This window comes from Colwellia polaris (genome assembly GCF_002104515.1).
Lineage (GTDB): Bacteria > Pseudomonadota > Gammaproteobacteria > Enterobacterales > Alteromonadaceae > Cognaticolwellia > Cognaticolwellia polaris.
The window spans coordinates 865,071-922,741 of the sequence record NZ_NBOE01000001.1 but is presented as its reverse complement, the minus strand read 5'-3'; the positions used below and the strand labels follow the sequence as shown (position 1 = coordinate 922,741).

General features: G+C 37.1%; 55 protein-coding genes and 1 riboswitch (1 of these 56 only partly in view). Of the genes, 13 read left to right on the top strand and 42 right to left on the bottom strand.

From position 1 onward, the window contains the following. The 8 genes from hisS to iscX form a co-directional block, all read right to left on the bottom strand. A protein-coding gene (hisS, locus tag B6A32_RS04170; protein ID WP_085301437.1) for a histidine--tRNA ligase crosses the window boundary here: on the bottom strand, window positions 1–586 show its 5' portion. It extends 689 nt beyond the left edge of the window; 586 of the gene's 1,275 nt are visible here — the first part of the coding sequence; the start codon lies at window positions 584–586; its stop codon lies off the left edge, out of view. Window positions 587–740: 154 nt separating this feature from the next. After that, window positions 741–1,859: a flavodoxin-dependent (E)-4-hydroxy-3-methylbut-2-enyl-diphosphate synthase gene (ispG, locus tag B6A32_RS04165; protein ID WP_085301436.1), complete on the bottom strand. Its 1,119-nt coding sequence runs from the start codon at window positions 1,857–1,859 to the stop codon at window positions 741–743. Between the two features lie 47 nt (window positions 1,860–1,906). Then, window positions 1,907–2,965 carry a RodZ domain-containing protein gene (locus B6A32_RS04160; RefSeq protein ID WP_085301435.1) on the bottom strand — a complete coding sequence of 353 codons (1,059 nt, stop codon included), beginning with the start codon at window positions 2,963–2,965 and terminating at the stop codon, window positions 1,907–1,909. A 12-nt stretch (window positions 2,966–2,977) separates the two neighbouring features. Beyond that, complete coding sequence (pilW, locus tag B6A32_RS04155) at window positions 2,978–4,342, bottom strand: type IV pilus biogenesis/stability protein PilW (protein WP_085301434.1); 1,365 nt, start codon at window positions 4,340–4,342, stop codon at window positions 2,978–2,980. Window positions 4,343–4,383: 41 nt separating this feature from the next. Then, window positions 4,384–5,529: a bifunctional tRNA (adenosine(37)-C2)-methyltransferase TrmG/ribosomal RNA large subunit methyltransferase RlmN gene (locus tag B6A32_RS04150; RefSeq protein ID WP_085301433.1), complete on the bottom strand. Its 1,146-nt coding sequence runs from the start codon at window positions 5,527–5,529 to the stop codon at window positions 4,384–4,386. Between the two features lie 278 nt (window positions 5,530–5,807). Beyond that, window positions 5,808–6,239: a nucleoside-diphosphate kinase gene (ndk, locus tag B6A32_RS04145; protein WP_085298961.1), complete on the bottom strand. Its 432-nt coding sequence runs from the start codon at window positions 6,237–6,239 to the stop codon at window positions 5,808–5,810. 283 nt (window positions 6,240–6,522) lie between these two features. Next, window positions 6,523–8,217: an NAD-dependent malic enzyme gene (locus B6A32_RS04140; RefSeq protein ID WP_085301432.1), complete on the bottom strand. Its 1,695-nt coding sequence runs from the start codon at window positions 8,215–8,217 to the stop codon at window positions 6,523–6,525. Between the two features lie 140 nt (window positions 8,218–8,357). Then, on the bottom strand, window positions 8,358–8,558 hold the full coding sequence (gene iscX, locus B6A32_RS04135; RefSeq protein ID WP_085301431.1) for a Fe-S cluster assembly protein IscX: 201 nt from the start codon (window positions 8,556–8,558) through the stop codon (window positions 8,358–8,360). Between the two features lie 243 nt (window positions 8,559–8,801). Here iscX and B6A32_RS04130 point away from each other — a divergent pair, with 243 nt between their 5' ends. Both B6A32_RS04130 and B6A32_RS04125 read left to right on the top strand, forming a co-directional pair. After that, window positions 8,802–9,047 (top strand): DUF2164 domain-containing protein, encoded by a 246-nt coding sequence (locus tag B6A32_RS04130; RefSeq protein ID WP_085301430.1) that lies wholly within the window; start codon window positions 8,802–8,804, stop codon window positions 9,045–9,047. Window positions 9,048–9,131: 84 nt separating this feature from the next. Beyond that, complete coding sequence (locus B6A32_RS04125) at window positions 9,132–10,085, top strand: D-2-hydroxyacid dehydrogenase (protein WP_085301429.1); 954 nt, start codon at window positions 9,132–9,134, stop codon at window positions 10,083–10,085. Window positions 10,086–10,107: 22 nt separating this feature from the next. Here the strand turns inward: B6A32_RS04125 and B6A32_RS04120 are convergent, their stop codons facing one another. Next, window positions 10,108–11,445, bottom strand: a complete 1,338-nt coding sequence (locus B6A32_RS04120; RefSeq protein ID WP_085301428.1) for an NAD(P)/FAD-dependent oxidoreductase — start codon at window positions 11,443–11,445, stop codon at window positions 10,108–10,110. 104 nt (window positions 11,446–11,549) lie between these two features. Here B6A32_RS04120 and B6A32_RS04115 point away from each other — a divergent pair, with 104 nt between their 5' ends. Continuing rightward, complete coding sequence (locus tag B6A32_RS04115) at window positions 11,550–12,116, top strand: GNAT family N-acetyltransferase (RefSeq protein WP_085301427.1); 567 nt, start codon at window positions 11,550–11,552, stop codon at window positions 12,114–12,116. 73 nt (window positions 12,117–12,189) lie between these two features. On the opposite strand, the gene B6A32_RS04110 is transcribed toward B6A32_RS04115, so the two are convergent. From B6A32_RS04110 to moeA, 15 genes are all read right to left on the bottom strand, one after another. Continuing rightward, entirely contained in the window at window positions 12,190–13,722 is a 1,533-nt protein-coding gene (locus tag B6A32_RS04110; protein WP_085301426.1) for an aminotransferase class V-fold PLP-dependent enzyme, read from the bottom strand. A 227-nt stretch (window positions 13,723–13,949) separates the two neighbouring features. Continuing rightward, window positions 13,950–14,642 carry a uracil-DNA glycosylase gene (gene ung / locus B6A32_RS04105; protein WP_085301425.1) on the bottom strand — a complete coding sequence of 231 codons (693 nt, stop codon included), beginning with the start codon at window positions 14,640–14,642 and terminating at the stop codon, window positions 13,950–13,952. A 360-nt stretch (window positions 14,643–15,002) separates the two neighbouring features. Then, complete coding sequence (locus B6A32_RS04100) at window positions 15,003–15,194, bottom strand: uracil-DNA glycosylase (RefSeq protein ID WP_085301424.1); 192 nt, start codon at window positions 15,192–15,194, stop codon at window positions 15,003–15,005. A gap of 356 nt (window positions 15,195–15,550) precedes the next feature. After that, window positions 15,551–16,204: a hypothetical protein gene (locus B6A32_RS04095; RefSeq protein ID WP_085301423.1), complete on the bottom strand. Its 654-nt coding sequence runs from the start codon at window positions 16,202–16,204 to the stop codon at window positions 15,551–15,553. A 405-nt stretch (window positions 16,205–16,609) separates the two neighbouring features. Then, a complete protein-coding gene (thrC, locus tag B6A32_RS04090) occupies window positions 16,610–17,896 on the bottom strand; it encodes a threonine synthase (protein WP_085301422.1) in 1,287 nt (428 codons plus the stop codon). 60 nt (window positions 17,897–17,956) lie between these two features. Then, entirely contained in the window at window positions 17,957–18,934 is a 978-nt protein-coding gene (gene thrB, locus B6A32_RS04085) for a homoserine kinase (RefSeq protein ID WP_085301421.1), read from the bottom strand. Then, on the bottom strand, window positions 18,934–21,390 hold the full coding sequence (thrA, locus tag B6A32_RS04080; RefSeq protein ID WP_085301420.1) for a bifunctional aspartate kinase/homoserine dehydrogenase I: 2,457 nt from the start codon (window positions 21,388–21,390) through the stop codon (window positions 18,934–18,936). Before thrA ends, thrB begins: the two co-directional genes overlap by 1 nt. A 263-nt stretch (window positions 21,391–21,653) precedes the next feature. Further along, window positions 21,654–22,598, bottom strand: a complete 945-nt coding sequence (locus tag B6A32_RS04075) for a sensor domain-containing diguanylate cyclase (protein ID WP_085301419.1) — start codon at window positions 22,596–22,598, stop codon at window positions 21,654–21,656. Between the two features lie 2 nt (window positions 22,599–22,600). After that, a complete protein-coding gene (locus tag B6A32_RS04070) occupies window positions 22,601–23,209 on the bottom strand; it encodes a chemotaxis protein (RefSeq protein ID WP_085301418.1) in 609 nt (202 codons plus the stop codon). Continuing rightward, window positions 23,206–23,571 (bottom strand): response regulator, encoded by a 366-nt coding sequence (locus tag B6A32_RS04065; RefSeq protein ID WP_085301417.1) that lies wholly within the window; start codon window positions 23,569–23,571, stop codon window positions 23,206–23,208. Before B6A32_RS04065 ends, B6A32_RS04070 begins: the two co-directional genes overlap by 4 nt. Before the next feature lie 667 nt (window positions 23,572–24,238). After that, a complete protein-coding gene (locus tag B6A32_RS04060) occupies window positions 24,239–24,967 on the bottom strand; it encodes a M48 family metallopeptidase (RefSeq protein ID WP_085301416.1) in 729 nt (242 codons plus the stop codon). Between the two features lie 110 nt (window positions 24,968–25,077). Then, entirely contained in the window at window positions 25,078–25,497 is a 420-nt protein-coding gene (locus B6A32_RS04055; protein ID WP_085301415.1) for a YebG family protein, read from the bottom strand. 176 nt (window positions 25,498–25,673) lie between these two features. Continuing rightward, a complete protein-coding gene (dbpA, locus tag B6A32_RS04050) occupies window positions 25,674–27,065 on the bottom strand; it encodes an ATP-dependent RNA helicase DbpA (RefSeq protein WP_408607654.1) in 1,392 nt (463 codons plus the stop codon). 107 nt (window positions 27,066–27,172) lie between these two features. Next, entirely contained in the window at window positions 27,173–27,919 is a 747-nt protein-coding gene (locus B6A32_RS04045) for an alpha/beta fold hydrolase (protein ID WP_158088445.1), read from the bottom strand. Between the two features lie 119 nt (window positions 27,920–28,038). Further along, complete coding sequence (gene moeA / locus B6A32_RS04040; RefSeq protein ID WP_085301412.1) at window positions 28,039–29,274, bottom strand: molybdopterin molybdotransferase MoeA; 1,236 nt, start codon at window positions 29,272–29,274, stop codon at window positions 28,039–28,041. 167 nt (window positions 29,275–29,441) lie between these two features. Further along, window positions 29,442–29,594: riboswitch (molybdenum cofactor riboswitch) on the top strand. Between moeA and moaA the strand changes: the two genes are divergently transcribed. The 7 genes from moaA to B6A32_RS04005 all read left to right on the top strand — a co-directional run bounded on the left by moaA (window position 29,581) and on the right by B6A32_RS04005 (window position 35,201). Beyond that, complete coding sequence (gene moaA / locus B6A32_RS04035; RefSeq protein WP_085301411.1) at window positions 29,581–30,552, top strand: GTP 3',8-cyclase MoaA; 972 nt, start codon at window positions 29,581–29,583, stop codon at window positions 30,550–30,552. (Overlaps the previous riboswitch by 14 nt.) Then, on the top strand, window positions 30,552–31,169 hold the full coding sequence (mobA, locus tag B6A32_RS04030; protein ID WP_085301410.1) for a molybdenum cofactor guanylyltransferase: 618 nt from the start codon (window positions 30,552–30,554) through the stop codon (window positions 31,167–31,169). The genes moaA and mobA overlap by 1 nt, the downstream gene beginning before the upstream one ends. Next, window positions 31,162–31,692 (top strand): molybdenum cofactor biosynthesis protein B, encoded by a 531-nt coding sequence (gene moaB / locus B6A32_RS04025; RefSeq protein WP_085301409.1) that lies wholly within the window; start codon window positions 31,162–31,164, stop codon window positions 31,690–31,692. Before mobA ends, moaB begins: the two co-directional genes overlap by 8 nt. Before the next feature lie 85 nt (window positions 31,693–31,777). Continuing rightward, window positions 31,778–32,575 carry a molybdate ABC transporter substrate-binding protein gene (gene modA / locus B6A32_RS04020; RefSeq protein WP_158088444.1) on the top strand — a complete coding sequence of 266 codons (798 nt, stop codon included), beginning with the start codon at window positions 31,778–31,780 and terminating at the stop codon, window positions 32,573–32,575. Between the two features lies 1 nt (window position 32,576). Continuing rightward, window positions 32,577–33,284: a molybdate ABC transporter permease subunit gene (gene modB, locus B6A32_RS04015; RefSeq protein WP_085301407.1), complete on the top strand. Its 708-nt coding sequence runs from the start codon at window positions 32,577–32,579 to the stop codon at window positions 33,282–33,284. Next, window positions 33,281–34,462, top strand: a complete 1,182-nt coding sequence (modC, locus tag B6A32_RS04010; RefSeq protein WP_085301406.1) for a molybdenum ABC transporter ATP-binding protein — start codon at window positions 33,281–33,283, stop codon at window positions 34,460–34,462. The genes modB and modC overlap by 4 nt, the downstream gene beginning before the upstream one ends. After that, window positions 34,455–35,201, top strand: coding sequence for a HesA/MoeB/ThiF family protein (locus tag B6A32_RS04005; protein ID WP_085301405.1), 747 nt, complete (start codon window positions 34,455–34,457; stop codon window positions 35,199–35,201). Before modC ends, B6A32_RS04005 begins: the two co-directional genes overlap by 8 nt. 152 nt (window positions 35,202–35,353) lie before the next feature. On the opposite strand, the gene B6A32_RS04000 is transcribed toward B6A32_RS04005, so the two are convergent. The 13 genes from B6A32_RS04000 to B6A32_RS19315 all read right to left on the bottom strand — a co-directional run bounded on the left by B6A32_RS04000 (window position 35,354) and on the right by B6A32_RS19315 (window position 48,456). Then, window positions 35,354–35,527 carry a DUF3820 family protein gene (locus tag B6A32_RS04000; protein ID WP_085301404.1) on the bottom strand — a complete coding sequence of 58 codons (174 nt, stop codon included), beginning with the start codon at window positions 35,525–35,527 and terminating at the stop codon, window positions 35,354–35,356. A 114-nt stretch (window positions 35,528–35,641) separates the two neighbouring features. Beyond that, window positions 35,642–35,857, bottom strand: a complete 216-nt coding sequence (locus B6A32_RS03995) for a DUF3820 family protein (RefSeq protein WP_085301403.1) — start codon at window positions 35,855–35,857, stop codon at window positions 35,642–35,644. A 143-nt stretch (window positions 35,858–36,000) separates the two neighbouring features. Then, window positions 36,001–36,654 (bottom strand): DUF2290 domain-containing protein, encoded by a 654-nt coding sequence (locus tag B6A32_RS03990; protein ID WP_085301402.1) that lies wholly within the window; start codon window positions 36,652–36,654, stop codon window positions 36,001–36,003. A 1-nt stretch (window position 36,655) separates the two neighbouring features. Then, complete coding sequence (locus tag B6A32_RS03985; RefSeq protein ID WP_085301401.1) at window positions 36,656–38,764, bottom strand: DEAD/DEAH box helicase; 2,109 nt, start codon at window positions 38,762–38,764, stop codon at window positions 36,656–36,658. Between the two features lie 111 nt (window positions 38,765–38,875). Further along, complete coding sequence (locus tag B6A32_RS03980) at window positions 38,876–39,139, bottom strand: hypothetical protein (protein WP_085301400.1); 264 nt, start codon at window positions 39,137–39,139, stop codon at window positions 38,876–38,878. A gap of 484 nt (window positions 39,140–39,623) precedes the next feature. Next, window positions 39,624–40,355, bottom strand: a complete 732-nt coding sequence (locus tag B6A32_RS03970) for a M48 family metallopeptidase (RefSeq protein WP_085301398.1) — start codon at window positions 40,353–40,355, stop codon at window positions 39,624–39,626. Between the two features lie 17 nt (window positions 40,356–40,372). After that, window positions 40,373–43,396 carry a type I restriction endonuclease subunit R gene (locus B6A32_RS03965; RefSeq protein ID WP_085301397.1) on the bottom strand — a complete coding sequence of 1,008 codons (3,024 nt, stop codon included), beginning with the start codon at window positions 43,394–43,396 and terminating at the stop codon, window positions 40,373–40,375. 1 nt (window position 43,397) lies between these two features. Next, window positions 43,398–43,724 (bottom strand): hypothetical protein, encoded by a 327-nt coding sequence (locus B6A32_RS03960; protein ID WP_085301396.1) that lies wholly within the window; start codon window positions 43,722–43,724, stop codon window positions 43,398–43,400. Window positions 43,725–43,728: 4 nt separating this feature from the next. Then, the gene (locus B6A32_RS03955) at window positions 43,729–44,769 is read right to left on the bottom strand and encodes a hypothetical protein (protein ID WP_085301395.1); all 1,041 of its coding nucleotides are present in this window, start codon (window positions 44,767–44,769) and stop codon (window positions 43,729–43,731) included. Between the two features lie 18 nt (window positions 44,770–44,787). Next, window positions 44,788–46,038 carry a restriction endonuclease subunit S gene (locus tag B6A32_RS03950; protein ID WP_085301394.1) on the bottom strand — a complete coding sequence of 417 codons (1,251 nt, stop codon included), beginning with the start codon at window positions 46,036–46,038 and terminating at the stop codon, window positions 44,788–44,790. After that, window positions 46,031–47,776 carry a type I restriction-modification system subunit M gene (locus tag B6A32_RS03945; protein WP_085301393.1) on the bottom strand — a complete coding sequence of 582 codons (1,746 nt, stop codon included), beginning with the start codon at window positions 47,774–47,776 and terminating at the stop codon, window positions 46,031–46,033. Before B6A32_RS03945 ends, B6A32_RS03950 begins: the two co-directional genes overlap by 8 nt. 256 nt (window positions 47,777–48,032) lie before the next feature. After that, window positions 48,033–48,239 (bottom strand): hypothetical protein, encoded by a 207-nt coding sequence (locus B6A32_RS03940; protein WP_101685882.1) that lies wholly within the window; start codon window positions 48,237–48,239, stop codon window positions 48,033–48,035. A 46-nt stretch (window positions 48,240–48,285) separates the two neighbouring features. Continuing rightward, window positions 48,286–48,456 carry a hypothetical protein gene (locus B6A32_RS19315; protein ID WP_198946863.1) on the bottom strand — a complete coding sequence of 57 codons (171 nt, stop codon included), beginning with the start codon at window positions 48,454–48,456 and terminating at the stop codon, window positions 48,286–48,288. Between the two features lie 130 nt (window positions 48,457–48,586). On the opposite strand from B6A32_RS19315, the gene B6A32_RS03935 reads away from it, so the two are divergent. After that, window positions 48,587–48,943, top strand: a complete 357-nt coding sequence (locus B6A32_RS03935; protein WP_085301391.1) for a helix-turn-helix domain-containing protein — start codon at window positions 48,587–48,589, stop codon at window positions 48,941–48,943. Beyond that, on the top strand, window positions 48,940–49,752 hold the full coding sequence (locus B6A32_RS03930; protein WP_233131311.1) for an ImmA/IrrE family metallo-endopeptidase: 813 nt from the start codon (window positions 48,940–48,942) through the stop codon (window positions 49,750–49,752). The genes B6A32_RS03935 and B6A32_RS03930 overlap by 4 nt, the downstream gene beginning before the upstream one ends. Window positions 49,753–49,774: 22 nt before the next feature. Here the strand turns inward: B6A32_RS03930 and B6A32_RS03925 are convergent, their stop codons facing one another. Further along, window positions 49,775–50,476, bottom strand: coding sequence for a DUF262 domain-containing protein (locus B6A32_RS03925; protein WP_085301390.1), 702 nt, complete (start codon window positions 50,474–50,476; stop codon window positions 49,775–49,777). A 182-nt stretch (window positions 50,477–50,658) separates the two neighbouring features. Here B6A32_RS03925 and B6A32_RS03920 point away from each other — a divergent pair, with 182 nt between their 5' ends. After that, complete coding sequence (locus B6A32_RS03920) at window positions 50,659–51,030, top strand: hypothetical protein (protein ID WP_085301389.1); 372 nt, start codon at window positions 50,659–50,661, stop codon at window positions 51,028–51,030. Here the strand turns inward: B6A32_RS03920 and B6A32_RS03915 are convergent, their stop codons facing one another. The 4 genes from B6A32_RS03915 to B6A32_RS03900 are packed head-to-tail and all read right to left on the bottom strand — an operon-like array spanning window position 51,031 to window position 57,526. Next, entirely contained in the window at window positions 51,031–51,525 is a 495-nt protein-coding gene (locus B6A32_RS03915) for a hypothetical protein (protein WP_085301388.1), read from the bottom strand. It lies immediately after the preceding gene. A 1-nt stretch (window position 51,526) separates the two neighbouring features. Continuing rightward, window positions 51,527–54,199: a hypothetical protein gene (locus tag B6A32_RS03910; protein ID WP_085301387.1), complete on the bottom strand. Its 2,673-nt coding sequence runs from the start codon at window positions 54,197–54,199 to the stop codon at window positions 51,527–51,529. Then, window positions 54,196–56,331, bottom strand: a complete 2,136-nt coding sequence (locus B6A32_RS03905) for a hypothetical protein (protein WP_085301386.1) — start codon at window positions 56,329–56,331, stop codon at window positions 54,196–54,198. Before B6A32_RS03905 ends, B6A32_RS03910 begins: the two co-directional genes overlap by 4 nt. After that, complete coding sequence (locus B6A32_RS03900) at window positions 56,324–57,526, bottom strand: tyrosine-type recombinase/integrase (protein WP_085301385.1); 1,203 nt, start codon at window positions 57,524–57,526, stop codon at window positions 56,324–56,326. Before B6A32_RS03900 ends, B6A32_RS03905 begins: the two co-directional genes overlap by 8 nt. Window positions 57,527–57,671: the final 145 nt, after the last annotated feature.

Genomic DNA, 57,671 nt, shown 5'->3' with positions numbered 1-57,671 from the left:
TGTCTTCATCTAAAAGATCTTCTTTTTCAGATAAAAATTCTACAAGTGCATCTCGGTATTTACCACGCTCTTCGTTCGAGCCTAAAGAGTTTAACTCTAGTGTGACAAATTCATTGATACCAAGTTCCCGCCAAAGTCGCGACGTTAACATAATAATTTCAGCGTCAATATCTGGTGTTGCTATACCAAAGGCTTCTAGGCCAAATTGATGAAATTGACGGTAACGCCCTTTTTGTGGACGCTCATGGCGAAACATTGGTCCCATATACCATAAGCGTTGCTCTTGGTTATATAGTAACCCATGTTGATTAGCTGCTCGCACACAACTTGCCGTACCTTCTGGTCGCAAGGTTAAACTGTCACCATTGCGATCATCAAAGGTATACATTTCTTTTTCAACAATATCGGTAACTTCACCTATAGAGCGCTTGAATAAGGCCGTAGACTCTACAATAGGCATACGTATTTCTGCAAAACCGTAATTACTGGCAACTCGGCGTAATACTGTTTCTACCATTTGCCAAATACCTGTTTCTGCTGGCAAACAGTCGTTCATACCTCTAATGGCTTGTAATGCTTTACTCACGTATTATTTTCTCGCTCATTTGTATTTGTTCATTTTTAATTCATTCGCTGATACAAAATATACTTTTGTTGAGCGCCATTATTTATCGCGCATAGTATAGGCAGTTTGCTATCAAACGTAAATAACAGCCGCTAGCGTAATGAATTAAGCTTAATTAATCTAGCTCTTGTATTGCTATTTGATTACTCGCATCAAGCATCTTAGCTTTTGCGCGAATTCGTTGTTCGAGCTGATCAACAAGATTAGTATTATCGAAACGCTCTTTTTGTCTTATGCCATCAAGGTAATAACCACTTTTTTTGCTACTGCCGGTTAAACCTAAGTCAGACACTAATGCCTCACCTGGGCCATTAACAATACAACCGATAATAGAAACATCCATAGGTGTCATAATATCTTCAACACGCTGCTCTAAAGCATTTACGGTAGAAATAACATCGAACTCTTGGCGAGAACAACTTGGACAAGCGATAAAATTAATACCACGACTACGCAGTTTTAAAGACTTTAAAATATCAAAACCCACTTTGATTTCTTCGATAGGATCTGCCGCTAATGAAACGCGTAAGGTATCGCCAATACCTTCAGCAAGCAATAAACCTAACCCTACTGATGACTTAACAGAGCCTGATCGCAAGCCACCTGCCTCGGTAATACCAAGGTGCAATGGATTATCAATTTGTTTAGCTAATAAACGATATGCGCCCACGGCAAGAAAAACATCTGAAGCCTTTACACTGACTTTAAACTCATGAAAATTTAAACAGTCAAGAATATCAACATGACGCATGGCTGATTCTAATAACGCTTCTGGTGTTGGTTCTGTGTATCTTTCTTGAATATCTTTTTCTAACGAGCCGCCATTAACACCAATGCGAATAGGGATATTATTATCACGAGCACATTCTACAACAGAGCGAACCCTATCTTCTCGACCTATATTACCCGGATTTATACGCAAACAATCAACGCCATACTCAGCTACTTTCAAGGCAATACGATAATCAAAATGAATATCGGCAACTAAGGGGATATTTGTTTGTAACTTTATCTCACGAAAAGCTTCAGCAGCATCCATCGTTGGAACACTCACACGAACAATGTCGGCACCTACAGCTTCAAGAGCATTAATTTGTGCAACGGTTGCAGCTACGTCTGTGGTAAGTGTGTTGGTCATTGACTGCACCGAAATAGGTGCGCCACCACCAACTGGCACATTGCCAACCATAATTTGACGTGATTTTCGACGGATAATAGGAGATTCTTTAAACATAATAAAATTTCAGTATTGTGATATTAATTAAACAAAAAATGACCGAATTAAGGCGTCATAGGTAATGAAAATTTAGCGATATTTCCAGCGTTAAAACCCGTCATATCAACCGCAAGGTCATTGTAATCTATTGCCACTAACTCAGGTTTACCTAAAGTAATAGAGAAAGGCGCTTGACCCGAAATTTTCATAACATAGCCAGACTTTTTCACACCCCAAGCAATTCTTTCACCGGTAGCATCATATATATTAACCCAACAGTCACCTGAAAATGTAAAAACCACATTAGCGATTAATGACGTTTCGCTTTCATCAGTAATGCTTTCAACATTAGTACTTTCAACATTGTTACTTCCAACATTAGAACTTTCAACAGTTTCGCTAGGTATAACAGAGCTTACACCGTTATCTAATTGCTCAGTAGCAATATCAACAGTTTCGGCATTAGTAGCATTCTCTATTGACGTATTTAATGCATCATTAACATCGAAGGCTTCACCTTCATTGGCTGCATTACTTTCGGTTATACCGGAATCGTCAAGGTTATTTGTATGAGTTAAACTGCTATTGGTTGTTGGGATAGTATTGTTCGTTTCGTTATTAGTTGACGATTTTGCAACTTGATTAGCCTTCTCAGCTTCAATAGGCTCAGGTTGCTCTGAAGGCGTTTGAAGCCACCAGACCACAGTTGCCGTAAGGAATATTGCCAAAATAAGATAAGTGATCCACATTAACAATTTATGCTCAGCTTGCTTTTCTGTTCCCTTAGAAAAACTTTGCATACCCGCACACTGGCTTTGTACTTCAGCTAACTGATCATAACTATTTAGTACGACAGTTTCTGAAATATTAACCAATTTAGCGTAACTTTTCAGATAACCACGATTGAAAGCTTCAGGTAAGCTACGGTCAAAAATGTCCACTTCTATATTTTGCACTAAGCGTAATCTAAAATTAAGCTTATCAGCAACTTGCTGCTCAGTTAAACCACCAGTTTCTCGTGCTTCTTTCAGTATTGCTCCAGGACCAACAACTAAGTTGATTTCTTCGGTAGCGACTACTGCTTCATTTTGTTCATTTTTCAATGTAGTTAACTCTTGCTTCATCAAGCGTTTCTCTTAGCGTTTAGCCGCTGATTTTGGGTCTGCGAGATAAATAACATCACCAATTTTTAACAGATATGGGCGACCTAACTTATTCCAACGCTCTAAACTTTTCATTACAATATTGTATTGCTTAGAAATAGCAAACAAACTATCACCTTTGGCCACTACATGAATGGGTAATGACACCACCGGCGCTCTATTTTCTTCATCTTTAACTTCAGTTACCGGTGCTGTATCTGTTTTTATATTTGATACATTTTCAGGCTTGTTAACCGTTAACTTGCGTGTTTTTTTATCTAACTTCTTCTTTGCTTCTTTATCATTAACAAATGTTTTTTGAACAGCCGTTTTAGAAGCATTTTTTTGCTCGTTAGCCCTAGCGTTCTCTGTTTTTACATTGGCCTCTTGTTGAGACGTTGGCATAACAGAGTTTTCCATCACAGGCTTTAAACCATAATGAGCCAAACTTGCGTCCGAAACTTTTTTATTTGTTTTTGGAGATAATACAACAACTCGCTTTTTACTTTTTTTGCTGCTTTCATCTAACAGTGACGCTCGGTATACCTCTGCTAGTTTGTCTGCATCAATCTGATAAAGTTCATTTAATATATATTGCTTTGCTTCAAATGAGTTTGGAAACATTTTAACTAACATGCTGCCATAGTTAGATGAAATACGTTTATTACCTTGCTTTTGAAAGATTTTAAACGCTAAGGCTAAAGCATCAGCACTAAATCGACGAGTCGATTTCTCATAACGATGAAGGTAAGTTTGCGCTAACTTATAGTCACTTTTAGCGTATTGTAAACGCATCATTTGTAACAAAGAGCTTGCTCTATTTGGGCTATGAGCTATAGCTTTTTCAAGGTAAGTTTGTGCTTTATCAAATTGCTCAGCTTTTAATTGGCAAAAAGCTAAGTTTTCATAACTTTGCGCGACTAAAATATAGCTAGGAATCGCTATCGCTTTTAACATTTGTTTTTCGGCGGCTGCGTATTTTTCATTACGACATAGAAAAACACCATAGTTATTAAGTGTATCAGCGTCTTGGTTATTAATACTCAACGCATACTCATAAGCTTTGGTTGCCAATTCAGGCTCGCCAACAGTATCGTAATAATGTGCAAAAGCGGTGTAAACTTGCACTAAATTAGGCGAAAAACGTTTCGCCTTTTCTAAATTAAGTTTAGCTTGTTGAGTGTTACCCATTTTTAAGTAGCCTAAACCAAGTGATATGCGGGTCATGGCTATTTCGTTGTTACTGGTTTCGTTTTCAATTAATGGCGTGTCTTTATCATTGCCATAATTTTGCGTCACACAAGCGGTAAGTGTGCTTGTTGATAGTAACGCGATAAACACCGGTAATAGTTTTTTCATAATAAAAATGAGGTCACTTAGTAAAAGTTAAAAAATTGTAATTAAACCATTTTTACTGAAATTGACTCAGCTTTCACCTCTTTTTTTCCTGCTCGCTTAGTTCTATCTAAAACATCACCTGCTAATTGCCCACATGCGGCGTCAATATCGTCACCACGAGTACGACGTGTGATCACAGTAAGACCGTAGCTTTGCAGGACTTTATCGAAGCGATCAATACGAGAATTACTTGAACGTTTATAAGGCGAACCAGGATAAGGATTAAATGGAATAAGATTGATTTTACTCGGCAAATCTTTCAAAGCATGCGCTAATTCATGTGCTTGATCAGTACTATCGTTAACATGATCCAACATTACATATTCAATTGTTGCTTGTTTATTAGCTTTTGAGCCATCAATATAACGCGCCGCTGCAGCAATAAACTCTTCTAATGGATACTTTTTATTAATAGGTACTAATTCGTCACGTAAGGTGTTGTTGCCTGCATGAACAGATATTGCTAACGCACAGTCAATTTTTTCTTTTAACATATCTAAAGCAGGTACAACACCTGATGTACTTACCGTTACACGACGTTTTGACAAGCCATAACCCAGATCATTTAGCATAGTATCTAACGCTGGAATGAGATTTTTCATGTTAAGTAATGGTTCGCCCATGCCCATCATCACGATATTGGTAATTGGACGTGTACCAGCAATGCGCGTAGCTCCAATATCATTGGCTACACGCCATACTTGGCCAATAATCTCGCTCATAGAAAGGTTGCGGTTAAAGCCTTGTTGGGCAGTAGAGCAGAAAGTACATTCTAAAGCGCAACCTACTTGTGATGAAACACAAAGTGTTGCTCTGCCATTTTCAGGTATCCAAACAGTTTCAATTTCTTGACCACCTTCAAGACTTAAGGCGTATTTTATTGTACCGTCGCTTGAAACTTGTTTTTCAGATATTTCAGGCGCTTTAATTTCTGTATCACGTTGCAATTTTTCGCGTAGCTTTTTATTCAAGTTAGTCATTAACTCAAAATCGTCGTAGCCGAAATGGTACATCCACTTCATTATTTGGTCAGCACGAAATGGCTTTTCGCCGATTGAAGCAAAATACTCTCGCATACCTTGGTGATCAAGGTTGAGTAAGTTAATTTTTTTCTTCACTGGGGTTACTACTTCGGTTACATCACTCATGATAAAAGCTTCTCAAAACTACAAAAAAATTACAGGTTAAATTGTACGCTTTTTATACAAAACAAACAATTTAGTGGTTCTACTTTAAATCATCTACAGATTTAAACTAAATAAAATTCAATGTTCTCAGTTGTATATCAACTCTGAAAGCACTCAATTTTATACGGTCTTAAAATAGACAAAAGGATTTTACCGATTAACAGTAAAATCCTTCAAATTAATTTTTAAACTACATTTAGCTGCTCTAAAATAGCTCAGCTAATCTGTAAAGTTTAAAATTAACGAGTACGTGGGCAAATTTCTTCGTCAGCGAAGAAGTAAGCAATTTCACGTGCTGCTGATTCTAAAGCATCAGAACCGTGAGCAGCGTTTTCGTCAATTGAATCAGCAAGGTCAGCACGAATAGTACCAGCAAGAGCTTCAGCAGGGTTAGTAGCACCCATGATTTCACGGTTTTTAAGAACAGCGTTTTCGCCTTCTAAAACTTGAACCATTACAGGACCAGAAGTCATGAATTCAACTAAAGCACCAAAGAAAGGACGTTCGCTGTGCTCAGCGTAGAAACCTTCAGCTTTTTCTTGTGATAAGTGAATCATTTTAGAAGCAACGATTTTTAAACCAGCAGTTTCAAAACGGTTGTAGATTTGACCAATGAAGTTTTTAGCAACTGCGTCTGGTTTTACGATAGAAAAAGTACGTTCGATAGCCATGATAGCCCTCTCAATAAAATTAGAATTAAAATACGGTATAAATTTTGGCGCGATTATAGACGAATTAAATGCAAATGCCTAGGGTTATCATTTTTCACTGTAGGGTTTGCATTAGGCGATATTACGTTGGGGGAATATATAACTGTCGGTTTGTGCTGACTATACCTGGCGTTTTCTTGTGAGTCTTATGGTAATTTTGATGAGAGTGGCGTCTCAAGCAAAAAAAACGCTCATCATTGTGAGCGTTTATCAACCGTTTAAATAATTACGACAAGCAATAGATTTAAATACTCACTCGGCGATATTGACGGTACTGAGGTGTCCAAAAATTACGTTCAATATGCTCTAAAAGTTGTTCATCGCTAAGTGGTAAGGCTAACTCTTGTTCAAAGGCAACTTGAGCAACGGCGAAAGCAATTTTTTTACTTAAGTCGGCAATTTCTACTAAAGGAGGCAATAACTCACCTGTGCCATTATTCGCTAAAGGAGAAGCTTGCGCTAACATCGCACTTGCTGCCATTAACATTTCATCAGTAACACGATTAATATTTGCTGATATCACGCCTAAACCAATACCTGGAAAAACATAGCTATTGTTGCATTGGGCAATTGGGAATAGCTCGCCTTTATATTCAACTGGCTCAAATGGACTACCAGTAGCAATGATAACCTCACCATCAGTCCAGTTAATTACCTGTTCTGGAGTCGCTTCAACTTGACGACTCGGGTTACTTAGCGGGAATATAACCGGTAAATCACAAGTTAATTTCATTGCTTTAATAACCGCTTCAGTGAACAAACCTGGTACACCTGAAACACCGATTAAAATGGTTGGCTGCGCGCCATGCATTACTTCAAGCAAAGAAGCGTATTCACCGGCAATATTCCATGATGCTAATGACGCTTTTGGTTGTACAAGTTGAGCTTGAAAGTCACGTAAACCTACCATGCCTTCAGTTAACAAGCCAAAACGGTCAACCATAAATACTTGGCTACGTGCTTGTTGTTCTGAAATACCTTCACTGACCATTTGCGAAATAATTTGCTCTGCAATACCACAACCTGCTGAGCCCGCACCAACAAAAGCGACACGTTGTGTAGATAATGCAACATTTTTAGTTCTACACGCCGCTAACAAGGTGCCAACAGTTACAGACGCAGTACCTTGAATATCGTCGTTAAAACAACAAATCTCATCGCGATAACGGTTTAATAATGGCGTAGCATTTGGCTGAGCAAAGTCTTCAAATTGTAATAACACATGCGGCCAACGGCGTTTAACGGCATTAATAAACATATCTAAAAACTCATCATATTTATCTTGTTCAATACGCGGATGACGCCAGCCCATATACATAGGATCATTTAATAGCTTTTGGTTATTCGTCCCTACATCAAGCATCACAGGTAAGGTATAAGCTGGGCTAATACCACCACAAGCGGTATAAAGCGAAAGCTTGCCAATAGGAATACCCATGCCGCCAATACCTTGATCGCCTAGACCAAGAATGCGTTCACCGTCGGTAACAACAATAACTTTAACTTTGTTTTTTGTCGCATTACGTAAAATGTCGTCAAGCTGGTGGCGCTGATCATAAGATACAAACAAACCACGAGAGCTGCGATAAATATCAGAAAACTGCTCACAGGCATCACCAACCGTCGGGGTATAAATAATTGGCATCATTTCAGCCAAATGCGCCTGCACTAACTTAAAGAATAAGGTTTCATTATTGTCATGAATAGCGCGTAAATAAATATGTTTATTTAAGTTAGTATCAAAACTACGATACTGCATATAGGCGCGTTCAACTTGTTCATCAATACTTTCAAATCGTGGTGGTAATAAACCCGTTAAATTAAAATGCGATCGCTCTTCTTCGCTAAAAGCACTACCTTTATTCAATAGTGGTGTTTCTAGTAAGCTAGGGCCTGCGTAAGGGATATATAAAGGACGTTGATTTTTTTCAGATGTCATAGTTGAATCTTTTTATGCTTTAGGTGAATGATGAAAATTCATCATGAAAATAATGGTGTGCGCATTATAATCAAATATCAATTTTAAAAAAGTTAAAATTGGTTATTAAATAATATTAATGTAAACAGAACAAATTATGGCTAGTCGCTCTCAGAAATCCACGCTAACTGAATCGCTTCAAGTACACGCTCGCCGCAATGTTTAGGATCATCATCAAAATTTTCTAAGGCGAGAACCCACTGCATTAACTCAGGAAAATGTAATTTCATCGGATCAACATCCGGGTGTTCTTCAATTAAATCAAGCGCAATATCTAGAGAATCTGTCCAGCGATAAGTCATAGTGTTACCTTATTTTATGCTATTAGTGAATAATTAAACCAAACCAAAGCCCGTCTGCAACTAACATCAAAATTAGCCAGAAAACAATCATTCTAGATTTTCGACAAAACTGACAGTCGGTGTGCCACCATTGCTTAAAAGTTGATTTATTCACTGCATATTACTTAAATTAATGTCTGTTTCACGAGTATAATACCAATTAACCGCGTTTACCCTCACAAAATTAATTTCAAGGAATATACTATGTCGCCAGTTCAATTTTCTCAGGCTGAAAAGTCACTGTTAATCGACAAACTACAACGTTACTTCAGCCGGGAGTTAGATCAAGAACTTGAACAGTTTGATGCTGACTTTCTACTTGATTTTTTTACCAAAGAACTAGGAGCCGTTTATTACAATCGAGGTTTATTCGATGCTCAAACATTAATGTCTCAAAAGCTTGAATTGATTTCCGAGCAAATTGTTGAATTAGAATTACCGGTAGGTTAAACAACACTTACTGATTAATAATGGAGTCGCTCGTGTGTATAAAGTGTTATAAACTTAGAAAAATTTTCCTTCTGAGTATGTAACATGCACGCGGTATTTTTAGATTATCAAACCTTTAGCCATTCGCTTGATTTATCAGCACTTAATAAAGTTATTAGCAAGTTTGATTTTCACTCAACAACGACACCCGACCAAGTACTAAATCATTGTTCAACCGCTGAAGTCATATTGACTAATAAAGTCGTACTAGATAGCACGACTTTAAAACAATTGCCGCATTTAAAGCTTATTTGTATAACCGCCTCAGGCTATAACAATGTTGATATTAACGCCGCACGTGAGCTTGGCATAGCCGTTACTAATGTTAGTGGCTATGCCAAGAATTCAGTCGCACAATATGTGTTTGCGCAACTGCTGTCGTACTATAGCCATATTGAAGATCACAATAAAAATACCCGTGAAGGCCAGTGGCAAAAAAGTGAAACGTTTTGTCTGCACGGTAAAGGCAGTAGTGAATTAGCAGGGAAATCAATTGGCATTATTGGTTACGGGGCATTAGGTGGCCAAGTAGCAACTATAGCCCATGCTTTTGATATGCAGGTGCTAATCGCTGACCGACCTAATGCTACAACAATTCGTGCTGATAGAACCGAATTTAAAGAAGTTATAGCTCAAGCCGACATCATTACCTTGCATTGCCCTCAAACAGCTGAAACTGAAAACTTATTCAACGCCGAAGTTTTTAGCCAAATGAAAAATAGTGCTGTATTAATTAATACCGCCAGAGGAGCATTAATTAATAATCATGATTTATTAACCGCACTCAACAATAATCAATTAGCTTGTGCAATTTTAGATGTACTGGAACAAGAGCCACCGCCAGAAGATCATATACTTTTAGCTGCTCAGTCGAGTAAATTAAAGATCACCGCTCACATTGCTTGGGCAAGCGAGCAAGCACAACAAGCTTTACTTAACTTAGTTTCTGATAATATCGTGGCGTTTCAACAAGGTAATCGTGTTAATCGCCTCGATTAACGCCTAGCTTATTTCAAAGCTTTTAAAACCACTGGTCTTTAACTTTACCGTAATGAAAATAGCCCCATTGCCCTACGCGTCTTAACGGCGCAAAGGGAAATTTAGGCAGCGCCTTATTGTACAAAGGTAAATTCGGTACCGTTTTTTCAGCCACTTTCTCCGCTAAACGTTTGCCAGCTTGTACCGAGAAGGCAACACCACTGCCACAATAGCCCATACTATAAAAAACCGATTGCTCATCATTTTGATAAATATGAGGTAAGTCGTCTAACGCCATGCATATCCAGCCCGACCAAGCATAACTATATTTTATATTCGCCAAGGCAGGAAAACTGGTTTTAAGCACAGACAATAAACGTTGAGCGTAATAAGGATCTTCAGCACTTTTGCCGGTAATAGCCCCACGACCGCCAAATAAAATGCGATTATCAGGCAATTTGCGATAGTAATATTTTAGCGCCCGAGTATCCATAACCACATTTGAAGTTAAGAAATTACAGGCAGCAATTTGTGCTTCAGTTAAAGGCTCTGTAACAATAATTTGTGAAAGTACCGGTAAGGTTCTATCTGTGGTTAAGGAATGAAAGTTTTTCGGTGTATAACCATTAGTGGCTATTACAACCTTTTGTGCGCTAACCGTGCCATTAGGCGTATGCAGTACTTGTTTATTACCCTGAGTTTGCCATTGCGTAACGGGCGAAGCGCAATGCACCTTTGCGCCAGCCTCACGCGCCAATTTTTGATAACCCCAAGCAAGCTTTAACGGATTCAAACCAAAACCGTCTTGATAACGAATAGCGCCATAGGCATTTTTGTCATCCATATACTGTTCGCGTACTTGGCTTTGTGACAGTATTTCAACGTCATAACCAAACATATTCTGTTGAAGTTTTGCCAGCTCAATTAGCTCTTTTAGTTTATTAGGTTTATGTGCAACTTTAATATAACCCGCACTTTGCCTGTCGCAATCAATGCCTTCGGCGATTAATCTATTAACCGTGTCGACCCCTGCCGCCATTTCTTGGTAAATGCCGCGCATCACTTCTTCGCCCCATTGCTTAGCCATTTGGCCATAAGACTTACGACCAGAAGACTTCAAAATAAAGCCAGCATTACGACCACTGCAACCCCATGCGGTTTGATTAGCTTCTAGCACATGCGCTTTAATACCGTGCTCTCGCGCTAAGTGCAGTGCGCAAGAAAGCCCAGTATATCCAGCACCGATAATAGCCACATCAACATCAAGATCAGCCATTACAGCACCATCATGCTCTGGCGCTACGCCTGATACATTTGCCCAATAACTTTCAGGGTAAGGTTCATTACAACCGGGGGATAAATCATGCAAAGGATCGTACATTTTCACTTCCAACGTTTTAAATTATTTTTCACTATAAGAGCGCTTAAAGTATCTCAAAAAACACAGTACAATGCTGTAATAACTAACTCAATTAAAATAACTTTATGAGCATAGCGCTTAACTACCAACATTTAACACCAGCTGACTTTGAACTTGTGATTAAATTAGCAACTGAAGTACACGGTGCAGGCTACCTAGATCAAAATAGCATGCAAGATTGGTATAACAAAGGTCTTAAAAATAGCATTAATGCCGGTTTTGTGGTTTATCATGACGATAAATTAGTCGGGTTTAGAATTACTTATGCTGCCCAACAGTGGCAAGTAGACAAGTGGTGTTCGCCAACGCTATGGCCGGTTGCTGTTGATCAAGTCTGCTATTTTAAATGCAATACCGTTGACGAAAACTACCGTGGCCATGGTATTGGCGGCGAACTATTAAAGCGCTCGATTACAGCAGCAAAGCAACAAGGTGCCATTGCTGGTGTAAGTCACTTATGGAAACAAAGCCCGGGTAATAGTGCGGTAAAATATTTTACCAAATGCGGCGGCAAACTCATTAAAGAACACCCAGATAGGTGGCATGAACTCAGCCTTGCAGGTTACGAATGCCCTGTATGCCAGCACAATTGCCATTGTGAGGCCGCTGAAATGATGGTTACTTTTGACTAACAAAATAGCGAACAAACGATTAATCGCTATTACTCGCGATTAATCGTGTTTACGAATATTCCTGGTAGCTAAATTATCCAAAAAATTTGCGTAACATTGAGGGTGCTTCGAAGCTGTTTGTTTTATCTTTTAATCTTGAAGCTCCTAAAGCATTAAAATTAGCTAAACTCGGAAACTCTACGTCATGTTTACAGTGCTCATAATCACCTAAAGCAGGGTTAAAGCGATACGCTTTGCTCCATTCGACTATGTTTTCTGTTACTTTATTAATAGCATCAACCACAAACGCCACTTCTTGATCTGAGGTTGTAGGATGAAACGACGCGCGAATCCAACCCGGCTTTTCAGCAAAATCCCCCAAATCTATTTGTTGGGTAATTTTTGATGACGTATCTTGATCAACATTCAATAAAATATGGCCATAAGTGCCGGCGCAAGAACAACCTCCGCGCGTTTGTACGCCAAACTTATCATTGAGTAAGCGCACCACTAAATTATAATGAGCACCAGGTATGTAGAACGACACAATGGCTAAGCGATCACGAATACTAGGCTCTAACATAACAACGTGTTCATTTTTAGCTAAGTTATCCATTACATAATGAGTTATTTCAGCCTCGCGCTTTGCAATATTATCAACTCCCATGGCATCTTTTACTTTGATCGCTAATGCGGTTTTAATACATTGTAAAAAGCCAGGGGTCCCACCATCTTCACGCATTTCTATATTATTAAAAAAGCTATGTTTTCCCCAAGGGTTAGTCCAAGTAACTGTGCCACCACCCGGATGATCAGGCACTTTGTTTTTATAGAGTGCTTTATTAAATACCAACACGCCTGAGCTACCAGGCCCACCTAAAAATTTATGTGGCGAAAAATAAATCGCATCTAGCGCTTGCTTAGGGTTACTAGGATGCATGTCAATATCAACATACGGAGCAGAAGCGGCAAAATCGACAAAACATAAACCGCCATGCTGATGCATTATTTCGGCTAACTCATAGTAAGGTGTTTTAATACCCGTAACGTTTGAACAAGCGGTAAATGATCCTATTTTAACCGCGCGATTTTGATATTTTTCTAGTAATTGCGATAAATGCTCAAGCGAAGGTAAACCTTGCTCATTAGGGTTGATAATTTCTAGTGTTACATCACATTCATACCAAGAGGTTTGATTTGAATGGTGTTCCATATGGGTGATAAAAACTACTGGTCTATCATTTTCTGAAAAGCTGACCTGTGCTTGCATGCGCTCAGGTATACGTAAACCTAAAATGCGTTGAAATTTATTTACCACAGCGGTCATACCTGCACCTGCGGTGATCAAAACGTCGTTATCACAAGCATTTACATGACGCTTAATGACATGCTGAGCATCATGATAAGCGTGGGTCATCGCACTGCCCGTTAAATTAGTTTCAGTATGAGTGTTGGCAACATAAGGCCCTAATTCATTGGTAAGGTAATCTTCAACAGCTTGGTATAATCGTCCACTGGCGGTCCAATCGGCATAAATTATATCAAGTGTTTTCCCATTAACTTGATGTTGTAAATTTTGACCTATGACTTGCTGACGAAAAGGTAAAAAATAATTTTCTAAAGACATTTGCTAACTCTCAACTTTTGCTAATAAAAATATACTAGCACTTAGCAAATATCGAGCAATAAAAAACCAACCAATCAACATAAATAGCAAATAAATTTCAAAATAAAAACATAAGGCAAATTAAAAAACCTATATTGTTATATTTTATCTATTTTCAGAAAATAAATTTTATAAACCCTACTGAGCTGAAATTATTTTCTTAATAGGCAATAAAAAATTAAAGAAATTTAATTGTTTATTTGCCAGTTAATCATGCTTTTATTTTGTGCTGTTAGCCATAGGTTGGCTTTTGAGAAATGTTGACAGCCGAAGAAACCACGATAAGCTGAAAGCGGTGATGGATGAGGCCCATTAAGTACATAATGCTTTTCTTGATCTATATTCTTACCTTTTTTTTGTGCATGGCTGCCCCAAAGTAAAAATACACAACCTGCGTTGTGCTTATTGAGTTCAGTAATAATTTTATCGGTAAAAGTTTCCCAACCTAACTTTGCATGAGAGTGCGCCTGTCCTTGTTTAACGGTAAGTACAGTATTAAGCATCAATACACCTTGAGCAGCCCATTCAACTAAGTAGCCATGCTCTGGTGTTTTAAAACCAGGAATATCTTGCGTAAGCTCTTTATAAATATTGACTAATGAAGGCGGTACTTTAATTCCTTTACGTACAGAAAACGCTAAGCCATGCGCTTGTGACTCTCCATTTTTTCCTAAGCCATGATATGGATCTTGCCCAAGTATAACCACTTTCACATCAGACAAATCAACACTAGAAAAGGCAGAAAAAACGTCTTCTTCAAGGGGAAATACCACCTCGCCACTCGAACGCTGTTTATTTACCTCTGAGGTTAATTTTTTAAAATAATCTTGTTGTTGTTCATGAGCAATTATTTTTTGCCATTGGGGTTTTAACGTTGTCATATTGGGTAGCGCATCAGGTAACTTATAGTATCGTGCTATTATGCGGCATTCTGTGTAGGTATGTCATCGAGTGAAATGAAAAATATTTACTAAGGGCAACTATGCATCGTACTATTTTCAACACTATGGTGAATAAAAGTTATCAGTGAGGTTTTAGAGATGAAGTTAAATTGCCACGCGTGTTATAACATTTCGATAGCTAAAAGCTGACATCAACTTTTATTTATTATTGACCATATATAGAAGCTTATTAACCATAAATTTATTATTTATCGTCACACAGGTTCAAGCGGTGAGTAGATTTAGTCGCTGTAGTTATTATGGTTGGCTTAATAAGGAGTAAAGTGTATCTGACCCTACTTAATAAAGTATAACCACTTTCACATCAGACAAATCAACACTAGCAAAAGCAGAAAAAACGTCTTCTTCCAGAGGGAATATCACCTCGCCACTCGAACGCTGTTTATTTACCTCTGAGGTTAATTTTTTAAAATAATCTTGTTGTTGTACATGAGCAATTATTTTTTGCCATTGAGGTTTTAACGTTGTCATATTGGGTAGCGCACCAGGTAACTTTATAGTATCGCTCTATTATGAGGCATTATGTGGGGGTATGTCATCGAGTGAAATGAAAAATAGTTACTAAGGGCAACTATGCATCGTACTAATTTTCAACGCTATGGTGAATAAAAGTTATCAGTGAGGTTCTAAAGATGACGTTAGATTGCCACGCTTGTTACAACATTAACTAATACAACAAAGCTGTCATTATCTGTAGTGTATTCTTGATTATATTTAGAAGTATATTAGCCAAATAATTCATCATCCGCTGTGAGTTCATTCAGACTGTGAACTTAATATGGCTAGCTTAATAAGTAATAAAGTGTCCCTGATTATGTCTTATAGGATTACTTCTCTGATGCATAAAATCCACATGTTGCTTTTGCGAGCTTCAGCGCTATAGCTATAGCGCCAGTAAATAATATCAGGTAATCGATACTGTCACTCACACCGTAGAATTTCTGGAAAAAACCAACACAAAAAGCTAAAAGCACGATAGAAAGCATTAGTAAATCAAATACCTTCCAAACGTGTTTACTAACACTACCCATCCTAATTATTAACAACGTCATAGTAATGAGGTAGGTGAAAGCTAGTAATCTAAAAAAACTAAGCACTAGAATAGTGTCGTAGCGGCTTTCATTGTTCGAAGTTTGGACGAAAAAATGTATGAGATTAGATATGTAAACGAAAAACATTCCAACAACTAAAAGCTTACCCAGAAATAAGAACTTGTTATTAGGCCTTTTCAATACACAAAAAATAGCAAATACAGCTGAGCAAAAAGAAACTATAGAGCCTCCTTGCGCGATCATAAGTTGCGTTTCGAGAATTTCCCTTACAGCCAATGTATTAAAGATATATCGATCTAAAATTGGTGATAACAATGCAGGTAGAATTAGAAAGCTGATAATCAATAAGAGAAAAAAAGATACACCAGGCAATTCTTTTTGGCGTAAAAATCTTTCAATTGCTCTAAGATTTCGCATTTTCAGTTTCATAAGAGTCTATCTTTCTTTCGTAAGCGAACTGGACATAAGCTTTGCTAAAGGGCAAATAATAGTTTTGTTAAAAATACGCGGAGTGCGAGCTGTTATTTGACCGTTTATTTAACTCATTGTTATTAAACGCTAACCACTAGCGAATGGCAAGTATATTAAGTGGGATAAGATGCACATTATTAATTATCAAGCTAGCAATAATAATGACAACCTAAATTTAAAGTGGTCGTTAAAATTACCACTAACCAGCTTGCGTAATGCATACAAAGTAAACGTTAATATCGCCCAATTTTAATAGTTTATTTGTAAATATATTCAAATATAGTTACCGTCAAAAATAAAAGCCAATAAAAAGGCAGTAAATACTGCCTTTGAATCTAAACTAAAGTTACGCTAAGTAGCTAACTATGCAAGTAAATAAGCTCTAAGTTCAGCAAAATCAGTAGAGCTTGTTGTTGAAAGAATAGTTTCACTTGCACAATCAGCGAGTTCTTTTGGTAAGCCAATAGGTTGGCCTAAAGTGCTTTCAACGATGTCTTTAAATTTCGCCGGGTGTGCAGTCCCCAAGAACACACCAAACTCAGTATCCGTGGCATTGTATTGTAATGCTCTGTATGCCACTGCAGCATGTGGCTCACTTATGTAGCCAAGTTTTGCTAGTTGGATCATCGACATTTGTGTTTGCTCTTCGTCTATTGATACAGAGCTAACACAGTCTTGTTCAACTAAGCCTGCTTTTAGCATGTGCTCAACACGTGGCCAGTTATTCGGGTTACTAACGTCCATGGCATTAGAGATTGTGGCTACGGTATCATTAGGCGTCCATTCGCCAGTTTCTAAATAACGCGGTACGGTATCGTTGGCATTGGTTGCAGCAATAAAGCGCTTAATTGGCAAACCTAAAGCTTTGGCAAATAGCCCAGCGGTTAAGTTACCGAAGTTACCACTTGGAATTGAAAATACGATGTCGTTCAACGCTTCAGCACCTTTTTGACGGTAAAGTTGCGCCACGGCTTCAAAGTAATAACAAATTTGCGCTAACAAACGACTGATGTTGATTGAGTTAGCCGAGTTTAACCCAATAGTTTCTTTCAATTCTTTATCTTCAAAAGATTGCTTTACTAAAGACTGACAATCGTCGAACGTGCCTTCAACCGCTACCGTACGGATATTTCCGCCTAAAGTAGTGAACATTTTTTCCTGTAATAAACTGATCTTGCCTTTCGGGTATAAAATAACCACTTCAATGTTCTCAATACCATGAAAAGCATGAGCTACCGCTGCACCTGTATCGCCAGAGGTCGCGGTTAATATTGTTATTTTTTTATTCTGACTGAAAGCTTGTAAACACTTAGCCATAAAACGCGCACCGAAGTCTTTAAACGCAAGTGTTGGCCCGTGAAACAGCTCTAGTATCGCGCGTTTTTCGCTAATAGGTTGTATTTGAGCTGGAAAGTTAAAGGCATCGGTTACTATTTCAGTTAACTGCGCTTCAGTTAAATCGTCACTAACAAATGGGTAAAGCACTTTAACGCTGCGCTCGACCATAGGTAACGCTAGTATCGCTTCAATATTCTCAAGGCGCGGCATTTCTTCTGGAAAAAACAATCCTTGATTACGCCCTAAACCTTGTTTTACTGCACCAGCAAAGCTAACTTTTTCATCATTTTCTTTTAAATTATAAAATTTCACACTCAATTCCTATATCGGGTTTCTTCAGCTTGCTTTTAACTAGCAAGCTGAACTAATAACTCACTCAGGTAAACACATTGCACCTTGAGTATCAGCTTGGCAAATATGAACAAATCCTTCACTTTTACCTGTTGCTGATGTTTGTAAATAATTTTCGTTTAGCCAGTTTGCAAACTTCTTCGCTTTTTCTTCATCGTCTGTCACGCAGAAAAGTGTTGGCCCTGAGCCTGAAATACCCACCGCTAAACAACCTTCTTGGGTTAAGTAACGCGCTGCATCGCTATAACCGGGTAAAATTGATTTACGATAAGGTTCTGCAACTACGTCGGTTAGCACTGAAAATGCTTGGGCTTTATCACCACGATGACAAGCATCGACAAATGTTGCTAAGTTTTGTCCAAAACTAATTAAGTCTGCACGAGAATATGACGCTGGTAATATTTCTCTGGCCGCTTTTGTTGATACTTCAATACCTGGATATGCCATGACAAAATAACAATCGTCAAACGGTGGCAAATTACGGGTAATTATTTCAGGATTAGGCACCATCAACTGCATACCACCTAAATAACAAGGCGCAACATTATCATAGTGTAGACTACCACTAATTTGCGCTTCCATTTGTCCCATCATTTTTAATAACACTTGCTCTGAAAAACTAAACTGATGGTACTTTTCATAAAAAGCATTTAAACCTGCAATAGCTGCTACTACAGAACAGGCACTAGAGCCTAACCCGCTGCCTACTGGCATGCGCTTGTCTAAAGTAAGTTTAACAGTTGCAATAGTTTGTTCGTTGGCTAACAACGCTTTGTTAAACAACAATAAACAATGCCATACGATATTTTGCTTTACGTCGCTAGGTAATTTTTTAGCAAAATCACCTGTTACTTCTATTTGATCGCCGTCATTGCTGTGTGTCACCGTTACAACGTCGCCAAGTAATGTGCCATCAACAGGCTTAACCGCTAGGCCTAAAACATCAAAACCAACATTAACATTACCTATTGATGCCGGTGCAAATACAGATACACTCATTAGTGTTGTTGCTCCCACGCTAGAGTTCTTAACATATCACCGAAAACACCGGCAGCAGTAACTGCAGCGCCAGCGCCATAACCACGTAAAACAAAAGGTAACGGTTGATAATAGCGACTATGAACCGCTAAGGCATTTTCGCCATCTTTAATGCTATATAATGGGTGTTCAGCGCCAACCGCTTCAATAGACACCTGACATTTTCCATCAACAATATTACCAATATATCTTAGTACTTTCCCTTCCGCTTTAGCGGCAGAAATACGCTCAGAAAATGCTTTATCTAACGAAGGTAAATTATTCATAAAGGTGGCTACATCACCGCTATCATCAAATGACGGGTCTAGCACTGGTTCAATGGTAATATCCGTTAACTCTAATGCCATACCTGCTTCACGTGCCATAATGAGTAGCTTGCGCGCAACGTCCATACCACTAAGATCATCACGAGGATCTGGCTCAGTAAAGCCCTGCTCTTTCGCTAACGTTGTAGCTTGAGATAATGTCATACCCTCATCAAGCTTACCAAATATATAAGATAACGAGCCTGATAATACGCCTTCAAAACGCACTAACTCATCACCTGCTTTTAATAAGTTTTGTAAGGTATCAATTACCGGTAAACCTGCACCAACTGTTGTTTCATATAAGAACCGACGATTAGTTTTTTGAGCGGCTGTGCGCAGCGCCTGATAATATGCCCAAGAGTCTGTATTGGCTTTTTTATTTGGCGTTACTACATTAAATCCAGCTTCTAAATAATCAACATATTGTAAAGCTAGCGCTTCGTTAGAAGTACAATCAACCAATACTGGGTTGATTAAATGATTTTCACGGACAAACTGTTTAAGGTTTTCAACCGTAACAGGCACGGCTTTCTCGCCAATATTCGCTTGCCAATTTGCTACATCAATTCCATCACGATTAAACACCATACCTTTACTGTTTGCTAAACCATAAACGTTAAGGGCTATATTATCGGCGGTAAGTTTTTCTTGTTGGCGCGCAATTTGAGCTAACAACTCACTTCCAACCACGCCACATCCAACCAAAAACACATCGATTGCTGGTTTGTGTGAGAAAAAGTTTTGATGACTCACTTTCATTGCATCGGTACATTTTCTGCTTTCAATAACCACAGAAATACTGCGCTCTGACGAGTCTTGTGCAATCGCTACGACGTTAACACGTGCCTGTGCCAGCGAGCTGAAAAATTTAGCGGCAACACCTTGCTGATGATGCATACCATCACCAACTAACGACACAATAGATAATTCATGAGTAAGCGAAAGTGGCTCTAATAAACCGTTTAATAACTCTAATTCAAATTCTTCTTGCAGACTTTGCTCTGCTTTCTCGGCATCAGAAGAATAAATACAGAAACTGATACAATATTCACTTGAAGATTGGCTGATTAAAATTAACGAGATATTTTCACGGCTCATAGTGGCAAAAACACGACTCGCCATGCCTACCATACCTTTCATACCGGGGCCTGAAACGTTAACCATCGTTAAGTCGTCAAGGTTTGAAATAGCTTTTACGCGTTTTTGTTGATCATTTTCATTCGCGATTAACGTACCTGGCGCATCAGGATTACCCGTATTTTTAATAAGGCAAGGAATATGATGTTGAGCAATAGGGCCAATGGTTTTCGGGTGAAGCACACTCGCACCAAAATAAGATAACTCCATAGCTTCTTGATAAGACAAGTAATCTAAAAGTTGCGCTTCTTTGATCAATCGCGGGTCGGCATTATATACGCCATCAACATCTGTCCATATTTCACAGTATTCTGCTTCACTACATACCGCTAAAACTGCTGCAGAGTAATCTGAACCATTACGACCTAAGGTTGTCACATTGCCACTGCTGTCAACGCCGATAAAACCTGGCATAAGTGCAATATTATTAAGGTCATTATAGTTATTTTGGAATTTCTCTTTACATAACACTAAATCTGCGACGGCATTCATAGCCACATCGTTGGTGCGTAAAAACTTTTCTGGTTCAATGACGCTAGCTTCGATTGTATCAACTGCTAATACAGATTGTAATAACGCAACGCTTAGGCGCTCACCAATACTAATAATACGAGCACGCACATGTTCAGGACAAAAAGACAGTAATGTTGCACCGTGCAAGTACCGGCTTAATTGATGTTCCCAAGTGGCAAGAGCTTGCTCACTGTGTTGTGGACAAAAGCTAGGTAAAGTGGCTGATAAGTCTTGAATAATGTTTTCAATAGCGTGTTTAAAATGCAATAAGTCACTTTTCAACTTATCTTCGTTAGAAATATTTTCTGCCATGGCCACCAAGTGATTAGTTACCCCTTGTGGCGCAGATACAACTACTGCAAGACGAGATGACTGGCTTTTGTTTTTGATGATGTTCGCAACTTCAATAAAACGTTGCCCTGAAGCCAATGACGAACCACCAAATTTTAATACACGCATTTTTACCCCTTTAAACCCTAAAAACAAAAAAGCCCGTAACCTAAATGGTCACGGGCTTTATAAAATTGCTAAATTCTACACGTCAGCCGATGACCACCATCCCGGTGAGGGTGGTAATGGTAATAATTGTAATGTTGCGACGAAATAGAATATTCATAGGTATAAAGTGCCTGATATGGTTTTTTGTGTCAACTGCTTTTTATGAATAAAAAAAACTAATATATGTATAAAAGTTAGGAAGAGTGAATATTTTCTAAAATTATTCAGGAAACGCTTCGTTCTTTAGCGACACAAACTTGGTTTCGACCTGAGTTTTTTGCTTTATATAAAGCTATATCTGCTCGACTAATAATGTCTTCATAGCGGGTATCATATTCATTCATAACGGCAATACCGATACTAACCGTTACATTAATGTTTTTCCCTTGATACTCAATAGCGTTATTTTCTATAGTTTTACGTATTCGCTCAGCTACATCGTATGCACCTGTCAATTCTGTATTAGGCAAAATTACAGCAAATTCTTCGCCACCATAGCGACCAAATAAATCCCCCATGCGTAATAGCTCATTAATGACTTCTGTCGTTTCAATGAGTACCTTATCGCCTCCCTGATGGCCATAAGTGTCATTTAAAAGCTTAAACTGATCTAAATCTAACATTACTAAAGCGAGTTCTTGCTTATAACGAGTAGCACGTGAGAATTCAGAGGCTAAGCATTCTTCCCAATGTTTTCGATTAAACGCTTGGGTTAAGCCGTCTATTCGATTAGATAACGCTAATTCATTTAATGCTTTATTGAGTTGTGTTTGGTAGTGGCAAACATCGGTAACATCTTCTATTAGAATACAAATACGCTCAACTTCACCTTCAACCTCAATAGGTAAAAAAGTGCAGTTTTGCGCCATAAAGTCACTGTCGGTAGTAATTGGCCGAGAATGAGAAAGCTCAAAAAGGTGATGTCGTTGCTCCCAGCCACAAAAAGTTTGATTTTTTAACTGTATTACGCTTGAAAGCTTTCGCTCAAACCACTTCCTAGGTAATTCAGGAAAAATAGTAAAAATACTTTTACCAATAACTTGTTTGTCGCTTTTATTGGCATGCACTTCTAAAAACCGATTCCACATAAGGATATTGAAATTTTTATCTAAAATTAAAATACCGGTATTAAGACGATTTGGCAGGTCTGCAAAAAGGTTATCTAACATTTTTAAAAGTCTGCCAGTATGCGATCAATAACTGCTTTAATATTACTTATAGCTTCTTCAGGTATTAGTAATACCATGTCACAATTGAATGAGTAATCAGTTACTTGGTAACTTATTCTCACTTTTAGAGCATAATCCCAATTAAAAGATTGCTGCTGAATGTGCTGATTTATTGTGTTTAAATTTGTCGATAAAAGTCGTGGGGCACTGTATGACATTTGATTATCAATTTGACTAGCAAACACATTCAAAAAAGTCGTTGTTAAAATTGAACTTAAATCTATCATTTGTTCATCAAATGATAATTCATCGGCTTCATAACCAAGTAAGTCAGCTAAGCGACTTGAGTCAAGTGGCTGATACATTAACAAAGCCTCTCCACGAATGCCTTCATAACCAAAAAAGCCTTGGCTAACAATCGACGTTGCTTTTAAGTCATGATTAAGGCTGTCGAATAAGAGCTCAGAGCGAACTTGTTCGATACTAGGGACTTTTAAATACACAAAGGTATCTAAATATCGAGCAAGTTGATCGCTCGCTTGCCCCATGGCGACATTGATCAACTCTTGTAAACAATCGTGTTGATCTTCTGTTAAGTCAAATGCGTTCATAGGAAACCGTGACTTTTTAAGTGTTCATTTAATGTATCTAATTGCATAGGCTTACGCAAAAAAGCTTTTGCACCTAACGCTAATACGCGGTTTTGCATTTCAGGTTGAACATCGGCAGAAATAACAAATACCGGCAGGTTAATTTCTTCATCTTTTAGTGCTTGAAGTACGCCCAGTCCATCAATAATAGGCATAGTTAAATCAAGAAAAAGAATATCAATGTGTTGATTACGTAAAATATCTAGTGCTTCTTGGCCGTCTTTGGCTAATTGCACATCAGTTGATAGGTTTTCTGGAAGGCTTCTAAGTACTTGCTTTCTTGCTAAGTTAGAGTCATCACAAATAAGAACACGGGTACTCATTTGGCGCGATTCCTTAATTATTTTTTTTATTAAAGCCTAATTTACCTTAAATTTACGCTGCTGTTAATTGAAAAACGCATAAAGGCGACATTTTTATGCAACTTTAGTAACTAATAATACTGACTTGCGACATATTTAAACGGGTATTAGCGCTATTAATTAAGTTTATAGCTATAGCGCTTTAGCAAAATGTAAGTTATTGCCTCTTATTATTGCTTATACTTTTGTGGGCTCATAAGCTTAACCACTATATGTATTATCTTATTTCAACGCATTTAATTACATTTAATGCAGCTTGTAATTCCATAAAGTAAGTACCCGTAAGCAACTAGCAATACGGGTTATAAGTTTATTAATAACTCTATAAACGTTACTGACATAACGGCAGATATCAAATAAATGCCTATGGCCTTCCAACGGTAATTTGTTAATTTCATCATCATCCCCTAACTATCAATGTAATCAACAATTGTGGGTAATTATTGATACTGAAGCACATTAAATTTTATTGTTTTGATTTTTTAATCGCTTAATTGTTTAGTAATAAACAGAAGCAGATTTTGTGCCAATCATTTTTATTGAAAAGATAGAGAGAACAATACATTAGGAACTTTCTTTAGGGTTGTTATTTTTGAAGGGCTGTCAGGTGCTCAGAGTTTTAAAACGATTAAGACCATTTAAGGTTAGGCTGATTTTTATGCATCCAAATTTTAGCATTTTTATATTCAGGGCAATATATGGCAACTAGCTGCCAAAATTTTGTCGAATGGTTCATGTGCTCAATATGGCATAACTCATGAACAATAACGTAATCAACCACCCACGTTGGTAGCATTTTTAGTAAGTAATTAAAGCTTAGTTCAGCCCTGCTATTGCAACTTCCCCACCGGGATTTGTATTTTCTAACTTTGACTGATGAAGCGTGCAACGACATTTTGTTTGAAAAAATCGCTAAGTGGTTTACAAGATAATTCTCAATGCTGACTTTAAACCAACGCTCAATTTGCGACTTAATTTTCGACACAGTTATATCACAATGCAAACCGAGCGCATGGTAACGTTTATTAATAATAACCGTTAAACTTTGCTCAAGTGGATCATGAATAACATTTGGGCTACCAAAGCTAACAATAATGCGATGGGGTAAGCCATCGATAAAAACAGATGGCTGTTGCTTAGTGTTTTCGCGCGTAAATTGCTCGCTAAAAGAAGGGTTTACTAAAGAGTTTTGCTGTTGTTCAGCAATTTTTTGATTTAGCCATTGTAATTTAGCTTGGATTAAGCTTTCAACATAAGAAGTTTTAACAAATGTTGGTGCTCTGACAATAACTTGAGCATTTTTAACTTGTAAGCCAATGGTTTTTCTTCGCTCACTGCGTATTAACTGATATTCCAAAACAGCACCATATTACATCCAGTTTAACTGAGCGTTAATCAAATTAAATACACCTAAGTATGGTGATTTACTTCAGAAAACACGCTTAATTACGCTCGAAAAGTTAGCGACTATGCAGCAGATTTAGCTTTCGCTTTTGCTTTAGTATTTGTTGTTTTAGCTTTTTTAACGGTCTCAGAACCTGTGCTAACACTTGGTGCTTCAACAGGTTCTTCAGCAACTTTTTCTACTGCTTTTTCTACTGTTTCGTTTTTAGCTTTATTTGAGCTAGGCGCAACAACTTTTTTGCTCTCTGCTTTAGCTTTTTTAGCTTGTAATGCAATAAGCACGTTATCTCGGTTTTGTGCTAAATAAACAGCAAGCTCTTCACGAATACTTTCAGAAAGCTCTACAGGTGCCTGTTCAAACATTTCAGATAAATTGTCTGCCATATCAAGCATTTTATCGTATTCATCTGCGGCTTTTTTATCCATGAATGTTTCTACCTCCACACCTTGTCTTATGACGACAAATCGACTTTCAACTGCCATTGTTATCCCTTATTTAACTATTTACCAAACTCTAGTTATTGCCAAAATGTATTTGTAGCACGCCGTATACACCCAAACAATAACTGTACATATTAACAGTATCATACCTAAATTTTATCAAATTGCCAGACAATGTTATCTGGCAACTGATAATTTATAAGGTAAGAAAATTTAAGTTACTTTAATTCGCGTATTCTAAATGTACGGCCTTTCAATTTACCGTGCGTGAGCTTATTTAACGCTTTTCTCGCTACCATTTTCTCAACGGCAACATAAGCCCAATTTGGTCCAAGTTGTATTTTCCCTACTTGCTCAAATGAAATGCCATTTTCGCCCGTAAGTGCACCAACAATATCACCCGGTCTAACTTTTTGCTTTTTGCCGCCATCGATTTGTATTGTGGTCATTTTCGCGCTGAACACGCTTTGCTCTAACACGTCGCTACTCGGGAGATCTTCACCTTCAATGGTGCGCTCTAAATAATCTTCCAATAAACCAATTTTATATCTGTCTTTATTATTAAACAAAGTAAACGCCTGTCCAGTACTGCCTGCACGGCCCGTTCGGCCAATACGATGCACATGCACTTCGGTATCATGAGCAAGGTTATAGTTAAATACCGCGTCAAGCGCTTCAATATCTAAACCACGAGCCGCAACATCTGTGGCAACCAGTATTGAAGCACTTTTATTTGCGAAACGTACTAGGGTTTGATCTCGGTCTTTTTGCTCTAAATCGCCATGCAATGCCACAACACCAAAACCGTATGCGGCTAATTTGTTCGCAACATTTTGAGTTTCAATTTTGGTATTACAAAAGATTACGCTCGACTCTGGCTTGTGTGTTAATAACAGTAAACGAATAGCCAACAGACGATCTTCATCGCTTTCTACTTGATAAAAGTGTTGTAATATTGTGCTGCTTTCGTGATTCGCTTCTACTTTTATCACCGCAGGCGTATGCAAGTATTTATTGGCAATTTTTTGTATTTGATCAGGGAAGGTTGCACTAAACAATAAGGTTTGTCTTTGCTGTGGCATGGTCGCAATAATATTATCTAGAGCTGCTTGAAAGCCCATGTCTAACATACGGTCAGCTTCATCTAGTACGAGTGTATCAACATGCTCTAGCGACAAAGTACCACGTCCTAAATGATCTTCAATTCTACCCGGTGTACCAACAATTATATGCGCGCCGTGCTCCAATGAGCCCACTTGTGGTCCAAAAGGTGTGCCACCGCAAAGTGTTAGCACTTTAATGTTATGTATAGCACGCGCTAGTTTTCGAATTTCTTTAGCTACTTGGTCAGCTAATTCACGTGTTGGACAAAGTACTAAGGTTTGAATTCTAAACTTTTTAACTTGTAGTTTATTTAATAAACCTAGGCCAAAGGCTGCTGTTTTACCAGAGCCTGTTTTACCTTGAGCAATAACATCTTGCCCCGCTAAAATAGCCGGCAAGCTCTTAGCTTGTATCTCTGTCATCTCGTGGTAACCAAGAGATGAAAGGTTTTCTAAAATTGCAGATTGCAAGGTAAGTGATGAAAATTTGCTGTCGCTCAACGTCAAAGTCCTAACGTAAAAAATAATTGTCGCTATTTTACACGCTTTCGCTCACGCAAGCACAGCTTTACGCAATTATATTAGTCGTTAAAATAAAAGCATGAAAAATAAGCTTAATTTATTATGAGGTTTGCGAGTACTTTCGCTAAGGCTTCTGGCGATTCTAGCGGTAACATATGGCCGGTATTAGCAACGTCTTCTATAGTAATATTTTCTGCCGTAATAGGCGCTTGTGTTAACTCTGCTCTTAACGCGACCAGATCGACTAAGTTATCTTTATCACCGACAAGAAATGTAATTGGTAAGGTTAAATTTGCCAATAAAGGCAATAAATCAGGCCTGAGCAAAGAGACCTCAATTTGATGCAATAATACATTTCCGCCAAGCTCTTGGTCCATGACGGTAATAATGTTTTTAATATCTTGGTAGCGAGACAAACTGAACGCTTTAATATTTGGATGCAACAAGTCATCAATGCGCTTATCCGGAATGCCGGAGTAACCCCGTTGCTTTATCCAATTAACCGTTCGATTACGTTGCTTAACTTCTGCTGCCGGCAGGTTTTGCGGAAAGTTTGACACTATGAGCAAATGCCTAAGTTTATTGCCAAGTTTTAACGCGATTGCACTCGCAATATAACCGCCAAGTGAAAACCCAACCAATATTGCATTATCGTGGGTTATTTTGTTAGCCAAGTTAGCAACCACTTCATCCATGCTGCCCGAACTGGGTATCACTAAATGAATTAGCTGATAGTCGCAGTTACATTCAACACTTTGCTGCTGTAGCAATTGCCAAGCGGGTTGCCACAGTTTTTCATTGCACATAGTACCTGGAATAAAGTAAATGACTTTTGACAAACTTAATCCTACTTTTTTAAAATTGGCTTTGGGCATAACTACAGATAAACAATCAATCACAAACGTTTATTTAGAAAGCATTTACCGGTGACTTCCTGAAAATAACGTCATAAAAGCGATCAAGCAAAAAAGCGTTCAAATAAACGAATATTCACTGTTGCATTCGCTTTAACTCGACCTTGCTCCGCTGGCAGAACAATATAACAATTAGCAGCAGCAATACTGGTTAATATGCCTGAACCTTGGTTGCCAGTGCTTGTTACCATTAACTCACCTTGCTCGTTATAAGATAAAACACCTCGCTGAAAATCCATACGTCCTGGTGCTTTTCTTAAATCGGTTACCGTTTTTGCGTGTAAAGTAATTGCAGGGTTAGCTTGGCAGTTTTGCAGCTTCATTAATGCTGGCATTGCCAATAAATCAGCGGTAACCATCGCCGAAACAGGGTTACCCGGTAAACCAAAGAAAATACTGTTTGGAAGTTTACCAAAAGCGAAAGGCTTGCCGGGTTTCATTGCTATTTTCCAAAAAGCTATTTCACCAATTTGCTCAAGCACTAACTTAGTATAGTCGGCGTCACCTACTGAGACACCACCCGAAGAAATAACCGCATCGGCTTGGGCATCGGCTTGTAAAAATGCCTCTCTAATCGCCTTTTCGTCGTCAGCAATTACCCCGAAATTAATTACATTTACGTTCAGGTTTTTAAGCATTGCTGATAAAGCGTAACTATTACTTTCAAAAATATCGCCACTCTCTAGCGGTTGCCCTAAGGCTTTTAATTCATCGCCAGTAGCAATTAAAGCCACATTAAGTTTTCTATAAACACTTAATTCGTTAATACCAAGCGATGCTAATACGCCAATATCGATAGCTGACAATCGACGTCCTGTTTTAAATACAACTTGGTCACGACTTATATCTTCGCCTGCCAACCTAACATTATCGCCACGATGTCTAGGTGCTAAAAAATGAATATTTTCACCATCTACTTGACAGTTTTCTTGCATTTCAACCGTGTCACAATCAGCGGGAATTTTAGCGCCAGTCATAATACGAATGCACTGACCTTTTTTACACTCACCTTCAAAAGGTTGACCCGCCATAGAGCGCCCAACTAACGTTAAGCTTTGTTGGTTTTGCAAGCTTTCATGGGCAAATGCATACCCGTCCATAGCAGAGTTATTGTGCCCTGGTACATTAATCGGACTCGTAATATCGTTTGATAAAACCCGGCCCAATGCTTGAATTAGGGTAATATTTTCAACATCAGTTATTGGCTTAATAGCGGCAAGCATATTCTCTAATGCTTGCTCAAAGGGTATTAATCCGGGTGCAGAGCAACAATCAACCATAATAAAACGCTTCCAGTTTTGTAATTTTATTCATAAATTTAATTTAAGTAAGAACGTTAACAATAATATTTCCATCAGTGAACACTATTTAACATAACCACGGTCTTTATCTGTTATATTAAGTCGAATCATACTATGCTTGCCATTGTATGATATAAAATATTTAATCATTTATTATTCGCCGAGCTTTCTTAGCTACACCTAATAATTTTAGGCATGCTACTTAAGCCGTAAACCAAGTTGTAAACTTGAGTTTGCCAGGGTTAACAAGGAAACTTGTTTGCCTCCCGACTTTGGAAAGGTGACATGTTAACAGACAACTTCGGCCGCAAGTTTTATTACTTGCGCCTATCGATCACTGACGTTTGTAATTTTCGTTGTAGCTATTGCTTACCCGATGGTTATAAATGCGATCACGATAGACAATTTTTAACCTTGCCTGAAATAACCCGTTTAGCTTCAGCATTTTCAGCTATGGGTACGGAAAAAATTCGTATTACTGGCGGTGAACCTTCACTGCGTAAAGACCTGCCTGAAATAATTGCAAAATGTAAGCAAACGCCTGGCATTAAGAAAGTAGCTATTACGACTAACGGCTATAAACTTCCTGAGCACTTACCTGCTTGGCTAGCTGCAGGTATTGATGCCATCAATATCAGTATCGACAGTTTAGACCCAAGACAATTTCATGCTATTACCGGCCACGACAAACTTGATCATATCCTCAAAGGTATTGATATGGCGCTCGAAGCCGGCAATGTCGACATTAAAATAAACACCGTATTAATGCGTGAATATAATGGTTACGATATTGCGAGTTATTTAGCTTGGTTAAAAGATAAACCCGTAACATTACGCTTTATTGAATTAATGCAAACAGGCGATAATAAAGCGTTTTTTGATGCGCAACATGTGCAAGGCTCTCGTATAAAGCAGAACTTAATTTTAGATGGTTGGTTGCCAGTAATTAACGATAAAGCAGCAGGTCCAGCACAAGAATTTTATCATCCAGATTATGCCGGTAAAATCGGTTTAATCATGCCTTATTCGAAAGATTTCTGTAATACCTGTAATCGTTTACGCGTAAGTTCGTTAGGTAAATTACATTTATGTTTATTTACCGAGCAAGGCTTATCGTTAAAAGACTATTTACAAACAGATGATGTAGAGCCACTAAAAACGGCAATTACCAGCATGCTAACAGATAAAAAGCAAACTCACTTTTTACATGAAAAGCTCACTGGCGCTACAAAGAACCTCGCGATGTTGGGCGGATAATGGCTCTCTTTCAATCATGTTTAGGGGTGGTTTTAGCGGGAGGGAAATCTTCTCGAATGGGCGAAAACAAAGCTAATTTACTGCGCGAAAATCAAGATATGCTCAGTTATAGCAAGTCGCTACTTAACGCAGTGGGAAGCTCGCAAGTTATTGTTAGTGGCGGCGAACAAGGTATTAAAGACCTTGTTGCCGACATGGGCCCGCTTGGCGGCATTCAAAGCATTATTGAACAATTTAAACCGCAAGCACTGTTAATTTTACCGATTGATTTACCCTTAATGACCTCAAACGAGCTTTTGGCCTTAAAGCAAGTGGGCGAATTAAGTCAACAAGCTTGTTATTTTACTGATCATTACTTGCCGTTATATTTACCGGTGAATGCTTTTGTTGAACAGTTCTTTCAACAACCGTTATCCGTAATGAAGCCTAAAGTAGCTACACAAAAGGCTCAGGGTAATCGTAATTTATCAGGACCTTCTGTACGCAGTTTACTCGCGCAAGTGCCACACAAGGTCATTACGCCTAAAAACAGTCAATGTTTATTTAACACTAATACGCCTGAGCAATGGCAACAGGCAAAACAACTTTTATCTTTGCAAAGGAAATCTCATGTCTAGCAACTCATCTATCCATTGTGGCGATGGTTTCGTGCCATTAAATATCGCCGTATTAACCGTTTCAGATACGCGCGAAGAACACAACGACACTTCAGGGCAGGCCTTAGTTGAGCGTTTACAATCGGCTGGTCATAAGTTAGCCGCTAAAGCCATTTCAAAAGACGATGTATATCAATTACGTGCTGTTGTTTCTCAATGGATTGCCAGTGATGATGTACACGTTATATTAACCACAGGTGGCACTGGCTTTACGGCCAGAGACAATACTCCCGAAGCACTATTACCTTTATTCGATAAAAACATTGAAGGCTTTGGCGAAGTATTTAGAGCAATATCTCTTACCGAAATAGGCACGTCTACAGTGCAATCTCGTGCTTTTGGTGGCATGGCAAATAGTACCGTTATTTTATCAGTTCCAGGGTCAACCAATGCGTGTAAAACAGCCTGGGATAAATTAATTGTAGAGCAATTAGACGCTAGCCATCGTCCATGTAACTTTGTGCCGCATCTAAAGTTTACATAAGCTTAATGGCTAGCACATAACTTATAAAAACCTCTTATAAATATGCCTTATAGAAATATCGATGTTGAAGATCATGGGTAAATTAATGCCAACATTTTTATCAAAAGTGAGCTTAGCATGCGCTATTGGTTGCATGTTATTCGCTAGCACTACTTTTGCGATAACGGAAAAGGCTCAAGCTAAACCTTTACGCATTGCAGTCGCCGCTAATTTTGCCCCTGCACTTAAAATACTGCTCGATGATATGCCTAATAAAGAGCAATTTAACCTGCAAATTATTAGCGCCGCGACAGGCACATTGTATTTACAAATAAAGCACGGTGCTCCTTTTGATTTATTTTTATCGGCTGATGCAACACGCCCAGAGTTACTTGAGCAAGCACATTTAACGCTAGAAAATAGTCGTAAAACTTATGCACTAGGACAAATAGCCTTGTGGTCGGCAACTCAGCCAGTTAGTCATTTAAATGCCTTAACGCACTATGCAGGAAAATTGGCCATTGCCAACCCTGAAACTGCACCGTATGGCACAGCGGCTCAGCAAGCACTTACCTACTTATCGTTATGGCCAAAAATAAAAAGCAACTTAATCACCGGTATTAATATCAACCAAACTTTTCAACAGGTTCGCAGCCAAGCCGTTCCTTTAGGTATAGTGGCGAATAGTCAACTGGTGATGAATAAGCTCAGCGGTGTTATTATTCCAACGCATTACTATCAGCCAATAACACAACAATTAGTGATTATTAAATCTAGCCGTCAAGTCGCCCTAGCCAAAAAAATTAGTGACTATATTCTCCAGACCAATAGCCAAGCAAAATTACAAAGCCTAGGTTATTTAGCGGTAACTTCATCAAACCCATTAGATGAGGCCAAGCGATAATATGACTGACATTTCAGCGGATATTCTCGCCCTTGTTACCACCTTAAAAATGGCGGCCGTAACTGCGGTTATTTTGTTACTAATAGGCACGCCACTGGCATGGTATTTAGCAAAATGGCAAAGTCGCTTTAAAGTGTTTTTTGAGGCAATAGTCGCCTTGCCATTAGTGCTGCCACCCACGGTATTAGGCTTTTATTTGTTATTAGCGTTTTCACCAACATCATTACCTGGTGAGCTATGGCAAAGCGCAACAGGTAGCCAACTTGCATTTAGTTTTAGCGCCATTGTTATTGGCTCTGTGCTCTACTCTTTGCCCTTTGTGGTGCAACCCTTGCAAAAAGCTTTTGAACAATTAGGTGATCATCACCTTGAAGCTGCCGCTATGTTGGGCGCAGGTCCAATAGACCGATTTTTCAGTATTGTTTTTCCATTAACCAAAGCCAGTTTTATTACCGCAACCGTATTAGGCTTTGCGCATACCGTTGGCGAGTTTGGCGTGGTGTTGATGATTGGCGGAAATATTCCTGGTGAAACAAGAGTGCTGTCTATCGCGTTATTCGATCATGTTGAAGCCTTTAATTATGCTAATGCTCATATACTTTCTGCTGGGCTATTAATCGCCTCTTTATTACTGCTTTCATTGGTGTATTTATTGGGTAATAATCTAAATAGCAACTTAAACAAAAAGCAACGAGTCACTAAGTTATGAGCCTTTCAACGTTGCCAAATAACTCGCCTACGCTTAACAATACGATTAGTACTCTATCATTAGATTTTACAGTCTCATTTAGTCAATTCGAAACGGCTATTAAGCAAAATATTAGTATCGATAACATTACTGGCATTTATGGCGATTCAGGCTCAGGAAAGTCAACTTTACTGCGGGTAATTGCTGGGCTTGAAAAACAGGCAAAAGGCCAAGTATCGTTCAATGAAGTAACGCTACAAAACAGTGAAAAACGCGATTTTGTTAAAGCTGAAAGTAGAAACATAGGCTTAGTTTTTCAAGACAGTCGATTATTTCCTCATTTAAGTGTTTATGAGAACCTCGCTTATGGTGCAAAACGACGTAAAAATCCTAAGCTAACCATAGAAGAGGTGCTGACGTTAACGCAATTAACATCTTTGCAGTACCAAAATGTATCGCAACTTTCTGGCGGTGAAAAACAAAGGGTATCCATTGCTCGAGCTTTACTCGCTGAGCCTAAATTGCTGTTATTAGACGAGCCATTTAGTGCGCTAGATAAAACCACAAAATCACAAATGCTGACATTTTTAAAAACCATTCAGCAGCAACTACAATTACCCATGCTTTATGTCAGCCACAGTTTAAGTGAATTGCAATATATAGCGGAGCAATTAGTGGTAGTTTCAGCTGGAAAAATAAGCCATGTAGCGCCAATTCATCAGGCTATTCATTACTTAAACAACCGTGGTGAAACGAGTGTTAAAACGAGCTTGTCGCTGACGATTGCCGAGCATTTACCTGAATACGGCCTGACACGACTGAAATTCAACGAGTTACAAAGCACAGAGCAAAGCATTTATTTACCGTTACTCGCACTCAATTCTCAGCGCTCAGATGAAGAAAGCTTAATAGGTCAGCAACTCCCTTGTATGATCTACGCTCGCGACATCAGTCTCTGTTTAACCGAACCCGAGCACAGCTCAATTGTGAATCATTTACCCGCAACTATTACCGCTATTGATTACAATAATACTAATGCTTTAATTACCCTCAAATGTGCAGAGCAGGTTTTCTATGCACAAATAAGTTTATGGTCAGCAATACGTATGGCGCTAGTAGTCAACGCCAACATCTATCTTCAGTTTAAAGCTAATGCGGTGCATAGCTATCATTATACAGGCTCAATAACTCATGCTTAGTGCAAACGAAAAATTACGTTTCAGTCGACAAACCATGTTGAAAGGCATTGGCGAACAAGGCCAACAGGCGCTAAAAAATGCGCGGGTTTTAATTGTTGGTATCGGCGGTTTGGGTAACCCTGTAAGTGCTTATTTGAATGCCGCTGGCATTGGTAATATCTATTTGGTTGATGGCGACACTATTGATATAAGTAACCTACATCGACAAATATTGTTTAATGAACATGATATTGACACAAACAAAGCTGATATAGCCGCCGAAAAGCTCCAGCAACTTAATACGAGTACCAACATTGAAGTGCTCGATGAAATGCTCGACGCTGAGCTTGCCGACTATTATTTGCCATTAGTCGATTTGGTACTTGATTGCACTGATAACATAAACACACGCTATTTAATCAATCAAAAGTGTATCGAACATAAAAAACCCTTAATTATTGGCGCTGCAACAGGGTTTGACGGTCAATTTATGTTTGTAAATCCAAACCAAGTAGACAGCGCCTGTTATCAATGCTTATTTCCTGCAGAGAAAAAAGCCCCTGATAATAACTGCCAAACCCTAGGCATATTAGGGCCAGTACTCGCGGTTATCGGCGGTATGCAAGCTTTGCAAGCCATTAAGTTTTTAACCGGTAATACTGTGAAAACTAATCAATTAAATATTTTCGATGGTTTAAATAATTCATGGCAACAATTTGCTTTAAAGAAACAGCAAAAGTGCCCTATTTGCGCAGGGTAATTCAAGCTTAGCATGGTCAATAAGACGAAACTAACATAACAATAAAGCTATTAAGCTCAATTATAACTCTTTAAGTTAAATAAGCCCCTAGCGCTCAGCGTAGCACTAAGAGTTTTAAACTGATTAGTGCTACCGTAATACTACATTAGCGCTTAACTCCTTAACAAAGGCCTTAACATATCCTCTAAGCCATTAAGTTTTACTTCATAAATAAGTGCTAACTGCTCGCCAAGTTTGCCCTCAGGTAAGCCCTTAGCATGAAACCAAACTAAATATGGTTCGGGTAATTGAAGTAACTTTCTGCCACTATATTTCCCAAAGGGCATCAATTGTTATCAAGAGTAAAAAACATCTTTTTTGTAAGTTTTTTCATTTACGAGCAATAAAATCAAGAATCACAGAAGAGCCCAACAACTTACAACTTCTTACTTACAAAAAAACTATTGTATCATTGGCTCAAAAACACTTTCTAAGCCATTTAACTTTATTTCATAAATAAATGCTAACTGTTCACCAAGCTTTCCTTCAGGAAAACCCTTTGAATGAAACCAAACCAGATAAGGCTCAGGCAAGTGCAATAATTTTCTGCCTGCGTACTTACCGAAAGGCATTTTCATATTAACAGTTGTGATAATTTGTTCGTTGCTTAGATTCATATTTTCTTATGGTTATAACGGCAATAATAAGTAATTTAATAACAATATGATTTTACAATCACAACCAATATTTCACCAGCCTATTTAATTACGAGTAAAATATTACCGATAACTCTTATTATCATAAGTAACATTCAATTATTTTAGCCTACGGCTAAATGCAATATACCTTTTTCATTCTTAGTTATTGTTGCATCCATTAGCATATAAGGTGACTTTATAGATAAATCTGATGTAGCTGTATTATAGAAAGAGCGCAAAATAAAATTTATAAAGTTCGCAGGGCAAATAGGCGCAAAAGCAGGAATTCTACAATTTTTATATTGCCCTAAGCTCACATGACATGCGGGATGCTCTAATTCTGCAAAGTTAGAAGGGTCAAAATCAAAGCGTACTGGTACAGGTAAAATGGACTTTAAGATAACATCGGCATAATAAACACTTTCGTCCAAATATAAACTTGGATCATTTTGAAATATTTCAAAGTTTGGTGATGGAAAGTAGCACAATCGGTGCTTTAACAGCTCTTGATTACCGCCAAAGCAATACATTATTTGTATAAGCCCACCATCTAATAATCGAAAGTTAAATTGCCGCTTCGATAACAAATATTCATAAAGCTCTGAATATGGTATATCTTTCAAAGCAATAGACACATCCGAGAAGCCTGAAAATGTAATGTGTGTTTCATTATTTGTATTCAGTTCTGTAGCAAAGTTCTGGTCATCGCATATTCCCAATTCTATTAGTTGGGTTGTTATGCTACTGATTGATGCCATCACTTCTTTAGGAGTCAAATCACTGCCCTTGTGATAATTTAGCTAACAAAGCTTTTCGCAGGTCATCAGGGATATCCTCTAAATTAACTTCTCCATCTAGTAAATTAGATAAGTTTTCAGCACTACGTTTAGCAGCATTTACACGCCTTTTTTCAGATTTTGTCATATCACGATTAACAACTTTCATTTTTAATCGTTCAGCTTCAGTTGGATATCTAAACTCTAATGAAAAGCCTTTTTCTACTACCTTATTATATTCTTGAACTATTCCATCAAATAATTGACCTACCCCACAAATCCTCAACCAAGCTTTAGTTCTAGTCATTGCAGTAAAAAGAATGTTTCTTTTCTTTGATAGCTCATATTCAGCGTTACAATATTCAGCGTGCATAATATAAACCATTGCAGCTTCATTACCTTTAGCACGGTAAATTGAGGTAAACGTTATACTATTATCTGAAAAGAACTCATCTGGTGAGGCTGTTACTCCAGCAATAGAAGTACCAATTCCACGTTCATGTAATAAATTTCTTAAGTATCCAACCTCATTTCTTAATCTCATAGCATTAGGGTGAATTACTAATATATCGCCAGCTAGAATTTCATCTTCTTTAATATTTTTATCAATTTGTGCTGCAATCCATTCTGCCTGTTCAGGCAATGAATTGAATTTATTCACCTGCAAAATATCTTCGGGGGTATTGTGAGCCTTCAACAAAGCAGGGCTGGAGTGGGAGCTTCTCGACAACCTCACGTGAGCATTTTCATTTAACTCACCTTCAATAACCTTATATCCAATTTCGCCCCACAAATCAGGATAATCAAACATTTGAATCATAGGTTCATGGTATATTCCAAACCCCAAGGCATGTGCAGCCGTCAAAATGCTACCTGGATTTCGATAACAAATATCTAAAATAATATCCTGTGCTGACTTATCAAAACTAACAATAGGTTCTCCGTTCTCGTCAAGCCCCCATATTTCGTCAGGTGATAACATTCCACTATCCCCTAAGTTTTGTAACTCATCATACGCATAGATTAATTTTTTAGGTTCATTGAGCATCAAATAACACATTTTTAAAAATGAGCTTGAAAAGTCTTGCGCCTCATCTATTAAAATCAAATCATATATATGCTTAATATCAGTAACTTGCTTTAAAAACAAATCACATACTGCTTCAAATTCTTGTCCATAAACAGAGGTAAGGCTTTTAGCTGCTGAATAATCATAATATTTAACATTATTTGCACAACAAGCCTCATAATACATGCCTGTATTACTAGGACTTCCCCATGCATGTATAATATTAATCATATCCCAATCAGGTAAATCACCAGTTGCATCTTCATAAAACTGAGTTATTAGTCTTTTAAACTGAGTTTTCAATGACCTGCTATTAAAAGTAACAGCAATTTTCCAATTTGGATTCTGTGAATGTATATGGGCGACCTTTCTTGCTAACACTACAGTTTTACCAGAGCCAGCCAATCCTCGTATACGCTGAACACCATCAACATTCTCTAATACAGCTCTTGTTTGACTAACATCAAGTGTTGCCAGTTCATTCTCTAATTTTTTGAGAACAGCCCCTTTTGAGTCAGCTTTAGTGATGTATGAACGTTTTTTTGTTTTCTTAAGGCTTGATAGCGACTGTAATCTAGAAAGAGTAGGCTTTAACAATTCAGGTTGGGTAAGTGTTTCACTTTTAACTTTAAGTAAAACTTCTTCTGGTGTTCTACATACCTGAATTGCTTCACAAGCCTCTTCATCAAACCCAACGGGAACAAGTGGAGCAAAGGTAATCGAATTAACAGGTACTACTAACTTTCTGTTTTTAGTTAATTCTTTCAACTCAGTTAAGCGAGCACATATTTTAAGGTGTACTTCATCGACATGTTCAATATAGTCTTCCGAAACAATACGCTCATTGTTAAAGTGAATAATACTGACACCACTTTCTTGCGTACATAAAAGCGCATCTAACTTTATACCGCCTTCACTAGAGGATATGATGGGAAAGCCGCGATAAAAGTGACCTGTCAAATCTACATCTTGACTAAATATTTGATCAAGTTGATTTCCTATAACTTGATCAATTGCTGGCGTACCCAAAAAAGTAATCATATTCCCTAGCCTATATAATAATTTGTTAATTAAAACAATTAACTCATTATACCCTTATATAAACGAGCAAAAGAATACCTAATATCAATAGTGTCGTATTTTATAAATAAATTATATAACCCCCTTCGCTTCTACCTTTAACAGCGATTTTAACTCTTCTAGCTGCCCCTGCTCATTTTCTTCCAGCGCATTTAAAGCTTTCAACGTGCAATAAATTTCTGTGATTTTGCAAAAAGCTTCAAAATAATCTCTGTTAACTAATTTATCCCCGACTGAACCAACACGCATGAAAGAAGTAACGTATTGTCCTGATGTACTCTCTAACCTAATGTAGAGATTTCTAATTTCAATTTCAGCTTCCGTAAAATTTGGCATTATTCACCCTTGTATTTGATTACTGTAATAGTGTGGTTATAAACTTTTGTTTTAAGTTCACGTATTCGTTTTATATCTAAGCTAGTAGCTGTAGAGTCACAGCAAAGCTTTAAGTAAATGTCGTGAATAGCATTCCAAGCATCCCAAAATTGAGATCTGATGATTTTTATTTTAATGTCATGAAACTGAAGTTCTCTTTTTACTTCTGCGCTCAAAAACCGAGTTAGTCTTTTATAGTCACAATAAAGAGGTAAATTTGTAACAACCATTTTTTGACCTCGTGAAAAATATCATAGACTATGTATAAGCCTTTACTTGAGGGGCTTCAAGCAGAATAAATATGAAAAAAATACTTTTTAATGTTTTAATAAATAAACATTAAATTTCTTTTTTAGAATGATTTTTGTGAGGAAAATTAGGCTGAAAAAATAAAGTGAAGAATCCACCTAAAAAGATTGAATATTTGAAAAATTATACTGCTAAATTAAAATTCTAAATTTGCTCCATGCTGCTTCAGCCAATTTTTACATTCAGCATAATCTGGCATTATTCGTTCAACTTCACGCCAAAATTTAGGTGAGTGGTCATGGTGAATTAAATGGCAAAGCTCGTGAACAACCACATAATCAACAATACGATTGGGAGCCATGATAATTTTCCAGTTAAAAGTTATATCACCTTCAACACTACAACTTCCCCAACGACTTTTATAATCCTTTAAACCAACAGATTTAAATTTAACGTTCATCATTTTACTGTAGCGTTTTGCTTTCTCGTTAAATTTGAGTTCAGCATGTTGTTTATACCAACTAAAGAGTGAATCTTGAATTAAGTCAGGGTTTTCTATGCCAGCACGTAATGTAATGGCAAAATGCCCATTGATAAGCTTTATGGGTTGGTAATTACCTTGATGCACTTTTAAACGGTAATTACGACCAAGATATGAAAAACTTTCGCCAGAAACAAACTGTTTAGTGCTAGTTGGTTGAGCATCACGGTGTAGGGCTATTTTTTCTTTAATCCAACGATTTTTATCTTTGAGCAGTTTGGTTATTCGCTCATGTTCTAACTGGCGAGGCACTACAACACACACCTTACCTTCTTCCACTGTGATCGTGGCTGACTTTGTGCGGTTGGTGCGTTTAACTTCAGCAACAATGCCATTGCTGTCGATGTATTCACTTACTTTGGATGTAACCTGATTTGTTGGTGACATTTATATGATACTCAGACCTAACGTTTGTTAAATTTAGTTTTGCCAAGTTCCATAAAACGCTCTTGCACTACTTTAACTAAGCTAGGTTCACCGAATGATTGGTCTATGATTGCGCGTTTAATTTCTTTTTTCATGCGTTTCACTTCATCTTGCTTATTAAAGAAATCAACAATTTCAGTAGCCTCATCAAATGTGTTAACTAAGGTTTGTGTGGTGGTTTTCACTTCTTCCATGACGCTATCGTCAACCACATAATCACCAGAACTTTCGGCAACTTGTGATACTTCAGCGGTTAGGATGTTATAAAAAGCATATTCTGTTTCAGATAAGCCAACATCTTGTGCAGCTTGTTGATGCTCACCTTCAATGTTATCGACCATCTCTAGCAACAACTCTAACTGACGCTCCCAATTACCAGCATTTTTAACAATAATATCTCGTAAGCGTAAACTGAGAGATTTATAGTATTCAGGGTCTTCTTCAAGGTTAACAGTTATATGGTGCTTGATGGCACTTTCAACTTCAGAGGCTTTTGATTCGGTTGATTTAACTTCTTTAAGCTTTTCTTTAAAGTTAGCAGCTAATAAATCAACAGGCGGTATTTTAGGGTCTACACCTGTGCTGATAATATGTTCATCTACTAACTGACGAACCTTTTCACCAACACCTGATAAATCTAACCCCTCTTCACGATAACGTACTCTGGCAGCGTTTAGCACTTTACCTAGAAAGGTTAAATCTTTAACAAAAGGTGATGCCGCTTTATCTGGCAATATCACATTCATTTGCTTGGCAAAGCGTTTAAAGGCTATTTCAAACTGTGCTCTAATATCTTCATCTTTTAATGTCAGCACATAATCATCAACATCTGTACTTGGTTTACCATTTACTAGCACATCTTTGAAAAAGCTCATGGCTACGGTGTGTGTTGCTTTTAGCTTTGGTATTTCATCTTTAAGCGATTGAATTGTGCCATCGACATCTTCACTAGTGAACATATCTAGTGCATCAGTTAAGTGTTGAGACAGCCCGTAGTAATCAACAACAAAGCCGCAGGTTTTACCTTTGTATGTACGGTTAACCCTAGCAATTGCTTGCATAAGCGTGTGGTCTTGCAGTTTGCGGTCTATGTACATTACTTGCGCCAAGGGAGCATCAAAGCCTGTTAACAGCATATCTTTTACTATTAAGAATGCTGTTGGGTTTTCACTTAATGGTTTAGGAAAATCATCAATCGCCTTTTTCTGAGCAACTTTATCTGTGTACTTAGCTAAATAGGCTTCATCATTATGATCGCCCGAAATAATAACTTCTGACGGTGGCGCACCTAATTCATCAAGTGTTTGCTTGTATAGTGCAGCAGCATGGCGGCTACCTGTAACTATCATGGCTTTAAAACCATCGGGTTGAATATGCTCTCGGTAATGTTTTAATAAATCTATACAAACCCAACGGATACGCGCTGGTGCTTCACGCACCGCACGTTCAACGCCATATTTCTTCTTAATTTCACGCTGTTCTTCTTTGGTGTAATCAGAAAAGTACTCTTCAAATAATGAATCAAGTGATTGGCTAGAAACATCGGTAATGACTTCTCTACCTTCGTACAAAATAGGTACTGTTGCACCATCTTCTACGGCTTCATTAATTTTATATTGGTCAATATAACCACCAAAGGCTTGTCCCATTTTTTGGGTTTTAAGTAATGGGGTTCCTGTAAAACCAATTTTTGGTGCGTTAGGTAAGGCTGCATTAATTACCATAGCTAAACCACCGAATTGAGTACGGTGAGCTTCATCGGCAAGCACTATGATTTTTTCACTAGGGTTTAAATCGATAAAAGCTTTATCTAAGCCACCGTTAGCGGCTTCTTTTTCAGCATCTTGGAATTTTTGCACCATTGCCGTAATTAAGTCAGACGAATCTTTTTTAAGTAACTCCCTGAGTTTGGCTACTGATGTAGCGTTATATACGGTTTCACCTTGAGCATCACGGAAGGTTGAAGATAACTGCTCATCAAGTTGGGTACGGTCAGTAATAAATACCAGTTTGTATTGCTGAAGTTCAGGGTCTCTTCGCATTTTAACGGCAAGCATTACCATAGTTAACGACTTACCAGAGCCTTGCGTATGCCAAACAACACCTGACTTATCTTTACGGGTTTCACCTGTTTTTAAGCGTTCAATAACTTTGTTTACTGCTCGGTATTGCTGATAACGCGCCACTTTTTTAATTAATCTGCCATCAACGGTTTCGTAAATAACAAAATTTTGTAGTAAATCTAAAAAGCCTTGTTTGTTGAACATACCAGCCAGTAGGCGTTGTTGTGCGGTTGTGTCCTCGCCAGCTAAATCATCATCGGTATACGGATAAGCATCTTTCCAATCACCATAATGTTGTGAGCTTGAGCTAATAGTGCCAACTTTAGCTTGGTCACGACAGCTAGATACCATTAATTGATTATACCAAAATAGCTTTTCTGCACCTTCATCATCATGAGGATGACGTAAATTGGCATAGCGTCTTAATTGGTTGATGCCTTCTGACATAGGGCTGGTGATATAAGGCGATTTACATTCAATAATTGCCAGTGGCAAGCCATTAACAAAACAAACAATATCAGGGATTATTTTTTGATTAGCCCCTTCAACTTTAAATTGGTTGGTACAAACAAATTCATTATTTTCTAAATTATCAAAATCAATAATTTTAACGGTTTGCCCTTTACGACCTTTACCAAGGTCTTGCTCTACTGATTGATAGTTAACTAAAGTTTGATAAATAGCGTGGTTATATTCCATTAAAGCAGCAAAATTAGGGTGGGTTAATTCACGAGAAACCTTTTTTAAGTTTTCATCACTGATCCAAGGATTTATGCGCTTAATAGCGGAATTTAAGTGTTCGACCAACACTACATCACGCAAATAAGCTCGTGCGCCAGCCTCTGGCGTTAAATAGGCTCCGTGAATGTATCTCCAACCTAGCTCTTTAAGCTGCTCAATTGCTGGCAATTCAACCTTGTTTAACTCATCCTGATTCATACTAATCCTTAATTGGCTTATTCCACTGCTGCATTTGCTCTGAGAATGGTTGCCAAGTTTCCCTAGAGCTTAGTCGTGCTATGTATTCTGAAGCTGATTGTTCCCAATTATATTTATTATCAAAGTCATTCAGAAAACCTAGAAAATGATAAAAGGCTTTATCCGACATATCGTAATGAAGTTCTTCACCAATATAATCACCATTCAATCCTTTATATTCGTAGGCTTTTTTATGCAATAGTTCCATGAAAAGCTCTACAGTTTCCGTAACATCATCTCGGCTCTTACCTAGCAGTGTCGCTACTTCGCATGTGATATTTTTATTCATTCAATTACTCCCATGTCTTTTCTTTCAGCAACTCAGCTATTTCAACGCAGCTCGGCAATTCTTCTAATCCAAGTTCGCTACCTAAATCAAAAAACTTAGTCCGTTGGATTGGGTATTTAGTGATTTTGTTAAAGTCTGTTGGTATAAATTCGTCAACAATAAAAAACTGGTGGTCATTAAAAACATTCCAACCATTTTCTACATAAGCTTCATCCATAATAGAGAGGATTTGCTCTTTTTCTTGCTCTGTAGCTGGTTCACCTTGTTTGCTTTCAACTTTAGTAAACTTTCTTTTCTTCATATCGGCATTTGCCAACACAACTTTTTTTAACCTGCCTACTGCTCGAACAGACTTGTCATTATAAAGTCCTAGGTATTGATGAGCAGCATAACCACGATTTTTGGCATCATAGTAGATGTTATGTTTCATGTTCTGCGTAAATGAACCGCTAGAGGTGATAGCTCGCATCATAAATTGATGGCGAGGTAGTAAATCTTGCCCTTCGCAAAATTCACGGTAATCATCGAGCATTTCGTTAAATTCAACGTCATATTCAAATAACACATTATCAAGTGCATCAATCACTTCTTTGAAAGTCACCGAACAAAATTCGACTCGTTTATTATTGGTTTCGTTAAATTCATCAACTAATTTATGCACTTTCACATTAAATTTTTGCTTGGTTTCAGTCGCATTAACCAGTAATAATACTTGCGTATCTTCGTTATCAAAACCGTCAAGGTGACGTAATAACTGGTTGCTGTCGTTATTGTCATAAAGCTTAGTTTCAACCAGCACTTTCATGCCTTTTTGAATGATGGAACCATCAGGAATACTGGAGCCTGATTTGTTACCTTCTTGTTGGCGAAAACGTAAACCGATTTCTAAATTTACTCTGTTGTTTTCATTAGTTAATAACGAATTAATGAAGTCTTCAAAGCGTGACGGACTATCGTTATATAACCGTGAAAACAACAATAGCGTGTTGTTGGTAACAACATTTTCTTTTTGTGAATAACGCTGAAAATAATGAATTTTACTCAATGATTCTTCCTTGATTAGTTATCTATCAACTTTGACTCGTACTTTACCTGTGAGTAGGTCTTGCATGAGTGCTTTTTTTAAAGACTTAAAATGCTGTAATTTGTTTTGAGTCGCATCAATGCGGCTAACTATTGAATTTAGGTTTTCTGATATTTTTATTTGCTCATCAATAGGAGGTACTGGAAGTAATACTTTCCTAAATGTACTTTGTTTTATTCCTGCAACCGTTGAGCCAGTGGATTGAAGGTCTAGTTCTTTTTTAAACTTTTCACCTTGCAGTATAAACAATAGAAATTCAGTACAAATTAATTCATTAGGTCTTAAAGTTAAAACTCTTTGTCCAATCGCAAATTTATAATTAGGTACTTTAGCAACATTCCCTAAAGGAGCTTCGGTTGTAATGAAAACATCCCCGTACTTTGGCATTCCCCTAACCATCCAGCTATCAAACTGCTCTTCAAAAATATACTCTCTAGGCTCTTGATTAATAAAACCATTACGAATATTTTTAGCTGTAATTAGTGGAACACCCACTTCGCTTTTAGGTGGAGCCTTACCTCGATAATCAATAATTTCAGCAAGAACAGATTCAACAGCCTTAACCTTCCACTCAGCAGGGATTCTGCCAACGGGTGAGTCTTTGAATTCAGTGTGACCGATGCCGTTGGTTAGTAACTCTTGCATCATGCCTATTTTTAGGTCTTTTAACTTGTCGATTTGCGCTTGTGTTTTTTCAATCACTTCATCAACAGAGGTTAGGATTTTGGCAATTTTTTGTTGTTCGGGAAGTGGAGGGAAATTAACCTTAATCTCTTCAAGCTGCTTAGTACTTAGGTTAGGTGGATCAGTACCAAAAATAGTAATTTCAATTTCACGAGAGATTTCTTCATATCTCATCATTGAATATACAAAGTCATTATCAACCAATTGATTGTTAAACTTAACTTTTGCCACTCTTTGATTTAGCAATGACGGTGAATCATAAGATTTTATTTGAGCTACCTTTAGTTCACCTCTTATTATTGGGCGTGTTAATGCAACTACACAATCCCCTTGATTCAACACATAGTTCGGGTGCTCATCAATAAAGTTAGAAGGAAGGTAGCTACGTTCTTCCCATTTTACTTTCCCTATTCCAACATTTGCTATTTTTAACCAGCGAGTACCACTATCAACACTATCTAAACTTTTAAAAGCATAGCCACCTAAAAATTTAAACTTTTTACCGATGACACATCGTTCCCAACCATCAGGCACTAAATTACTCATAACCCAATTCCTTTAAGTAGCCTTTCATTTCAACTTCTGCGCTGATTACTTGATCATCTAGCTGATGTAACGATACTTGATATTTATCCCACCAGCGTTCCAGTTGCGTGATTACTGCCGTTTCAACATACTCATTCCCATTAGCAGCACTTTCTTCAACAACAGCTCTAATTAACTCTTTATTGGTGATTTCAGGCTTAAATACAAAATAGTTTTCATCCTGCTTATTAAATACCGTTGATACATCAAAGTCTTTTAAAATCGCTTCTTGGACATAGTCGTTTTCAACTTCACGCACTGGAATACCACCATGTAATATGGCACGAACATCGAAAATTTCTGGTGGTGGTGAGGTATCTGCGTAGCGTCTGATATTTAAGTTAAAGTCGTTTTCTTGAATTTCGCTAAGTTCAACAACTTTGGCGTATCGTTTAATGTCTTGATAGTCATTGAAGGTAGCAATGATTTTTTCAATATCTTGTGGGCGTAGTTTGTTTTGGTTTTTACCTTCTTCGAACTCTAATTCTGAATTGATAAATAACACTTTGTTTTTACGTATCGCTGCTTTATTCTTATTGATGATAAGTAAACATGCAGGAATACCTGTGCCGTAGAATAAACCAGATGGTAAACCGACAACCGCCTCTAATAAATCATCTTCTAGTAAACCTTGGCGAATAGTTTTTTCACTAGAACCACGGAATAACACACCATGCGGCATTACTATACCAGCCATGCCCTCATCGTTTATAGAGGCAACCATGTGTTGCACAAAGGCTAAATCGCCAGCATCTTTTGGTGGTGTGCCGTAGGGGAAACGTCCAAAACCGTCTTTATCACACTCATCTTTACCCCATTTCTTTAAGCTAAAAGGAGGGTTTGCGATCACACGGTCAAAGGTCATTAGCTGACCATGCTCGGTATGCTGTGGGTCACGTAAGGTGTCACCTTTGCGAATATCAGCACTGAATACGCCATGAAGGAACATATTCATTTTACAAATAGCCCACGTATTTAGGTTCATCTCTTGTCCTGCAAGGGATAAGTTAGCGGCATTTTCACCGTGAGATTCAAGGTAATTACGGGTTTGTACTAACATACCACCAGAGCCAGCCGTTGGGTCGTAAATTCGCATACCAGCATGAGGTTTTAGTAATGCCACTAATAATTGCACTACTTCACTTGGGGTATAGAATTCACCACCTTTTTTACCAGCGGAATCAGCAAACATTTTAATTAGATATTCGTAAGCTGTACCAAGTAAATCAGGACGTTCAAAATCACTATTACGCAAACGGTGTTGGTTAAAGTGCGAAAGTAAATCACGCAGCTTAGTATCTGATAATTTGTTTTTGATGTTGAAATCAATACTCACCAATACACCTTCAAGCGAGCTATTGTGCTCTTCAATGGCTTCAGTGGCTTTATTAAGCTCTGCGCCAATATCGTGTTTTAAATCTTTTAAAACGCTCCAACGGGCGTTTTCAGGGATAAAAAAGGTACTGTCGTATTCATCTTCATCTTGAGCGAGTTCTTTCGCCTGAGCTTCGGTTTTACCCTTTTGCGTGTAATAGGCAATAACCTTTTCTTGTTCTTCATCAAACGAGTCTGAAAGGCGTTTTAAAAACATCATACCGAAGATGTAGTCTTTAAATTCTGAGGCATCCATATTGCCACGTAAAATGTCGGCAGTTTCCCATAAAAAAGATTCTAATTGTTGAAGCGTGATTTGGGTCATGTTGGTGTGTTCTTCCGTGTATTAACGCTTATTTATGGTAAATGGGCGGATAAAATAAAAGCGTAGAGATAATTAATTTTTATGAGATGTAATTTAGCAAGTTGTTGTGGTTAGGGCTATTTATTTCAATTGTATTTGCATTTTAGTAGCAAAGTTATACAACTTTAGAGGTTATTAAAATAAAAATGGATTAGTAACTTTCATTAATAATCCATTTTACCTAGCGTTCACGATATATCCTTATAGTTTTCACCGTCTAACTCGTGTGGCAATCGTTAGAGCAGTAGTAACAACCGTTTGATTTAGAGTAAATTCGCTTTGCCGCCTGTACTGCTGGACGACAAGTAGCAAAGTCACCTAAATAAGTACGGTTTGCTGGATCGGGCATGTAAGAGCAGCCTTCTCGATGTACTTCGTGATCGCCATTGGTTTGCGCTTTATCGCGCACATAATATCTAGCCATGATTTGGCTCCTTAAAATTAGATTTATTTAAATTGAGTTACTGCTGTTATTTTTCTTTTCTCACCCCCTTAAATGGTTTGCCATCAGATTTAACATCCATAAATCTACCTGTATCTGCATCACGTTTAACATAATGTCCAGATGGTGTTTGAGTTTGTGAACGTTTACGTACCATGCCTTTGCGGTGTCCATCACCAGTAGGAGGATTTGTAGCCATAAATAATATTTCCTATAATTAAATTAAAATTAACTGCTGTTAACACGATTATCAACAACGGTTAAATTATCACTTTGTTGGACTTTTATGTCAACAGTAATTAAAATATTTATTAACAGAGGTTAATAAAATGACATCCAAGCAAGAACAAGCCAAAACCATTAGTAGCAATATCAAAGAGTTAAGAGGTAAGATTGATTGGAACCAATCGAAATTAGCTCAAGAAGCAGGTATTACTGGTGCAGCTTTAAGTAAAATAGAGCAAGGTGAACGTGTTCCAACTATTGTTGTACTAAAAAAAATAGCATCAGCTTTAAATGTTGAAGTACATGAATTAACAGGTGAACAACCCGTTGAACGTTCAGAGCAAGAAGAAAGGAATCTTGAGTTTTATAGAAAATTCAAAAGTATTAATGACTTAGATGATAAAGACCAACAGCTATTACTAGAAATGGCTGAAAGATTAAAAGGATTGACTGATAAGTGATTGCAGAGCAGAAAGGAAGCACCGAAGCTGAAGATACACTAGAAGATTTAGGATTTGATACTTTGCCGATCAACCCTGAAACCGTTTGTAATGAAATTAACAGTGATGACTTTAATCTGATTTTTGAGCATAAACCTTTTAATAGCGAGGCAATTTTAGGCAAAGCCATCGGCAATGAAAAAGGCGCAGTAATCTACGTAAATAGTAATATTCCTGACAAGGGACGGTTAAATTATACGGCTGCACATGAAGTTGGTCATGCTTGTATGCATATTATGCCAAGTATCACTCAACAATCTTTTAATTGCGGCTCTAAAGAATTAACAGATCAGTTTAATGATCCCATTGAAAAAGAAGCCAATGGTTTTGCTTCTGGTTTATTAATGCCGAAACAACTTATTAAGCCATTAACTGATGGTGATATTAATTGGTTTAATGTCAAAACTATTAAAGATAATTGTTTTACGTCATTAGAAGCATCCTTCAGAAGAATGACATCTATTTATAAAGAACCTGCTGCGATGGTAATTCATAAATCAGGGCAATTTTATCGGTTTGTAACGTCTAAAAGCTTTGAACCTTATATCAACCGATCACCATTATCCAGTGAGCAAAAAGAGCTGTGTTATGACGGTTTAGCTGATAATTTATCAACTGATTTTGAAACTGTTGATGCTATTGATTGGATTACGCCTGAATTTAAAGGAAATAAGCTGGAAGCCATTTATTCTAGCTCTATAGCTTTAAAAAATGACTTTACCTATACAATTTTACGATACGATGATGATTGTTTTGAAGAGATGGAGTAATCTCTTCAAAAATATTTCGCATTTAAGCTTGTTGATAAAATAGCGGTAAATTTAATTTTTCGTATATCCGCTTTATAGGTGCTATATCTTCAGTAGCGTTAATTTTAGTGATAGCTAGATTATAATGAGCCACAGAAGTTAACGTATTGATTAAATAATCAAAATAGTCATCAAACTCTCTATTCGTTAGGCTTAGGCTACTTCTTACTTGTAGTAAAAATTTACCAATACCATTATTAAACTTGTTATTTATCACATCTGCTGCCAACAAGAATCTTGGATTAAATCGCTCTGACTCATGTTCCTGAAACGTCTTACAAAACGTCCCTAAATTAAGCACCTCTATACTTTGTTGATTTATGGGGAATTTTTCATTGATAATTGCCGATAAATCAAAATAATACAAAAACGTACTATCTGTACCTAAAAAGATATCAGAAATTGAAGCTAATCGTTGATAGCCATCAATAACATATTGCTGTGGTGCTGGTTTAAGGTTTGATGTTAATGCGGTGTTTAAAGGTTGCGTTGGGAATTTTTTTGACTCTATTGGCATTGTAACTATTGAAGTGATTGGAACACCCCTGATAATTGAATCGCCTAGTTTTTCGATATCTAGTACATCCCAAACAAAGTTTCTTCGACCTTGAAAATCTAAGGTAACGTAATGATTGTTTTCTATATTTTTTACTAATGTTTTTAAACTAATTTGACTATGGTTCATGACTTCTCCGTGATTGCGTTAATATCAACTTACTAGTAAAAAAAGTTAAATCAAGTACCTGTCTGTTAAAAAGTTTGGAGGTTGAAAATTAGATCCTATAATTGATTTATTGAAGCTTAAATCTGATATACCAGTGTAACTCCTTAGATTTAAAGCTTATTTTTTGGACGGAAGAATTAATAGTGACTGATAACATTAAAGAAAAATATGAGGCAGAATTAGAAACGCTACTTTTAATGATTAAGAGCGAACATCCATGTGAATATCTAGCAGTTAACCAACTAGCGGATGAGCTAATTCTCATCAATGAACATAATATTAACTCGCCATATGAGTCTGGTGAAGTACTTGAATTTAGCAGCAATGAGACAGAGTACATTCATAACAACTTGCAACGTTTATTAGACGACAAACAGATTGTTTTAAGGCATCGTCCTTTGAACTCGAATCAAACCTTTAACTTTCAATCTATGGTAGCATTTTTTGATATTTGGCGAGATGAAGTTGATGAACAAATCTATCAATACCAGTTTAAGTTTAAAGAGCTAGGTTAATTAAAACCCTAACGCATTCTTTAAATTTGGGTCTATCTTCTCTAAGATTAGATCCACTTGCTTCTTAACATTAGCTTCCTTAAGCTTTCCATTTTCATTTTTTAACCTATCATTTTCTTCTACCAATTCGTCTTTGTTATAGGCGACAGCACCACGGGATTTACGTTTGGCGGTAGTTTTTAATCTTTTATCTTTTAACTCTTCCAGTTCTTTATTGGTAGCATCTAAAAATGCTTTAAACCCTTCAGAATAGCTAGATTTTTGCGATAGCGTAGTATTAGCTGCGCCAATGTTATCGGCAACATTTCTAACACTTATTTGGTAGGATTTTTTATTCTCAAAATGGGATTTTCGATTATGCCGTTCAATATAATGAAGTCGCTCTTCTTTTAGCTTCAATACTTCTAAATACGCTTTGTACGAAACATTTTTTTTAGATACCCATTCTGGCAACTCATCTTTATTTTTTGCTGGTTCTTGAAAAAACTCTAACATGTTAAACCCTCGACTTTTTCATGTGTTCTGCAATAACATTTTCTATTACAGGCAAATACTGACTATTAGGCTCAAGGTCTTTTATATGATTACGTGCATTACGTAATGTTTCATAGGAAGAATTGACATACGCTTGAGGCAAATTATTGCTTTTAACAATATTAATGTCATTGGATAAATTCAAAACAATGTGTTCTAAATTAGTTGATTGCGTTAAATTATTGCTACAGCCTAAGCATATCTTAGGTGAAGCATTTTGCCGCTGCGGAAGACCGTCTTGAGCACATTTGGCTGTATGCTGTTGTCGCGTTTTAAGAATACAATACCCCCAAGGGTTTGACTTTATATCTTTAAATTCAAACTTGGCAAATTCTTCGATTTTTTTATCAAAATCATCGAGTGTCGATATGCTAGTATTTTTATAAAGTCTGCGTAAAAAGACATGTAACTTCCCTGAATACCCTTCAGAGTTGTTCATTAAGTAGTTTTTAAGTAACGAAGATATGACTTTTACTTTCACCTTATCATGCAGCCTACGGTTATCTTTATTTTTTATATAAGCTAACCACATTGATGAGCTTATATGTTTAAATTGGCTTCGAATCATCCAACCAGCATCACCGTCAAACCTTCTATATACAGCCTCTGCCCACATGTGCCTCAAAGCATGAGGAGTAGGGTAAATACAGCCATCAATTAATTCATTGGTTACTTGCTGAGTATATGTTCCCGTTATTTCTGCTTCAGATTTTATCTGACTAATTGCCAACCTAGTTTCTTCTGATAAGTGTCTATCTAGCATGTCTAAAACATTCGTAGGTAAGGTTCTTAATTTATATTTATAAAGCCACCCTTTTTTCAAAGCATTGCCGCTAGGGGTTAAAAAGAAAGATACACGTTCAAATTCAGCTTTAATTTTTTTCCAAGTAAAAAGTAAATTTTTGTCATTGGCTGTTTGTACTGTTCCTTGGGTATTTTCTGAACTTAACTTCAGTATATTAGCTTCATCAACACTAAGGCATACTCCTGCACTAAGCTTACCTTGAATATCTTTTATCTGAGATTGAAGCTCTAGCTCTTTAAAGGGTGGATAATGCTTAACAAAGTGTTCCCACATCGCTGGTACAGCAGAAAGAATTGGGTTACTTGATTGATGAATGTCTTTTTTCAAGCCTGTGTCAGGATATACACACGGCTTATCATTCTGTGAATTATTTAATAACGACAACATTTTAAGTAGCTTGTATGCCGAATATGATATTTCACGATTTAACTTTGTTTTACCGTTAGTTTTTGGGACATGCCATAAAACGTTATACCTTAATGGCATATATGATTGGTCTAGGTAGTCCTTATTTTCAAATACTTCAATGGCAGATAAAGGGAAACCAAACTCGCTTTCTCTCCAGCCTAATAGAGCTACAACTGAAGTAATTCCTGCATTTTTTACCATAGTAGCAAACGGTTTTAATAGCGTATTGTTTCTTCGTTTGGAAAAAACACCTATATTATTTAGGTATTCTTCAGTTGGAAAAGTGACTTTAACAGGTTCATTTTTTTGAGTAATTGAGTCAAGCAATAAAGAAAATTCGTCAATAGTAATGCTAGAGTTTAAATCATATAGCCATTGCTTAAGGTATTCTGACGTTCTATTTTCAACAATGAATTTTAATTTATCTAACACTGTCTGTGAAATATCACCGCTTATTAGTTGTTTCGCTAAATGCAATATTGCTTCGGGACTGGTTAATTGCTTTTCACGAAAAAGCTTTAAATAGCACTCGGTATAACGTTTATTTACCTCTTCAATTAAGGCTTTTATTTTTACTAAGTTTACCTTTCTATCTTTGACTAATTTTTCTGGTGGGATACCGATTAACGCTAAAGAAACATAATTAACTGTAGTAGGTGAAAGATTCCAGCCAATTTTTGAAACCAGCTCAGGCGCACTATTTAAAACAGCATTGGTTGCAATAGCTATTTCTATGTTTTCATTAAAAAAGGTAGCACAATGTTCTATGTAGTACTTTCCCTGATCTAGTGTTAAAAAGTTAAACGAGCCGCCTTCTATCCAATCTCGATAGGTTAAATCCTTACCGCTTAAGTCTTCTAAAACAGATGTTATTTTCTTTTTGATATTTCTTTTATTGACGGACTTAGAAAAAACAAAAGCTAAGTCATCCCTGTAACGAGTTAATTGCCAAATTTCTGTAGTATCTTCAGCCCTATAACTATGGAAAGTTTTTGGTGAAAGTCGTTTATGAAAGCTATTTTTTTGCCAAGAATTTAATAATGTGAATTCAAATAACTGGTATAAATTACCTAAGCCAATTTCTTCTTGGTCTGTTGTTATTAGATATGTAGCTAATAAACATAAGCCTTTAAATTTATTCTGATAACCTGCCGTACTAAAGCATTTTTCTGTTGCCTCAAGCCATAATAATTTTATGCTGAATATCAATTCATCTTTTTTATCTGCCCAACTAATTGATTGTGTTGCCATGCCTTTTAGCGGAGAAAAGTCTAATGTGATTATTTTGCTTTCACTTGTAAAATACCATTTATCAGCATGTAAATTATTCTTTTCAGAGCCAATTTTTGCATTAAGTTGAGATTGCAGGTCATCTAAATCAATATTACTATCAAGACTAATTTTCGCTGTATTTAACATCATGACGTTACTCCTCCTCTAAGTTCATCATCAAAAATATTGGGGAAATTTTTAAAGTTAGCGGAGTAAAACTTTTGAGCTTCTTTTACCGTACTAATTGAAAGTTTATCAAGAACATAGTGCATCCACTCAACGTTTACGAGTAAGGTTCTTTCAAAAAATTTGGGGTTTTTATCTAATAGTTTTTTAGCAAACAAATCTGCCTGTTTAATATAATGCAGCATGTTTACCGCTGTCTCTACGGAATCAACTACCATAACTAGTCCACTATCGTCAGCATCCTCAACCTCTGAGCCTTTATATTGCCCAATAGCGTTAACTTTCCCATCGGTAGTACCTGTCGCCTTTAATACCTTAGTTTTTATGATTTGTTCGTTTGTATGAATGTCGACAACTTTAACATTGGGTTTATAGATATTGGTTTCAATCTCGTTAAAAACTAAACGAGAGATTCTGCCACATTGATTCACCCAATCTTTATTTGAATCAGATAAATAAGACATTTTTTCTGTGTGAGCAGTATGGGAGTTATAGTTAACCAAATCACCTTCACGATATAAATCCGTTCTTGAATATACTGCCGAAGTTTTAATATGAGCAGGTCTAAAAATATTAATGGGTAATGGCTCATTTACTTCTTTTATATACTCTTCCCTCGTTTTATTTGAGTTTTTTCGCCATGTGTCATAAGAAATAGAGGTCGACTTATTTAACCCCAAGAATGATTTGTAGAAAAGGTTGCTAACGTCTCTAGAGATGAGCGCATTGGTTATTGTTTTAGATAGGTCATCGGTTTCTAAAAGCCTAAACAGAAAGGCAATCATAGAGGGTTGTGCTGTTCCTTCTATATAAGGCGTAACCAATCTTGGGCTTTTAGGGCATGCTTTTGAAAATAGTTCTTTTCGATCATCGGGTAAAATACTGAAATAATCGATAAATGCACTCAACTCAACATTGGATTTATTGAGCAATGGCGTTTCTTTATTGCCTCCTGCTCTACCTTTGTAATAAATACATTGCGCTAAAATAACGGTTCCTTGCGAGTTTCTTTCAAAAAGGAAGTCACTTTTCTTTAACTTTAAAACATCTTCTGGCTGCACCATTTGCGATGAAACTAACCAACTAAATAATAACTCTTCAATCGGTGAAGGTGAGTTTAAATATTGAGGTGTAAATAAATTCGATTTTGTAAAATTGATTTTTTTATTAGTTTTAGCGTGAAAAATAAAAGGGATAGCTTTTACCCCTTTGGTTTTGATTAATTCCATAATTCGCTTAAATGGGACTTGATTTACCAAGTCAATAAGCATGCACTGAGTTGATTTATCAAGTGGTTTTTCAGAATCAAAGTTAGCAGTTAACTGAAATAAGTTTTGACTGTATTTCGTTTGTTCTCTTGGTGTGAGCTTAGAGTATTCCTCTCCGCCTGAACAAAGCTGCTCCACGCTAATTTGGTTATTTTTGATTTTTTCTTTTAATTCCTTTTTCGCACTAATCAAATAAGACAAAGTTGTGGCAATAGTGACATTAAAGCCACCCATTAATAATTTTGGGCTTTCTAGCTTTAAAAATACCTCTTCTCCGATATAGCTTTTAAGCCAACTAATATTAAACCAATGGTTTAGCGTATGTGGGTCTCTACATGAGCTTTTGCTTGGTTTAGTCGTATTAATCAGTGTTACTAAATAAAGTATTTGTTCTTTTGGAAATTGATTACTTTCAATGCTATTAGTTATCAAACCCAATAAATTTGATAAACCTGTTGATTGTGGTTTTAAACCTTCTTCATTAACTTTAAAACTCTCAAAATCTTTTAAGACTTTGTATCTGTTAACACTGTCAAAACTATAGTTATTTAAAAATGAAACGAACTCTTTAATATGTCTTAAAAAATGACGTGTATCTTTTAATCGGAAAAACCAATCAGTTAACGTACCTTTCAATAAAGCTGAAAAGATATATTCAGCAAACGGACTGGCATTTGATAATGTGGCAAATTCTTGATTATCTTTACTTACGGATATTCGATTAGAATTAATTTGCAATTTTGATATTGGTGTTGGCAAAACCTGAGCAAAAGGGTCTATACCATCATCATTTGTCACAAAGCCCTCAATGATTTCATCGTTATGCATGAAACTCTCCTTGTTCAACTTGTAGCATCTGTTGTCTCATTCTAATATATCGAGTAGTCGTTTCTGGAGCTAAACCTTCTTTAGTAAACGCATGCCCTAAACGTTCTGCGACAACTATTAGTGCGGCTGATTCAGATCTAGTTTCTCTCCCGTCACTCGACATTAATTCCTCATGAAAAAGCTCTGTTCCAAATGTATGCCGTAATGCTTGATAACTTATGTGCTTATCAAAGAAATATGTTCTTTTTTTCACTCGGTTAAAAACATTACTTCCATGCTCTACAGATATATCCTTTCCTAAGCAGCAATTTGCTGCACACAAAAATAACATATCGCTATCTTTTTTCGACTTTTCAACAATGTCATTTCGTTCAGTTTCATAATAATCTTTCATTGCCAAAATAAGCTCCTTATCCAGAAAAATTTGCCTAGATTTTTTTCCTTTAGTGAACTTACCTTTGAGATAATATGCGAACTCACACTGTTCGTTATCAGGGTCTGATGCTTGCTTGAATAAATCTAATAGATTGCCATCTTTCTCCAACCGTAAACCACAATTTTCGCTTGTACGTAAGCCTACTTCATAACCTAAACGTAAAATCAGTTTTTCTGCTTTACTATTGCATGCATTTAGCAATTCAAAACGTTGCTGTTTCGTTACGTATTGAATGCTTTTTTCAACATCGGAGTTATGCGCGGCTTGTTGTTTAGTTTTACGATCAATTGTTATTTTTTTTGCTGGTTTGATTTTCAAATAATGTAAAAAATCGAAGTATGCGACAAATGAAGCACGATAAGCTTCTATGGTAGCTACTGACTTACCTGCCTCAAGCAAAGCCTCATTCAAGAATTTGTTTAAAAGTGTATGAGAGATTAAATGTGAATTGTGTACTGAAGGAGTATTGTGTTCTTTACGTAACTTGTTAATGTAAATTAATAAGTGTTTTAGGTGCGACAAATATGAGTCAATAGTGTTATCTAAAATATTACTATCGATAATTTCTATGATAGCCTCATTATTTATGAGGGTTTGTTTATCCTTGCGAACAACTTTTTTAATACAACCTGTTCTATTCATATATATAGAAAAAAGTAGCGGTAATATAATGACGTTACTTTCATCATCTAACAGAATATTTAGGTCTGTTAATTCCACTTCATTAATGGTTATTTTGCTTAAAGTTACTTTTTTCATGATTAATACTCCTAAGTGGATATGAATATAGTAACTAACTTACGTACTTACAAATTCATTACTTAGTAGTATATCAGCATTATATTTGATTAATCGCAGCAATTAATTCTGTATTATTTTCTACCGACATAAAGTTTGTTTGCTC

Bases quoted from the DNA above. Each gene is read 5' to 3' on its own strand.
- ispG (WP_085301436.1), bottom strand. From the start codon at position 1,859: ATGTTTAAAGAATCTCCTATTATCCGTCGAAAATCACGTCAAATTATG.
- B6A32_RS04160 (WP_085301435.1), bottom strand. From the start codon at position 2,965: ATGAAGCAAGAGTTAACTACATTGAAAAATGAACAAAATGAAGCAGTA.
- pilW (WP_085301434.1), bottom strand. From the start codon at position 4,342: ATGAAAAAACTATTACCGGTGTTTATCGCGTTACTATCAACAAGCACA.
- B6A32_RS04150 (WP_085301433.1), bottom strand. From the start codon at position 5,529: ATGAGTGATGTAACCGAAGTAGTAACCCCAGTGAAGAAAAAAATTAAC.
- ndk (WP_085298961.1), bottom strand. From the start codon at position 6,239: ATGGCTATCGAACGTACTTTTTCTATCGTAAAACCAGACGCAGTTGCT.
- B6A32_RS04140 (WP_085301432.1), bottom strand. From the start codon at position 8,217: ATGACATCTGAAAAAAATCAACGTCCTTTATATATCCCTTACGCAGGC.
- iscX (WP_085301431.1), bottom strand. From the start codon at position 8,558: ATGACTTATCGCTGGACAGATTCTCTAGATATTGCGCTTGATTTAATT.
- B6A32_RS04130 (WP_085301430.1), top strand. From the start codon at position 8,802: ATGTCGCCAGTTCAATTTTCTCAGGCTGAAAAGTCACTGTTAATCGAC.
- B6A32_RS04125 (WP_085301429.1), top strand. From the start codon at position 9,132: ATGCACGCGGTATTTTTAGATTATCAAACCTTTAGCCATTCGCTTGAT.
- B6A32_RS04120 (WP_085301428.1), bottom strand. From the start codon at position 11,445: ATGTACGATCCTTTGCATGATTTATCCCCCGGTTGTAATGAACCTTAC.
- B6A32_RS04115 (WP_085301427.1), top strand. From the start codon at position 11,550: ATGAGCATAGCGCTTAACTACCAACATTTAACACCAGCTGACTTTGAA.
- B6A32_RS04110 (WP_085301426.1), bottom strand. From the start codon at position 13,722: ATGTCTTTAGAAAATTATTTTTTACCTTTTCGTCAGCAAGTCATAGGT.
- ung (WP_085301425.1), bottom strand. From the start codon at position 14,642: ATGACAACGTTAAAACCCCAATGGCAAAAAATAATTGCTCATGAACAA.
- B6A32_RS04100 (WP_085301424.1), bottom strand. From the start codon at position 15,194: ATGACAACGTTAAAACCTCAATGGCAAAAAATAATTGCTCATGTACAA.
- B6A32_RS04095 (WP_085301423.1), bottom strand. From the start codon at position 16,204: ATGAAACTGAAAATGCGAAATCTTAGAGCAATTGAAAGATTTTTACGC.
- thrB (WP_085301421.1), bottom strand. From the start codon at position 18,934: ATGAGTGTATCTGTATTTGCACCGGCATCAATAGGTAATGTTAATGTT.
- thrA (WP_085301420.1), bottom strand. From the start codon at position 21,390: ATGCGTGTATTAAAATTTGGTGGTTCGTCATTGGCTTCAGGGCAACGT.
- B6A32_RS04075 (WP_085301419.1), bottom strand. From the start codon at position 22,598: ATGTTAGATAACCTTTTTGCAGACCTGCCAAATCGTCTTAATACCGGT.
- B6A32_RS04070 (WP_085301418.1), bottom strand. From the start codon at position 23,209: ATGAACGCATTTGACTTAACAGAAGATCAACACGATTGTTTACAAGAG.
- B6A32_RS04065 (WP_085301417.1), bottom strand. From the start codon at position 23,571: ATGAGTACCCGTGTTCTTATTTGTGATGACTCTAACTTAGCAAGAAAG.
- B6A32_RS04055 (WP_085301415.1), bottom strand. From the start codon at position 25,497: ATGGCAGTTGAAAGTCGATTTGTCGTCATAAGACAAGGTGTGGAGGTA.
- moeA (WP_085301412.1), bottom strand. From the start codon at position 29,274: ATGGTTGATTGTTGCTCTGCACCCGGATTAATACCCTTTGAGCAAGCA.
- moaA (WP_085301411.1), top strand. From the start codon at position 29,581: ATGTTAACAGACAACTTCGGCCGCAAGTTTTATTACTTGCGCCTATCG.
- mobA (WP_085301410.1), top strand. From the start codon at position 30,552: ATGGCTCTCTTTCAATCATGTTTAGGGGTGGTTTTAGCGGGAGGGAAA.
- moaB (WP_085301409.1), top strand. From the start codon at position 31,162: ATGTCTAGCAACTCATCTATCCATTGTGGCGATGGTTTCGTGCCATTA.
- modA (WP_158088444.1), top strand. From the start codon at position 31,778: ATGCCAACATTTTTATCAAAAGTGAGCTTAGCATGCGCTATTGGTTGC.
- modB (WP_085301407.1), top strand. From the start codon at position 32,577: ATGACTGACATTTCAGCGGATATTCTCGCCCTTGTTACCACCTTAAAA.
- modC (WP_085301406.1), top strand. From the start codon at position 33,281: ATGAGCCTTTCAACGTTGCCAAATAACTCGCCTACGCTTAACAATACG.
- B6A32_RS04005 (WP_085301405.1), top strand. From the start codon at position 34,455: ATGCTTAGTGCAAACGAAAAATTACGTTTCAGTCGACAAACCATGTTG.
- B6A32_RS04000 (WP_085301404.1), bottom strand. From the start codon at position 35,527: ATGCCCTTTGGGAAATATAGTGGCAGAAAGTTACTTCAATTACCCGAA.
- B6A32_RS03995 (WP_085301403.1), bottom strand. From the start codon at position 35,857: ATGAATCTAAGCAACGAACAAATTATCACAACTGTTAATATGAAAATG.
- B6A32_RS03985 (WP_085301401.1), bottom strand. From the start codon at position 38,764: ATGATTACTTTTTTGGGTACGCCAGCAATTGATCAAGTTATAGGAAAT.
- B6A32_RS03980 (WP_085301400.1), bottom strand. From the start codon at position 39,139: ATGCCAAATTTTACGGAAGCTGAAATTGAAATTAGAAATCTCTACATT.
- B6A32_RS03970 (WP_085301398.1), bottom strand. From the start codon at position 40,355: ATGTCACCAACAAATCAGGTTACATCCAAAGTAAGTGAATACATCGAC.
- B6A32_RS03965 (WP_085301397.1), bottom strand. From the start codon at position 43,396: ATGAATCAGGATGAGTTAAACAAGGTTGAATTGCCAGCAATTGAGCAG.
- B6A32_RS03960 (WP_085301396.1), bottom strand. From the start codon at position 43,724: ATGAATAAAAATATCACATGCGAAGTAGCGACACTGCTAGGTAAGAGC.
- B6A32_RS03950 (WP_085301394.1), bottom strand. From the start codon at position 46,038: ATGAGTAATTTAGTGCCTGATGGTTGGGAACGATGTGTCATCGGTAAA.
- B6A32_RS03945 (WP_085301393.1), bottom strand. From the start codon at position 47,776: ATGACCCAAATCACGCTTCAACAATTAGAATCTTTTTTATGGGAAACT.
- B6A32_RS03940 (WP_101685882.1), bottom strand. From the start codon at position 48,239: ATGGCTAGATATTATGTGCGCGATAAAGCGCAAACCAATGGCGATCAC.
- B6A32_RS19315 (WP_198946863.1), bottom strand. From the start codon at position 48,456: ATGGCTACAAATCCTCCTACTGGTGATGGACACCGCAAAGGCATGGTA.
- B6A32_RS03935 (WP_085301391.1), top strand. From the start codon at position 48,587: ATGACATCCAAGCAAGAACAAGCCAAAACCATTAGTAGCAATATCAAA.
- B6A32_RS03925 (WP_085301390.1), bottom strand. From the start codon at position 50,476: ATGAACCATAGTCAAATTAGTTTAAAAACATTAGTAAAAAATATAGAA.
- B6A32_RS03915 (WP_085301388.1), bottom strand. From the start codon at position 51,525: ATGTTAGAGTTTTTTCAAGAACCAGCAAAAAATAAAGATGAGTTGCCA.
- B6A32_RS03910 (WP_085301387.1), bottom strand. From the start codon at position 54,199: ATGATGTTAAATACAGCGAAAATTAGTCTTGATAGTAATATTGATTTA.
- B6A32_RS03905 (WP_085301386.1), bottom strand. From the start codon at position 56,331: ATGCATAACGATGAAATCATTGAGGGCTTTGTGACAAATGATGATGGT.
- B6A32_RS03900 (WP_085301385.1), bottom strand. From the start codon at position 57,526: ATGAAAAAAGTAACTTTAAGCAAAATAACCATTAATGAAGTGGAATTA.